The organism is Variovorax sp. GW458-11-26-14-LB1 (assembly GCF_059423965.1).
Genome location: NZ_JBWKYW010000006.1, coordinates 1 through 57,671, shown reverse-complemented (window position 1 = coordinate 57,671; position 57,671 = coordinate 1). Strand labels below are relative to the sequence as shown.

The window sequence follows — 57,671 nt, the reverse complement described above, 5'->3', positions numbered from 1 at the left end:
GTCGCTGGACAGCGCCGTCAGCGTGCGGGAGCTGCCGTTGGGCGAGGAGATGCGCAGGTGGTCGACGGACATTTCCACCTTTCCGGACAGGGTGATGGAACTCTGGGCGCCCGCGCTCGTGGCAGCCCATGCCGCGCACGCGGCCACCAGATGGATGTGCCTGGCAGGCGAACGGCGCAAGCCGGATCTTGGCGCAGCTGCATGCCGCGCGAGCGATGAGGTCATTCTTTTTTGTCTCCGGGTGAGTGAGGTGACGGACCGAGGCGTCCCTCGATGGGCTCGATTGTTCGCAGCCCACATCCATGCGACAAATGAATTGTTTAAAGTATTGTCATTTGCCGCGCAAATGGAAGAACCGACATGCGATTCGACAAACTCGACCTGAATCTCCTCGTCGTGCTCGACGCACTCCTGACCACCCGCAGCGTGACGCGCGCCTCGGAGCGCGTCTTCCTCAGCCAGCCTGCGACCAGCTTGTCTTTGCGGCGCCTGCGCGAGTACTTCAAGGACGAGTTGCTGCAGCCGATCGGCAAGTCATTCGTCCTCACGCCGCTGGCTGCCGAACTGGTCAAACCGGTCCACGACGTGCTCCTGCGTGTGCAGGCCATCGCCCGGGCGCAGCCGACGTTCGACCCGACCACCTCGCAGCGGCGCTTCGTCATCGATTCCTCGGACTACGTCATCTCGGTGTTGCTGTCGGAGGTGGTCAGGCGTGCGGCCAGCGCAGCGCCTCGGATGGAGTTCGACCTGCGCGCCAGAAGCCCGCAGTCTCGCGACCTGTTGCAGGCCGGAGAGATCGAGCTGCTCATCACGCCGCAGTTCGCCATCGTGCCCGGGCATCCTTCCGAGTTGTTGTTCGAGGACACGTTTTCATGTCTCGTGAGTCCCGAGCATTTCGGCATGACGAAGAAGCTCACGGCGGAGCAGTATTTCGAGGCCTCGCACATCGGTGTCGAGTGGGGCGGTGGTCGGCGCCTGACCTATGACCAGCAGTTGATCGCCGTGGGCAAGCGCGCCCGCAGGCAGGACGTCATCGCGCCCAGCTTCACCCTGGTGCCGCCGCTGTTGGTCGGAACGCCGCGCATCGCCACGCTGCCGACACGGCTGGCGCAGCAGATCGCCGAGCGCTTTCCGCTGCGCGTCGTCGAGTGTCCGGTGGAGATCCCTGCGTTTGCAGAGCACATGCAATGGCACAAGTACCAGGAGCGCGATCCTGCGATCGCTTGGCTGCGCAGCTTGCTGCTTGAAGTTGCGCAGGGCCTGCCGTCGAGCCGGGCGACAACGAAGCGTGTCAGAGGGGTGAGCGAGAAATGACGTAGCCCTTCGAATGCCCCAGGCTGCGCATTGCAGCGGGGCGAGGGTGCCGGGATCACTGTGCTCTACCACTCGTCGAACGACCCGCACTGCTCGTCTGACGAGCATTCCGACTTTCTTCGTCTGTGCCGCAAGGGCGAAGCGGCCGTGACCTGCATGATCGAGCACCTCGAATGCATCGAGGCCAGCCTCGAACTGGGCACCGAGAAGCCCGATCGCCAACTCGACCTGGTGAAGGCGCTGCTTGCCTGAAAAGGCTGCCCGAGTCCCTGTCCCGGCTCAGCGCGTGGTTTTCGCAGCGCGCTTCTTCGGCTCGCGCGCAGCGGGGCCATCCGATGCGACGGCGACCGCTTCCAGGCCATGCGCGCCTGCGATCAGCCCGCGCAGGAAAACCATGATCAGGCGTCCCGAGGGATCGGGGCGAGTGCTCATTCGCTGCAATGCCAGCCCGTGCGACAGGGCCATGAAGGCTGCGGCCAGCTCGTCCGGTGCGGCGGGAGGCGTGCGCCCGAGCTTGTCGAACAACTGCCCGATCACGCCGCCGATTTCGGATCGGTGCTTGTCCCACACCTTCTGGTACTCCTGCGCGAAGCTTCGACTGCGGTTGGCATGCAGCTGAAGCTCGATGGAAAGCATGCACCAGTCGGCATCGTGATTGAGTGTGGAAGCCCAGGCTTCCAGCTCGGCAAGCATCTGCTCGGGCTCTTGCCGCTCGTCGCCCATGACCTTGAAAAGCTGCAGCGCTTCGGCTTCCATGTGCCGCCGCAGCAACTCCAGCAGGACGTCCTCCTTGCTCGAAAAGTTTGAATAGAAGGCGCCTTGGGAGTAGCCCGCCTTGTCCGCGATGTCGCGGATCGACGCGCCCCCATAGCCGTTCGACACAAACAAGTGCTGCGCGGTTTCGATCAAGCGCTCGCGCGTCTGCGCCCGGCTTTCCTCGCGGGTCAGGCGCGTTTTTGCTGTCGTCGGGATCATGGTCGAAAAGATATCACATGAACTTTGAATAGCGCCTGCCAGCGCCTCCTTCCGGGTCGCCGTCCTGAATCCCACGTTTGAATATCACTTGATATTTAGAAATGGTGAAGGTACATTCAAAACTCGTTTGATTTTTGAAGTTCGATTGATATGGAAAAACCGAAGCCCTTGAAGACCGCGTTCGTCACTGGTGCGACCGGCCTTCTCGGCAACAACCTCGTGCGCGAGCTGGTCGCGCGCGGCGTCTTCGTCAAGGCCCTGGTTCGCTCGAAGGCCAAGGGCCAGCAGCAGTTTGCGGGGGTGAAAGGCGTCGAGCTGGTGCTGGGCGACATGGCCGACGTGCCTGCATTCTCCAGCGAGCTGCAAGCGTGCGACGTGGTGTTCCACACCGCCGCGTTCTTCAGGGACAACTTCAAGGGCGGCAGCCACTGGGCAGAGCTCAAGCGCATCAACGTGGACGGCACCCGGCAGCTCATCGAGCGGGCCTACGGTGCCGGCATCCGGCGCTTCGTCCAGACCTCGTCCATCGCGGTGCTGAACGGCGAGCCGGGCGTTCCCATGGACGAGACCTGCCTGCGCGACCTGGCGGATGCCAGCGACGACTACTACCGTAGCAAGATCATGGCCGACCAAGTCGTGCTGGCCTTTCTGGGCGCGCACCCGGACATGCACGCGAGTTTTGTCCTGCCCGGATGGATGTGGGGGCCAGCCGACATCGGTCCCACCTCGTCAGGACAGTTCGTCAACGATGTGGTGCTCGGCAAACTGCCCGGGCTGGTGCCCGGCAGCTTTTCCGTTGTCGATGCCCGCGACGTGGCCAAGGCGCAGATCTCTGCCGCGGAACGCGGCCAGCGCGGTGAGCGCTATCTGGCAGCCGGGCGCCACATGACGATGCAGGAACTGGTGCCCCTGGTTGGAAAGATCGCGGGCATCCGCACGCCGACACGCCACTTGCCCTTTCCGCTCCTGTACCTGCTGGCGGCGGTGCAGGAACTCTATGCGCGGGCCACAGGCAAGCCCATCTTGCTCAGCCTGGCCACCGTGCGGCTGATGCGCAAGGAGGCGGGGCGCATCCGGCTGACGCGCGAGGAGACAGTGCAATTGCAAGGCAGCAGGAATCAGGACGACCTGCTTGCCGCGCTCGCGCGCCACCGCGCCCACGCCACGACCGTGTCAGGCACGCAGCCCGCGCGGCAGATCGTGATCGAGCGCGCTGAGGCCGCACCTTTGGCCATCACCGTGCAACTGCTGCCGAGCGCCCGGCGCCACGCCAGCGGCGCCGTCGCGGCGTTGTTCATCAACACCCAGAAGCTCGTTGCTACGCAGGACCTGCAGATGCTGCGCGACGCCTATGGGCTCACTCCGGCCGAGCTCCTGCTCGTGACGGGGCTGATGAACGGCGGCTCGCTCAAGGCCGTGGCGGGTCGGCAGGGAACCTCCTACGAAACGGTGCGCACGCACCTGCGCAGGGTTTTCGAGAAGACGGGAACGAACCGCCAAGCTGCGCTGGTCAGCTTCGTACACAGCCTCCGATAGGCGAATTTTCTTGAGAAGCCGGCAGCGAACGCGGGACATGGCTCATTGCTTCGCGGTGCTGTCCATCACCCAATTGGGTGACGCCAAGACTCATGCCAGATCAATACCATTGTGCGTAGAAAAAATCGATGGAGGGTTTCAATGAGAGCCTTGGCTCGTTCGGAGCGCGTGCGCTCCCCGATGACGGTTGCGCTGCTGATCTCCTGTCTCTTGGCGTTGGGCTTAACCGGCTGCGCCGCCCCTCCGTTCTCGCGACCACCATCGGAGCCGCCTCTCACTGGGCTAGTGGAGAAACAGCCGCAGCTAACTCGCACGTCGCTCGCGGGAGTACGAACCAAAACGTTGGCCGTGGTGCTGACCAGAAACGTTGGCCACTCCCGCACGTTGAACGACACAATGCGCCGCCAGTTCACGGCATGGACGGTGCAGTTCAACCTGGCGCACCTCGTGACCGACGCAGAGGGCGTTCTGTCCGACGAGCGCCTGATGTCGGTTCTGTTCGCGCCGATGCGTAGCGCCTTCAAGGACGTGAGGCTGGTGCGCGATATTCCCGAGGGCTTCGAGTCCGGCGCGGACTATGTGGGTGTGTTGGACCTTGATCTGAACTTCCAGGAGTTGGCCACTTTCCCGACGCAGAAACTCAAGCACACGGCGAACACCTCCCTGCTTGTAATCGATCCCCAGTTGGTTGCCGGTCCTCTGGTCACTGCGCAGGTGGAGCATGAGCAGGCCACCATGGCGAAGGGCGCGGACGGCAACATCCGCGACTCGCTGTACGCGGTCAAGACTTCCCGCACGAGGATGCTGGAGAAGTTCAAGGCGGACTTCGAGTCCAAGGTCAAACGCTAGGACAACAAGACAAGGGGATGGTAGATGCAGATCATCGTACGGTGGCTCGCACTTTGGCTGCTGATGTCTCAGATGGCTGCCATGGCCGCCGACGTTGGCCGTTGCGCTGGCACACTGTCGGACGAGCAGAGGCGCTACCTGCAGGTCTGCCTGGATCGAGAGGCGCAGTGCACAGACTACTGGCCTGGCTATCCCGATGACTTGGCCGACTGTGTGCGTCTACAGAAATGGCTGACCAAGGCCATGACCATGCCACCGGGCATGCGCCATGAAATCTTCGGACCGGTGCCTGAGCATGTCGCCGGATCACCGGAGGAGCCTGCGCCTTCAGGCAAGGAAGCGCCCCCAGCATGGAAAAGCTTGCCGCGCAGCGAGGACAGCGCCGCTCCTCGCTCGGTAGCAGGTCCGATGACAGGGGTGACAGCCTCCGACTATGCAGGGGCTTCGTCACAGCTCGATCCCGAGCAGGCGCGGGCAGCGGGGGTGGCTTTCTGGACAGGTCAGATCGTACAGATCGCAGGTATCGTCGCAGAGGCGAACCGTGCGCCCGCCGGTAGTCCTCGTTCGTTTGCTGTGCCAATCACCAACGCTCCGCGACCGGTCGCAGCACAGACCGCTTTCGCTGAGCCCCCTGACAGCCAGACCATGAACCCCGGCCAGCTTTTCGCCAAGGCCGACGAACTGAACGTCCAGGGTGACGTCGCTCGAGCCCGTGATGTGCAACGCGCCCTGATGAGCCGCTTCCCCGATCATCCGTTAGCTGCTACTACGGCACGACAGACGGCGGGCCCCAGTCCCTCAAGCGCCCCACAAGGCAATCGAGGGAGCATCGGCACGCCTCAGACTCCCGCCAGCATCCCAGTAGCTACGCCTGGACAAAGCACCAGACAGCAAATAGATGGTGGCTCCGGCCTCGTGGTTCGTGCGTCGCAAGGTGCATTGACGCCGCAAAGATCAGGCGGGCGTGCAATTGAGCCAGCAACGCTGTACGCGCATAGAGACCTCAATTTCACCTCCGGAGACGTTGGTTGGATCATCGCAACGAGCGCCCAGGAAGCGGCCAAAGCAGGCGAAGAAGAGTATGGATATTCAAACTTGGCGCGGGCAATTAGATATGGGAAAACGGAGGACTATCTAGCCCTTGATTTTGGATGGCTTGCATTCATAGATTCATATGCCGAAAGCGAGCAGTACCCCGGACATCTCTCGGACAACGCCAAGAGAGTCTGGGCCTATGCGGCAAGATCCCGCGAGGAAGCCATTAGTACCGCGATTCGGGAGTACGAAAACGTTCGAGGCAACACCGTTGCTCAGTTCGTTTATTCCGGTTTGATCGCGAAAATTGACAGACGTGACCGAGGACAGGTGAACTGCACAGTGTGCAAACCGGACATGCTCTACCGCAGCTTCTGCAGCGTGGGCGGCAAACAAGGCCAGTTCGTGAAGTTCCTCAATCGAAATCCGCGCCTCGTCTCCTCTCAGTTTGAAGGAGCACTCTGTGAAACGAACGCGTCAATTCCGTTCATGCGCGCCCAAGAAAACAGCCCGCCTCCCGTTCTGAAATAGCGCGCGTTCGTGATTGACACCCGAAAATTCAGGGCGCGTGGGTCAGTTCTCGAAGAAAACCCGATCAGTTGCCTGATCGGGTTGTAAATTCCCAACGGCTCAAAAGTGTCCAGGAGTTTTTTCATGAACCATTATTCAATTGATGCTGGAAAAACAATCGCAAAGGTGTATTCAGCCGCGTCCTGCAAAATCTTGCTTGCTCTTGTCCTGTCAAGCTTGGCGATGCCTTGTTTGTCACAGGCCCCCAAGATGGAGCGTCTGTTTCAGGTTTCTGGAAGCAAGTTTCCCGAGGTGATGGTGCGCTGGACATTGAAAAATGGTTGCTTCTATTACGGCACGGGTCGTGCGGATTTTCTTGATGAGATGGAAAGATACAAGAAAACCTACGAATGGTCTGGGGAGTGCATTGCGGGTCAACCACTCAACGGATATGGAGATCTGTTGGGACTATCCATAAATTTTCAAGGTGAACTTATTCCTCATGAGATTCCCGAAGTGGGCCGTATGGTGAACGGCCGCTGGGAAGGTGTGGTTCGCAGAGGAAAAGACTCCTACACGTACCGCAACGGTTGCATAGGTGAATTTCTTTGCCGAAATTTGTTCAACCAGTTGGATGCTTCGCTAGCCATTCAGCCAAAAGCGCGCGAACAAGTGCTGGTACCCGTGAGGCAGGCTGATGCGCCCGCCTCACCAGTGAAGCCTTCGCCGGCTCTAGCGCCAACGCCGCAGGGGCGAAGGCTGACGCCGGAGAATGCAGTGTTGAAGCCGCCGAAAGGCTATGAGCACATCAAGTCCGCACAGTTGTACACATTCGACATTGGAACACTTGCCAATCCACAGTGGATCGTGGCGAAATCCAAAGCCGAAGCAATACAGATAGGGGAACGACTGTACAGTGGGTATGGAGGTTTCAACGATTGCATGGCTGGTCGGAGAAATGACTGTCTAAACCACGTCGAACTCAAATTTGGTTGGTTTGCGTTCATTACTTCCGCTCGACCAGGAGTAAACGACATTGGGGTGTATGTCGGCTATGCTGCTCCGTCGCGCCAAGCGGCCATTGATGGGGCGCTTTCGGTATACCGAGAAAATCGCGCGAACAATGGCCATGTCATGCAAAGCTTGGAGGTTGGCCTGACCTCTGAGATCAATTGGTCAAGGATCGAGCAAGAGCAAAAAGAGAGTTATTCCAAGAAGGATAAATCAGGACTTGTCGCGGTAATGTGGAAAATGAATCAACTGAACTACAAGACCCTCTGCGAATGGTATGGGGAGCGTAGCCGCAATACGGATCCCGAACCCCTCAAAGGCACTGTAGACGCCGACCCGAAATGCAAAAAGCTGTACCGGCCCGACGAAAAAATGCCAGAGCCGGTGTTGACAGTGGGGCGGTAAAACTGGGCATGTCACTCAGTTTGGTCGGGAGTTCATGAATTCTTGCAGAAATCGTCAGAGATCGGGGTCAGACTCCAATTCATCGAACAAGCAGCGGCATGAAATTCCGGGTTCCAGTTCTCGTGCTTGCCTTCGGGGTGTCCTGTCTTGCAGCGGCACAGCCGATGGATTGGTTCGTCGGCACGGATTCACGCATCAGGTGCGACGGCGACGGGGAGGCCGACGGAATCATTCTCGCCATGGCCAACGAGGGCGGAGGGCGGGATGATTTTCAAGGCTCGATGGGAAGGTCGGGTCGACAACTGAGCACGAGGCTGATGGACTTGCTGACAAAGAAATCAATCAGCGGAACGACCTTCCCCGAAGAAACGGATGAGTACGCCAAGAAGGCGGTCTGCATCACGAAGGTGGTCTCCGAGGGCAAGGTGGCCGATGGGTTTGACGAAAGGTTCAAGCGCACCCTGAGCGAGGTCGAGACCCGGCTCGGCGAGAACAGAAAAACAATGCCTTCGACGCAAGAGGCCGTGACCAATTCGGAGAAGGCCAGTGCCCATGTCAACGACGTTTTCTTCGCCAACCGTGGCGCGATTTCCTTTGTCATGACGATGTTCAAGGTCGAGGAAGAACCCGCAAAAACCGGCAAGACCCGATAACGTCCTTGACAGACCCAAGGAGAACAGCCATGCCTCCACGCCAGAAAGCACGCGGTACACCAAACTTCAACTTCACAGTCGATGGCCTGCCGCGCACCGCTTGTGCGGGCGCGCTACTGTTCTGCCTGGGCCTAGCGGCGGGTACGCCCGCCGGTGCGCAGCCGCTGGTGGGCAGCGCCGACTGTGCAGCCGAACAGGCCGTGATGCGGCGGATGGGGGCGCCGGAATCGGTGATCAGGGGGGCTTTGCACCCGCCCGGTGTCGATACCGGGGCCACCGCCGCTGCCCTGAGCGCGATGCGCGACACCCTCCGCGAAGCCCTGTCCATTGCACAGGCCGGGGGCATGAAGCAGGATGCGGCCACCTTCGGGCTGAACCTCTGCGCATACAGCGCGGCCATCGCCCGGCAGCCGGGCGGCGCCGTGGCCTCGGCCTCCGCCAACCAGCCCGGCAATGCGTCACCGCCCGCACGGCACACGAAGGCGGTCGAACCGGATCAGCCCGCGTCTGGCAGCGGTCCAACGTCGCCTGGAACGGCCGGCATGCGGAATTCAGGTGCCCCTCAGCAAGCTCAGACGAACCAGCAGTTCCGATCCGACCGACAGTCAACCATGTCCGCTGGGTCCACCGCATCGCTACCCGCGGCTGCACGTGGCGAAGGAGTAGATGTCGCAGCCGATAGTTCAAAGACCTGGACTCAATGTCTACGTGTTCGGCAGGCAGATGATCGGTCTTGCGGACGTGAAGACGACTTCACTGTGGCGGTCACCAATACCTGCGACGCGCCTGTCTCCGCTCAAGTGTGCTTCGAACGAAAGAACGGAACCGGCAACTGCGGCACTAACGAGTTGAACCCGGGCGCTACACGAAAATTCTATACATGCAGTGGCACCGGTCATTTCAAGTACATTGGTTGCGAGACTTGGAAAAGCCGTAAGGGCAACTGTTCCATCATGACCCACAATGACAAGTGGCCTAGGAGCTAGTGAGCTGTAACTTGCCGGCCACTCGGCGGGGCAGAGTCATCGAGATCCGCTGGCTCTAGGGGGCCATCAACACCCTGTCAACGTCAACCTGAGCCTTCAGCGCCTTCACTTCGCTGTCTCGGCGCCTGACGATGCTGCGAGCATGAATATCCGCAGACTCGTGCAGCAAGCCGGGGCAATCATCTATGGGGTTGTCTCCGCGTGCGAGGACGCTGGAATTGATGGGGATGATGCCGATCTGTGCGCCGTGCACAACGCTGCGAAAGCGCTAGTGGGGCTGTCGGCTGAGACCGCAATCGAGGGGGCGGCAAGGGGACTGATTGTGGACGGTCTTGCTGCATGCGAGCGGCTGCAGTCGAGATTGAGCCCTGCTTCGATTCAACGCGCTGCAGGGGAAGTCGTGAAGGTCCAAGAAGAGCAGGAAGGCCGCTCGTAGCCGGAACCGAACCATCCGGACAAGTGCTGACGCGAGCATGTTGCCAGCGGTTAGACCCGGCAACGAAACGCGCGACGCGGTTGAATGCAACAACTTCCGGACCAAATCTGGCAACGGCTCGATCATGGAAGTCTGCTATCTTTTGGATAGCGAACTTCTCGGCATTAGTGCGGCTTCGGTGGCATGCCGTGATGGGCGTGAGTCATCGACCAGCGGATCATGAGTCAGTGGCTGGATGCATCTGGTGCGCGACGTAGGCCGCCCAGTCTTCCATCAGCTGCCTGCGCTTCTCCACCATGTCGCTGCGGGCATAGGCGCGCACCGTCTGGTCACCCACCAAGTGCGCCAGTGCGAATTCCAGCATCTCGGCGGGGTACTGCGTGTTGTCCATGCCCCAGGTTCGGAACGTCGCGCGAAAGCCGTGCATGGTGTACGGTTGCTCCAGACGGCGCAGCAATTGCGTGAACACCATGTCGCTGTAGGTCTTGCCGCGAGGCGAGGGGAACACCAGATCGTTAGTACCGGCGTCGCTTGCCGACGTGTGGCCTTCTGCTTCCCGTTCGGCCTGCAAGGCGAGCGCCGCGCGCAGCACTTCGGTGGCTCGGCCCGACAAGGGCACGCGGTGCTCGCGCCCGGCCTTCATGCGCTCCGGGGGGATCGTCCAGTTGCTGAGCGTGGCATCGAGCTCCGACCAGCGGGCCCCGCGAATCTCGCCCGAACGGGCAGCCGTCAACACGCCGAACTCGAATGCCAGCTGCACCGTGGCGGTTGCCGTACTGGCCTGCACCTGTGCCAGCAGTGCCCCGATTTGCGGATGCGGGCACGATGGGTGGTGCTCGACCCTGCGAGCCTTCTCGTTGGCGCCCAGTGCGATCCTGACCTGCTCCCAGAACTCGCTATCGACGCCACGACAATAGTCTTTGGCCGCGCCGTAATTGATCACTTTGCGGATTCTTTGCAAAAGACGGTCAGCCGTCTCAGCCTTGTCCTGCCAAATCGGCTTCAAGGCCTTGAGAATTTCACGTTTACCAACCTCGTGGACAGGTAGCTTCCCGAAATGCGGGAAAGCGTAGGTGGTCAGCGTAGTGATCCATTGCTTCTCGTGCTTGGCGTTTTTCCAATCACCGGCATGCGTCTTGTGGTATTCCTCGGCGCAGGATTTAAACGTCACGCTGGCCTGTTCCAATTGAATTGCGGCGGCTTTGAGTTCTGTTTTCTTTTGTTCTCTGTGCTGAATTGGGTCAATGCCCTCCGCGATCTGAATACGATGTTCCTGTGCACGTTCACGGGCGCGGGCTAGGCTGACGTCAGCCAGGGAGCCGAGCCCCATGTCGCGGGTGCTGCCGAGGAAGGAGTAGCGCAAGATCCATGCTTGGCTACCTCCGGGGGCCACCCTGAGATACAGGCCCCGGCCGTCGAGGTGGTAGCCGGGCTTTTTTGCTTTGGTTCGGATGCTGGTAATGGTTAAAAGGTTGTGGCGGGTCATGTTTTTGGGCGTAGCTGCACCTTATTGGGTGGGAGCTCTTTGCGGTACTGTTCGGTAGACCAATTTTACCAAATGCAGCCCTAAAAACCTGCCTATGTTTTTGCCCATTATTTAAGCTGGATGCCAAAAGCCTGCTTGGGTGTTATTGGATGCCGGATTTTTTGTAAGTGCTTGCAGCCAAAGGTTTTTTGTACTTTGGTGGTTGCTATTGGGTGGTGCTGGATTTATAATTTGGCGGCCGTCCACTCCGCCAAACACAAGCCCCAGTAGCAGTTCTGCTACTGGGGCTTTTTGTTTTGCTCCGGGGCTTGGGCGCGGATTGGCATTTGTTCCAGGGATTCCGGCTAACCCCACCACTACCAGCTGGCAGCGTGACATTTGGGAACGTTCTTCACCGTGGCGATGTACGCGGCGCCGCAAGGCCAGGCGTTGGTTGTGCATCAGGGCTATTTCTCGCCCTCCAGGAGATGAAATGACTTTTCCCCGAGCCACTCTCAAGCTGGGTTTCGCAGGTCTCGTTGCTGCCGCAGCCTTGTTCACCGCTGCATCGGCCAGTGCGGCCACCAGCTGGTCCATTGGCGTCAACCTGCCTGGCGTGGTCGTGAGCGAGCCGGCACCGGTCTATTACGAGCCGGCGCCTGTCTATTCGAGGCCCGCCCCGACCTACTACCAGCCCGCGCAGCCGGTCTACTCCGCCCCGGCACCTGTCTACTACGAGCCTGAATCCCGTTGGGAAGAGCGTCGCGCGCAACGCTGGGAGGAGCGCCGCGCAGAGCGCCGTGAATGGCGTCGCCGGCAGTGGGAGCGCGAGCAGCACCGTCGCTACTACGAGGATCGCGACTGACATCGGGAACGTCGATCCCTGCGAATCTGCCGGGCCTGGCATCAGTGATCTGCTGCCAGGCCCGGCTCGCATGCACGCGCGGTTGACCTGAGCGCAGCGCGTTTCCGGAGCGCAGCCACGCGCTCCCGGCGGTTGCCTGCGAGCCCTGCGCCTCCGCAGGGCCGACAGGACTTTCCCCGGGCCATCAACGCATGAAGTCCGGGCATACTCGCGCGCCCTCAAGATTTCCAACAACTACGCCAAGAAGAACTTCATGTCAGGACACGGCTTTCACGTGCATGGTCCGCACGATCACGAACTCGAACATGCCGCCTCCGGCGGTCACGACCGCGGCCATGACGGTGCCGCCTCCTCAGGCAAGGGCATGAGCACGACCGGAAAGATCGCCGTGAGCACCGCTGCCATTGCGACGGCGGGCGCGATCTTCGCGTACATGGGCGGGGCCACGCAGGCGAACGCCGGCCTCTACAAGAACAACGCGGCCATCAAGAAGACCGAGGCTTCGAATCAGTGGAATTACTTCCAGTCGAAGAGCACCAAGCAGGCGCTGGCGGAGTTCGCACGCGACACCGCCACCGACGACGGCCGTCGCCAGGGCTGGCAGGTGAAGGTCACCCGCTACGAGCAGGAGAAGACCGAGATCCAGGCCGCCGCCAAGAAGCTGGAGGAGGAGGCCAGCCGCTGGGACGCGCAGTCCGAGACGCAGATGCACCAGCACCACCGCTGGGCGCAGGCCACTACCGTGCTGCAGGTCTCCATTGCGCTGGCGGCCATTGCGCTGCTCACCCGGAAGAAATGGCTGGAGCGCGCGATGTATGGCGTGGCCGTCGCGGGCGTGGCGATCGGCGCGCTGGCGGCACTGCACATCTAGGACGGGGCGCGGCGGTTCACTAAGGCGTGAATCCCGCGCAGGTCCAACCGCTCCAGCAGGTCGACAAGCAGAGCCAGGAACGGCGCGTAGGCGGCTTCGTCGGCGTGGCGTTCGATCCAGTGCTCGATGTCCGTGACGCGGCCCTGAAGCGCCAGGCTGGCGAGCTCGTCCAGGGCGTGATTCCCCGGCATGGCATGTCGGGGCATCGCGGGCGTCGGTGATGGCTCGCCAGGCTCTGTTTCCCGCTGCGCGACGACGGGCCAGTCCGCGTCGGAGGCATCGACCGGCACCGACAGCGTGAAGGAGAACGTCGCACCCTGACCGGCCACGCTGGCCACACTCAGCGTTCCGCCCATGGCCGAGACGATGCGCTGTGCGATGAACAGGCCCAATCCCGTGCTGCCGCTCGCGGGGTGCATCTGCTGGAAGGCCCCGAAGATGTCGATGTTGCGGCTCATGTCGATGCCGATCCCGGTGTCACTGACCGCGAAGCTCAAGACACAGGCGCGCCCTTCGGGCCTGGCCGTGACCGACAAGGTCACCACGCCGTCGCGCGTGAACTTGGCGGCGTTGGACAGCAGGTTCAGCAGCACCTGCTGCATGCGCTTTCCGTCCAGGCCGATCTCTCGGGGCATTCGCTCGGAAGGGCGGTAGCGAAAGCGGTTGTTGCGCTGCGCGCACAGGGCGACGGCGTAGTCGGAAATGTCGTCCAGCAGGCGCGGCAGGTCGGTGGTGACGGGGTGGACCGTCAGCGGTTGCAGCTCTGCCTTGGCGTACTCCAGCAGTTCGTCGATCAGGTGGAGCTGGTACTTGACGCTGCGCTGGATGGTCAGCAGGTGCTTGCGCTGCGTGTCGTGCGCATCGGCGAGCAGGAGAGACGCGTACCCGCCGATCGTCGCAAGCGGTGCGCGCAAGTCGTGGCCGATGTAGCCCAGGATCTCGACCTTCTGATGGGCCTTGGCCTCGATGTGGGCGAGGGCCGCGCGCAGATCGGCATGCAAGGCGGCGGCGTGCATGTTGCCGAACGCGAGCGCGTAGCCGATGTGGGTCAACTTCAAGCCGAAGGCCAGCAGGGTCTGGAAATTGCCCGACGCCAGAAAATCCTGTGGCACGGGAAAGAAGGGCGTGCCGACCAAGCGTGCACCATGAACCAGCAGCGCCAGCAAGGCGACGACGACCACTTCAGGGTTGCTGTTTCCCCCGTGCCCACGACCCATCGTGCACAGTGCCTGAAGGGTCATCAGGGCGATCACGGACTGGGCCGCGCCGTACACGTAGACACGCGCCGAGGTGTCGTACGTGACATAGGAGAAGCAGGCCAGCAAGGCCACTTCCACCGCCAGTACCCCTGCCATCCAGGGCAGCCACGCGCGGCGCCGATCGAAGAACAGGCAGATGCCCACGTAGAACAGGACCGAACTCAGTGTCGTGAGGAAATTCCCGAGGAGGATGGAGAAGAAGTCGGGGATCCTGTCCCGCAGGATGAGCAGCAAAGCGCCGATCCCGAAGACAAGGAAGCCGACGCCCCAGACCAGCAGATAGCGCGCGCGTCCCTTCGCCCACAGCGCCAGCATGCCGGCGGCAAGGACAAACTCCGCCAGCGCCGTGAAGAACGCAGCAGTTCCCAGATTCAGGTTCATTTGGACTTCGATCGACGCTTGGCGATGCGCGTCGCTCCGAGGGGAGTCCGATTCTGCGGAGGATCTCGTCAGCCGCCTTTGCCCGGCGGTGCGCCGGTTTTGATCGGGCGCCCTGTCCGGTCATTGACCGGTTCGCGCCCTTGCTGGCTGCGGAAATTCAAGCGCAGCGCAGGGCTACCCCAGCAGCAGGATCTGCGTGCCGTCGGAGGCCACCATCACGCCCGGCGAGGCCGCATCGATCTCGATGCGGATGCCCATGTGCAAGGCCGGGTCCAGGGGGCGCTGGCGGCCCGCGTTGAAGAGCGCCACGTCGCGCAGGTAGGTGTCGTGCTGCGCAAGGTTCAGCACGAACTTCTCTGGATAGGCGCCGGTCGCGGTCAGGTGGTCCGAGAATTTCTCGGTCATCGTGAAGAAGAGGAACAGCGGGTTGTCGGCCATGCCGCAAATCTAGCCGCGCCGGCCGAAATCCGGCTACCGGGTTTGTGGGAGGGGAGAAGGCGCCCGGCCGCAGCCCTCAGGCCATCCCGTAGCGCAGCAGCCAGTTCCAGATCACCGCCGAGCCGTTCGACATCGCCAGCGCCGCCTTCGCGTAGCCCATGAGGTCGGCCAGCCGCACCTCGGCGCGGATCACGACGTCGTGGCGCTGCAGGTCTTCTTCCTTCACGTCCGCGCGGCGCCGGTCGAGCTCGTCGCGCAGCACGGTGGCGTAGGCGCGCGGGCTCTTCAGGCGCAGGAACATGATCGGCTCGACCACCGCGTCGAGCGCGGGATCGACGAAGGTGTGGATCTCGGGTTCGCGCGAGACGACCTGGTCGCCGTGCGCGTCCCGGATCAGCTGCTGGGCTTCTTCGAGCGCGGCCTCGTTCGCCGCGTAGATCCGGCCGCCGCGTCCTTCGCAGATGAACACGTACTGGTCGGGCCGCGAAAGCCAGTCGACCGGCCCGCGCTGGGCGAAGACGGCCAGGCCTTCGGCGCCGGGCAGCAGCGACTGGCGCAGCGGGTACTTGGTGAGGGGGTCTTCAGCGAACATCTTGCAGCTTCCTCGAAATGACGAGCGACGGGGTGTCGGCACGGCGGTCGGCGGGCACGACCAGCACGTCGCCCGTGGCCCAGCGCAGCACGCGCTGCGCCACGCTGCCGAACAGGAAGTCGGCCAGCGGATGGGCGCGGCGCTTGCCGACCACCAGCAGCTCGGCGCGCGCGTGCTGCTGCTGCACCGTGGCCTGCCGCGCCGGGTCGCCGCGGCCGATGGCCGAGAGCACGCGGTTGCGTCGCGCGCTGGACGAGTCGGTGAGCGAGAACAGCCGCTCGCGCGCCTGCCGCATGCTGTCGTGGCGGTAGGTCTTGATGGCGTGCTCGGACACTTCGGCGTAGCGCAGCTTGCTCTCGTGCATCGTGTTGAGCGCGTGGAACAGCTCCAGCGCGGCGTCGGGGTCCAGCCCGTGGGCCAGGCTCACGAGCTCGCGCGAGGCGGGCGTGAAGTCGACGGCCACGAGGATGCGGCTGTAGCGCAGGCGCGTGTCGAGCCGCGTCACGAGCACCGGGCAGCGCAGCTGCCGCAACAGGCGCTCCACGGGTTGGCCGGTGAAGAAGGCGGCGGGCGAGCGGTCGCGTTCGTGGCTCAGCACCACGAGATCGACGTAGCGCGCCTCGTCCACGATCTGCGCGAGGCCGCCGCCCGGCCCCGCGACCTGCTTGACCAGCACATCGAAGCGTGAGGCCATGGCGCGGGCCAGCCCCGCGAGCGCGGTCGCCGCCTCGGCGTGCGCGAGCGGCGCCAGGTCCGCGGGCGCGTAGACGAGCTTCAGCAACGCGCCGTGCTCGGCCGCGAGCAGGGCGGCGCGTTCGACCGCGCGGTTACCGCGCGCCGTCAGGTCGGTGACGGCGAGGATGGATTGAAAAGACGGCGTGCTGGATGCGACGCCGCCTCCGGGAAGGGCGTGCTCCCGCTGAACCTGATGATGATGCATGACGCACTCCAGTCGAACGCGACCCCGGATGACGGGGGCGCAGCCGCGCGGGGCAGGTGCCCGGCGGTCGATGGTTTGCGCTGAAAAGAGAGAGGGGGAAAGAGGCGGACCGCCGGGCTCAGGAATGTGCGGGCGTCTGCTGGGCCGCCGCTGTCATCCGCGCCCACGCAGGCGTGCAACCGCCGGGGCGGGACGTCGAGGTGTGGAGGAAGGGCTGGGCGTTCATGCGGGGGAGTCTAGGCCGGATGCGGCCGAATCCGCTCAGTACCCGCACAACCTTTGCCAGATTGGAGCCGCGCGGTGCAGGGCGTGCGCGGTTGGGCTTCCCATTTTTCCTTTTCATTTGTCATGCGCAGGAGGGGACGTGTTTCCGTGTCTGTCCCTGTCTTCCTGGAGGTTCACGCATGAGATCCCACTGTTTAGCGCCCGGCCGGGCCGCAGAGATAGCCCATGAGCGCATCGACGATCGAGGCCTCGAGCGCGGCCGGCTCGAACTGCGCGGGCGGCTCGATGACGGCCGCATGCACCAGCGTCTCCATGATCTGCAGCACCACCCAGGTGGCGAGGTCGAGGTTGCGCGGCGCGAGCTCGGGGCGGTGCTCGTCCAGCAGCTGGCGCACGCGCCGGAAGATGTCGTGATCGGCCGCACTCTCTTCGCGCGGCGCATCGAAGAAGGGAAATTCCTTTTCGAGCACGCGATGCAGCGCCGGGTAGAGCGCATGCGCCGCGAGCAGCGCGCGCACCATGGCCTGCACGCGCCCGCGCAGGCTGCGCGCACGCGAGGCGGCCAGCACCTCGTCGATCACCGCGTACATCTGCGCGGCGTGTCGCTCGTGCAGCGCCGTGATCAGCGAGTCCTTGTTCGGGAAGTACTGGTAGAGCGAGCCCACGCTCACGCCGGCGCGTTCGGCCACCACGTTGGTGTTGGTGCCGGCATAGCCGCGTTCTCCCAGAACGCGAGCCGTGGCTTCCAAAATGACCTCGACCATCTGCTGGGAGCGCGCCTGGCGCGGCGCCTTTCTTGGCTGGGGAAGGGATTTCATCGGGCGTCTCGAATGCGAGTTTTCAATGCGAGTGAAGGCTCGTATTCTAAGAAGAACCGAGCAAATGCTCGCATTCAAGAGTTCGCAACATCCGAATCGATACACACACCATGACAGCCAATGCCTCCGAGGCCCACGCGCCGCGTGCGTTGCCTTCCGCCTTCCAGCTCCTGCAGCCAATCGCCGCGGTCCCACCCGAGCGTGGCACGCGGCTGGAAGCCCATGTCCTCCAGTGCCGCCTCGTGACGCCGCACATGCGCCGCATCACCCTCGGCGGCCCGGACGTCGCCGCCTTCTTGCGCCACGCGGCGGCCGACCAACCCGGCGCCTGGGTGAAGGTGTTCGTGCCCGGCGGCGAAGGGCGCGCCTACACCCTTCGGCGCATCGACCGCGTCGCCGCCACGCTCGAGCTGGACTTCGTGCTGCACGGCGACAGCGGCCACGAAGGCCCCGCTTCGGCCTGGGCGGCACGGGCGCAACCGGGCGAACGCATCGGCTTCGCCGGGCCGCGCGACGGCGGTTTCGCGCTCCCGGACGACGCGCGCTGGGTGATGCTGGCGGGCGACGCGACCGCGCTGCCTGCGATCCAGTCGATTGCCGCGAGCCTCGGGCCGGAGATCCGCCTCAAGACCTATGTCGAAGTGCCCACGGCGGCCGATGTGCAGGAGATCCGCAGCCAGGCTGTGTTGCGCACCTGCTGGCTCACCGGCGATCCGGCCGAGCCGGGGCTGGCGCTTCAACAACAGCTGATGCACCGGCCGCAGCCGGCGGGGCCCGGTTACATCTGGCTGGCGGGCGAGTCGGGCGTGGTGCGCACGTTGCGCGCCCATTTCCTGAACGACCAGGGCCTGGCGCGCACGCGCCTGACCGCCAAGGGTTACTGGAAGCATGGCGAGGCCGACCACCGCGACCGGGCCTGAGCCCGACGCGCCGGGTCAGTGTTCCGCCGGTGCGTGGCGCGTGCGGGTGTCCGAAGGCCGCTCGCCGAAGCGCGCGCGGTACTGGGCCGCGAAATGGCCCAGGTGAAGGAAGCCGTATTTTTCCGCCACGTCGCGCACGCCAATCTGCGTCGACGCGGCCTGCAGCTCGGCGCGCACCCGGTCCAGCCGCAGCTCGCGCAGGAACTCCATCGGTCCCTGGCCCGCGTGCTGGCGGAACGCGAGCTGCAGGGCGCGCGCGCTGCAGCCGGCCTCGCGGCACACGTCGGCCAGCGACAGGGGCTGTTCGGCGTGCGCGGCCATGAACTCCTGCGCCTTGCGCACCGCGCGCGGCAGCAGGTGGCGCTGCGCGTCGCCGGCCAGGGCGCGCGAGTGGTTGTGGCCGGCCGACATGAGCAGGCTCGACATCAGGTACTCCTCGGCATGCTCGGCCAGTCGCCCGCCGCCTTGGAGCGCATTGCCGGCATCGAGCGTGAGCCGCAGGTAGTCGATGAAGTGCACCAGCGGCGCGAGCGCGGGGTTGTCCAGCGGCACACCGAGGTCGAACACCAGGTGCTGGCGCACGGGCGCCTGCAGCAGCGCCTCGAGCCGCGACAGCAGCGCCGCGCGCGCGATGCGCACGATCAGGTGCGGGCTGTCGTCGGCCCAGCGCATCGACAGCAGCTCGGTGGGCGAGGGCAGCGAGGCGACGCGCGGCGTGGCCTCGACCTGCTGGCCGCCGCAGCGGATGTCGGCGCCGCCGCGCAACGGAATCTGCAACAAGAAGAAGTCTTGCAGGTAGCCCGGGTCGATCTGCACGCCGGGGCCGTACTGCACGTAATTGAGGCTCACGTCGCGGTGCAGCCGCGCGCTGTGGTGGCAGGCGTCCAGTTCGGTGCGTGGGCGCAGCATCGTGAGGCCGTGGGGGCAGAACACGCGGGCCACGCTCTCGCGCGCCTCGTCCATGTCGTGGCTCTCGAACAAACGGTAACGCTGCAGCGGCAGCCGTGGGGCGGTGGCGGTTTCCATAGGGAAGCGGGCAGACCGTAGCAAAAAGCCTTCCAGCCCACAATTCGGGCCGTCCCTTGGAACCCCCGAAAAAACCTGCGCGGCAGGGACAGCGCCTGCGTTTTCCGGATCGGCCGGCGAGGCCTTGCGTTCTACCTTTGGCCCATTCGCCGAACCGGCGATTCAACCGAGGAGAGCAAGCGTCATGTTCAAGGGACTCGAAGGCAAAAGCGCCATCGTCACGGGTGGTTCGACATTGATAGGCGCCGGCGTGGTGCGCGCCTTTCACGCCGCGGGCGTGAAGGTGGTCATCGCCGACATCGACGCCGACAAGGGCCAGCCGCTGGCCGACGCGCTGGGCGCCGGGGTGCGCTTCGTGCGCACCGACATCACCGACGACGCGCAGGTGAAGGCCTGCGTCGACGAGGCCGCGGCCCGCCACGGCGGCGTGCACTTTCTCGTCAACCTGGCGTGCTCGTACGTGGACGACGGCTTCAAGTCGCCGCGCGCCGACTGGCTCACCTCGTTCAACGTGAACGTGGCCAGCGCCGTCGCGATGCTGCAGGCGGTGCACCCGCACATGGTCGCGGCTGGCGGCGGGGCGGTGGTCAACTTCACCAGCATCTCCTCGCGCGTGGCCCAGACCGGGCGCTGGCTCTACCCCGTGAGCAAGGCCGCGATGGCGCAGCTCACGCGCAACATGGCGATGGACCTCGCACCCGACCGCATCCGCGTGAACAGCGTCTCGCCAGGCTGGACCTGGTCGGCGGTGATGGACCAGCTGACCGGCGGCGACCGCGCGCGCACCGACCGCGTGGCCGCGCCCTACCACCTGCTGGGGCGCGTCGGCGACCCCGACGAGGTGGCGCAGGTGGTGCTGTTCCTGTGCTCCGAGCACGCGAGCTTCGTCACCGGCGCCGACTACGCGGTGGACGGCGGCTACTCCGCCATGGGCCCGGAGCAGGCCGTGCCCGCGATTCCCCGCCTGATGGAACCCTGATCGGCATCCACAACAACACCCCCACGAGACAACGAAAGAAGGAGCAAGCCATGAAGCGAATCGCCATCGTCGGCGCGGGCCAGTCGGGCCTGCAACTGGGACTGGGCCTGCTGGACGCAGGCTACGAGGTCACGATGTACAGCAACCGCACGGCGGACGACATCCGCCACGGCAAGGTCATGTCGAGCCAGTGCATGTTCCACACCGCGCTGCAGGTCGAGCGCGATCTGGGGCTCGACCATTGGGCCAGCGACTGCCCCACGGTGGACGGCATCGGTTTCGCCGTGCCGCACCCCGAACAGAAGGGCGCCAAGGCCATCGAATGGGCGGCGCGGCTGAACTCCAGCGCGCAGTCGGTCGACCAGCGCGTGAAGGTGCCGGCCTGGATGACGCTGTTCCAGCAGAAGGGCGGCGAGCTGGTCTTCAAGGACGCCGGCATCGACGACCTCGAGGCCTGCACCCGCAGCCACGACCTCACGCTGGTGGCCAGCGGCAAGGGCGAGATCTCCAAGCTCTTCGAGCGCGACGCCGCCAAGTCGACCTACGACCAGCCGCAGCGCGCGCTGGCGCTCACCTACGTGAAGGGCATGCGCCCGCGCACGCCGTACTCGGCCGTGTGCTTCAACCTGATTCCGGGCGTGGGCGAGTACTTCGTGTTTCCGGCGCTCACCACCACAGGCCCGTGCGAGATCATGGTGTTCGAGGGCGTGCCCGGCGGCCCGATGGACTGCTGGGCCGATGTGAAGACGCCGCAGGAGCACCTGGCGCGCAGCAAGTGGATCCTCGACACCTTCACGCCCTGGGAGGCCGAGCGCTGCGCCGACATCGAACTCACCGACGACAACGGCATCCTCGCCGGCCGCTTCGCGCCCACCGTGCGCAAGCCGATCGCCACGCTGCCTTCGGGCCGCAAGGTGCTCGGCCTGGCCGACGTGGTGGTGCTCAACGACCCGATCACGGGGCAGGGCTCGAACAACGCGGCCAAGTGCGCCGACACGTACCTGAAAAGCATCCTGGCGCGCGGCGACGGTGCGGCCGATGCGCCGTGGATGCAGCAGACCTTCGACCGTTACTGGTTCGGCTACGCGCAGTGGGTCACGCGCTGGACCAACATGCTGCTCGCACCGCCGCCGCCCCACGTGCTCAAGCTGCTCAGCAGCGCCGGCGCCGTGCCGCCGATGGCCAGCGCCATCGCCAACGGCTTCGACGATCCGCGTACCTTCTTCCCGTGGTTCGCCGACCCGCAGGAGGCCGACCGCTACCTCGACACCTGCGCGGCTGCTGCCGCAGCAGCGGTTGCGTAGGCGGAGCCAGCCCATGACACGACGCGTGGCCATCGTCGGCGCCGGCCAGTCCGGCATGCAGCTCGCACTGGGCCTGCGGGCCAAAGGGTACGCCGTGACGGTGTATGCGAACCGCACGGCGCAGGAGATCTTCGACGGGCCGGTGATGTCCAGCCAGTGCATGTTCGAGACCGCGCTGCAGACCGAGCGCGAACTGGGGCTCGACAGCTGGACCGACATCTGCCCGGTGGTCGAGGGCATCGGCATGTCGGTGCGCAGCCCGGAAGGCCAGCGCGCCATCGCGTGGGAGGCGAAGCTCGACGGCCCCGCGCAGTCGGTCGACCAGCGCCTGAAGATCTCTGCATGGATGCAGCTCTTCGAAGCGCGTGGCGGGCGCCTCGTGCACCAGGACGCCGACCTCGACACGCTGGAAGACTGCGCGCGCACGCACGACCTCGTGGTCGTCGCGAGCGGCAAGGGCGAGATCTCGGCGCTGTTCCCGCGCGACGCGGCGCGCTCGCCATTCGACGCGCCGCAGCGCGCGCTGGCGCTCACCTACGTGAAGGGCATGCGCCCGCGCGAACCGTTCGCAGCCGTGAGCTTCAACCTCATCCCGGGTGTCGGTGAGTACTTCGTGTTCCCCGCGCTCACCACCAGCGGCCCGTGCGAGATCATGGTGTTCGAAGGCGTGCCCGGCGGTCCCATGGACTGCTGGGACGACGTGAAGACGCCGCAGGAGCACCTGGCGCGCAGCAAGCAGATCCTTGCCACCTTCCTGCCGTGGGAGGCCGAGCGCTGCGAACACATCGAGCTCACCGACGACCACGGCGTGCTGCGTGGCCGCGTCACGCCCGTGGTGCGTCACCCGGTCGCCACGCTGCCCTCGGGGCGGCAGGTGCTGGGGCTCGCCGACGCGGTGGTGCTCAACGACCCGATCACGGGGCAGGGCTCGAACAACGCGGCCAAGGCGGCCGACATCTACCTCAAGCGCATCCTCGAACATGGCGACGCGCCCTTCGACGCCGCGTGGATGCAGCAGACCTTCGACCGCTATTGGGAGGGCTACGCCCGCTGGGCCACCGACTGGACGCACAGCCTGCTCACGCCGCCCGCGCCGCACCTGCAGAAGCTGCTGCAGAGCGCCACGCACAGGCCGGCCGTGGCGAGCGCGGTGGTCAACGGTTTCGACGACCCGCGCAACTTCGCGCCCTGGTGGTTCGACGCGGCCGAGGCCGATCGCTTTCTCGAAGCGAAGGCGCGCGAAGCCGCGGTCGACCGCTTCGACCGGCGCGACTTCCGCAAGGCGCTCGGCCAGTTCAGCACCGGCGTCACCGTGATCACCACGCGCGCGCTCGACGGACGCCGCGTGGGCATGACGGCCAACTCGTTCTCGTCGGTGTCGCTCGATCCGCCGCTGGTGCTGTGGAGCCTGGCGCGGCAGGCGCCCAGCGTGGCCGACTTCACCGGCGCCAGCCACTTCGCGATCAACGTGCTGGCCGCGCCGCAGCACCACCTGTCGCGCCAGTTCTCGACGCCGCAGGCCGACAAGTTCGGCGGCGTCGATTGCTGCGAAGGCACGGCCGGCGTGCCGCTGCTCAACGGCGTGCTCGCGCGCTTCGTGTGCCGCAACGTGCGGCAGTACGACGGCGGCGACCACCTGATCTTCATCGGCGAAGTTGAAGGCTACGAACGCTTCGACGGCGAGCCGCTGGTTTTTCACTCGGGCTACTACCAGGTCACGACGCGCCATCCGGAATGCGTACAGTGAGCCCCTGGTTCCCCACGTCCACCTTTCAGCATTGAACGGAGTCACACACCCATGCAGAACAAGGCATCCACCTCCTCGTCGCAAGACATCCGCATCCAGGCCGCCGACGGCAGCGGCAGCTTCGGCGCCTACCTGGCCCTGCCGCGCGGCGGCACCGGCCCGGGCCTGGTGCTCGCGCAGGAAATCTTCGGTGTCAACAAGACCATGCGCGACGTGGCCGACTACTACGCCGAGGAAGGCTACGTGGTGCTCGTGCCCGACCTGTTCTGGCGCCAGGAGCCCGACGTACAGCTGGGCTACACGCCCGACGACTGGCAGCGCGCCTTCGCGCTGTACCAGGGCTTCGACGAAGCGCTCGGCATGCAGGACATGCAGTCCGCGATCACCGCGCTGCGCCAGCGCCCCGAAGTGCCCGGCGGCAAGGTCGGCGTGCTCGGCTTCTGCCTGGGCGGCAAGCTCGCCTACCTCGCGGCCTGCCGCACCGATGCGGATGTGGCCGTGGGCTACTACGGCGTGGGCATCGACGCCGCGCTCGACGAGGCCGACCGCATCCGCTGCAAGCTCGCGCTGCACGTGGCCGAGCTCGACGGCTTCTGCCCGCCCGAGGCGCGCGACCGCATCGTGCAGACGCTGCGCGGCCGGCCGAACGTCGAGGTGCACGTGTACCCCGGCGTCGACCACGCCTTTGCGCGCGTGGGCGGCGAGCACTTCCACCGTGCCTCGGCGCTCATGGCGCACGAGCGCAGCGTGGCCGCGCTGAAGTCGGCCATCGGCCCGAACTACGACCTGGCCGCGCTGTGGGACAAGCACTGCGAGTACGAGTTCGGCACCCGCAACGTGGACGACACCATGGGCACCATGGTGGCCGAGCCCTACGTCAACCACATCCCGACCATGACCGGCGGCGTGGGCTACAAGAACCTGCATGCGTTCTATACGAACCACTTCGTCAACAGCAACCCGCCCGACACCTCGCTGGTGCCGATCTCGCGCACCGTGGGCGCGACGCAGGTGGTCGACGAGATGCTGTTCTGCTTCACCCACACCACCGAGATCCCGTGGATGCTGCCGGGCGTGGCGCCCACCGGAAAGCGCGTGGAGATCCCGCTGCTCGCGGTGATCAAGTTCCGCGGCGACAAGCTCTACCACGAGCACATCTACTGGGACCAGGCGAGCGTGCTGGTGCAGGTGGGCCTGCTCGACGCGGCGCTGCTGCCGGTGGCGGGCGTGGAAACGGCGCGCAAGCTGCTCGACGAGACGCTGCCGTCGAACACGCTGCTGACGCGCGCTTGATGCGCCCGCACGGCTGATCCCTCAGGCGCCGCTGTTGGCCGGCGGCGCCTGTTGCAAGCGGTAGTCGCGCGGCGCCATGCCGTGCTGCTTGCGAAATGCCGCGGTGAAGCGGCCGTGGCACTCCCACCCCGCCTCGGCCGCGATGGCCTGCACGCTCAGCTGCGTGTCGCGCAACAGCCGCGCGGCCAGCGCCAGCCGCTCGGCCACGAGCAGGCCGTAGACCGTCGTGCCCTCGGCCTCCTTCACATGGGCCTGCAGCCGCGTGGCGCGCAGGTCGAGCCGCTGCGCGAGCGCGTCGACCGTCCACGCCTGCGCCGGCGTTTCGCCGAGCAGCGCACGCAGCCTGCGCACCGTCTGTGCCGCCGCACTGCCGTGGGTGTCTTCTGAACGCGCGGGGCGCAGCAGCTGCGCCAGGTCGAGCAGCACGCAGGTCAGCAGCTCGGTCGCACGCGCGTGGAACAGCGGCACGAAGGCCGGGCGATCGGAGGGCTCGTCGCCGATGCGCGCCAGGCAGTCGCGCACGCGCGGCGTGAGCGCCGCGTTGCACAGTACCCGGCCGTCGTCGCGCTCGACCAGCTCGCTCATCTGCCGTGCGGGCAACCGCACGCCCAGCGCATGCAGCCAGCGCGGCAGCAGGTCGCGTCGCAGGCGGAACTGCACGAAGTTGTTGCGGCAGGCGCCGGGAATGTGGATCAGGTAGCCGCCGTCGCGGTTCGGCGTGCGCAGCAGCGCGCGGTCGACGCGGAAGTCGAGCGGCCGCCCTTGCGCGCTGCCGATCTCGCCCGTGACGTGGCCCGAAAGAAAGAAGGTCAGCAGCAGCTCGTTGCCGGGCGCCAGCTGCACGTGCAGGTCGTCGTTCAACCTGAAATCGAAGTACAGCGCGCTCGCGCCTTCCCAGGGCGTGGTGCGCAGCCGCAGGATGCGGCCGCCGTCGTCGGGCCAGCGCACCTCGCGGCTGGCGCCGTCGTGCAGGGCCGGCAGCGCGAGGGGGCGGTCGGCGGGCAGGCGGATCAGCGCGGCGTTGAAGTCGTCCTCGCGCAGCGCGGCGGCCGTGAACGGCGAAGGCTGGATCGGCACAGTCTGCGATGGGATCGGCATAGAAAACCCTGACAGGCGGCGTTAGCGTTGCAACACTTTGGTTTGAACGGAGTTTATGGATGAATGCTCGACGTGTCTGCCGGTTTCTGGGGCTCCTGGCGGCCCTCGCCGCGGGGTGCCTGCCGGCGCTTGCCGGTGCGCAGAGTGCCTGGCCTTCGCGGCCGATTCGCCTCGTCGTGCCCTTCGTGGCGGGCGGCGGCGCCGACGTGGCCGCGCGGCTCATCGCGGCCAAGCTGCAGGTGCAGCTGGGCCAGCAGGTGGTGGTCGACAACAAGCCGGGCGGCAACACGCTGATCGGCGCGCAAGAGATCATGAAGGCCCAGCCCGACGGCTACACGCTGCTGTGGTCCATCGACCAGACCTTCGTGCTCAACCCCTCGCTGTACAACCGGCTGCCCTACGACCCGAGGAAAGACTTCACGCCGGTGGCGCTGGCCATCACCTCCCCGACGGCCGTCATCGCGCGCACCCAGCCAGGCAGCGTGGGCGACGTGCATGAGCTGGTGAAGCGCGCCAAGGCCGCCCCCGGCAAGATCAACATCGGCGCCGCCGCGATCCTGTCGCAGATGGCGCTGGAAGAGTTCAACCGCAGCGCCGGCATCGAGACCACGCGCGTGCCCTACAAGGGCAGCGCCGAAGTGGCGCAGGCCACCATCGCGGGCGACATCGACGCCGCCTTCGACGGCATGGCGCCCTATGTGCAGTTCGTGAAGGCGGGGCGCGCGAAGATCCTGGCCGTCACCTCGGCCAGGCGCTTCTCGGGCCTGCCCGACGTGCCCACGCTCGACGAGCTGGGCTACAAGGGCGTCGACTTCTCCGTGTGGTTCGGCGTGGTCGGGCCGGCCGGCCTGCCGCCCGAAATCGCCAAGCGCGTGAGCGACGGCGTCGACTGGGCGATCCGCCAGCCCGACGTGGTCGAGAAGCTGCTGGTGTTCGGCTTCGAGCCGGCCACGCAGACCAGCGCGAGCGCACTCAAGGGCCGCATCGACAGCGACCTAGTGCGCTACAGCCCGGTGATCCGCAAGCTCGGCTTCAAGCTCGACTGACAGGGGGCGCGCCATGATGAAAACCGCGGGCCTGATCGGAGGCGTCGCGTGGCCTTCCACGCTCAGCTACTACCGCTTGTTGAACGAGCACATCCAGCGCGAACTCGGCGGCCTGCACTCGGCCCGCTGCGTGATCGTGAGCCTGGACTTCGCCGGCGTCATCGCTGCTATGACCGAAGGGCGCCGCGACGATGCACGCGTCCAGATGGAAACCGCCGCACGCCAGGCCCGGGCGGCCGGCGCGGAACTCATCGCGATCCTCGCGAACACCGGGCACTTCGCGGCCGACGCGGTGCAGGCCGCGGCGGGCGTGCCGCTGGTGCACGTGGCGCGCGAGACCGGCGACGAGATCGCGTCGCGCTTCCCGTCGATGCGCCGCCTCGGCCTGCTGGCCACCAGCTTCGCACTCGACGCGCCGTTCTTCGGCCAGATGCTGGGGGAGGGCGCGGGCTTCGAGCTGGTGCTGCCCGACGCGGCGCAACGCCGCACGCTCGACGCGGCCATCTTCGGGCCGCTGGCGCGCGGCGAGGCCAGCCCCGCCGACGCGGCCGTCATCTCGACGCTGTGCAACGCGCTCGTGGCGCGCGGCGCGCAAGGCATCGTGCTGGGCTGCACCGAGCTGAGCGCCGTGAAGCCCTGGATCGCGTGCGCCGCGCCGCTGTTCGATTCCACCGACATCCACGCCCGCGCCATCGTGCGCGAGATGACGCGGGCCTGATTCCATTTCCACACACCGAGAACGAAAGAGAGACCACCGCATGCAGACCGCCGACTTCCCCTTGCCCTTTGTCAATGCGCCCTACAGCCGCGCGATGTTCGACGACGAGTGGATCTTCGTCTCCGGCACCATCGGCATGGACTACGACACGCAGACGCTCGCCGTCAGTGCCGAAGACCAGACCCGGCTGATGGTGCGCAACATCGAGAAGTACCTCGCAGCTTGCGGCGGACGGTTGGAGCAGGTGATCAACTACACGCTGATCGTGGCCGACGCCGAGCACCTGGGTGCGGTGGTGCAGACGCTGTCGGAAGTGCTGCCCTGCAAGCCGACCGGCACCGCCATGCTGGCCGGCATCGCCGTGCCGAAGGCCTGGGTGGAGATGCAGGTGATTGCGCGGAAGAGCCAGCCGGTGGGCGGGGCCAAGCCATGACACCGCGCGCCAGCGGGTTGCTGCGCGCCGGCTTCTGCGTGCTCGCCTGCGTCGTGGCCGGCTGCGGCGGCGACAGCGGAGGCGGCGGCGGCTTCTTCGGTGGGCCGGTCGTGACGCCACCACCCACACCGCCCGCGTCGAACGACACCTACAGCGCCGAGGTGCGCTGGACGCAATACGGCCTGCCGCACATCAAGGCCAGCAACTACGCGGGCCTGGGCTATGGCCATGGCTACGCCGTCGCGCGCGATCACCTCTGCCTGCTGGCCGACCGCGTGCTCACGCTGCGCGGCGAGCGCTCGGAACGCTTCGGCCCGGACGGGCTGGCCACCGTGGCCTTCCTGCAGATTCCCAACCTGGACAGCGATCTGTTCTACCGCGTGCAGCTGTCGGACGACGAGGTCGAGACCGCCTGGAAGGGCTTGTCCACCGATGCGCGCCAGCTCGCGCAAGGCTATGCCGCCGGCTTCAACCGCTGGGTGCGCGACCTGCCGCCCGAGGCGCGCCCCGCCGCCTGCAAGGGCCTGGCGCTGCCGCAGATGGAAGCCAGCGATGTGGTGCGCGCCACGATGCAGGTGGGCTCGCTGTGGAAGGCCTTGAGCGTCGCAGCGTACGCCTCGGCATCGACCTGGGACCAGCTGGGCGCGCCGCCCGTCGCGAAGGCCGAGGGCGACCGCCCACCGACGCAGCGCATGGCCAGCAACGCCTGGGCCTACGGCGCCGAGGCCACGGGAACGAACACCTCGATCATGGTGGCCAACCCCCACACGCTGTGGCAGGACCACTGGCTGCTGATGCACCAGATGCACCTCACCATTCCCGGCGAGATCGACGTGATGGGCGCCGACTTCTTGGGCCTGCCGCTGCCGTTGTCGGGCTTCACGCGGCACCTGGCCTGGAGCATCGAGGCGCCCTCGACCGTGACCTATCCCCTGCTGGTGGCGCTGGACGTGAAGCCCGGCGCGAAGCCTTCGTACACGGTCGATGGCGCACCGCGCGAACTGACGATGAAGACCGTCGCGCTGCGCGTGAAGCAGCCCGACGGCAGCGTGCGCACGCAAAGCCACAGCCTCCCGTACTCGCACCTCGGACCGCTGTACCGCTTGCCTGCGGAAGCCGGCCGCCCGGCCGGCTGGCATGCCGTGACCGACCCCAATGCGGCGAATGCGCGCGCGCTAGACCAGATCCTCGCCGTGGCGAAAGCGCGCGACATCGGCGCCTTCGAGCAGGCGGTGGCGCGCAACCGCGGCATCACCGCGCACCTGATCGCGGGCGACAGCCAGGGGCAGGCGATGTACATCGAGTCGGGACCGCTGCTCGACATCGGCGATGCCGCGCTGCGCGACTGCGCCGTCGTGCCGCCGCCCGACGACGCCACCGTGCCGGGCGCACTCGACGGCCGTCGCAGCGCCTGTGCGGTGCGCGATGCCGACGGCCGGCCGCGCCTGGCACCGGCCAGCCGCCTGCCGGCGCTCGCCACGCGTGGCATCGTGCAGAACGCCAACGACAGCTACAGCCTCTCGCTGGTGGGGCGCCAGCTCGATGGCTATTCATTGCTGCTCGGCAGTCCGAAGGCGGCGCCCGGTGCGCGCACGCTGATGTCGCAGCGGCAGATCGAAGACAGCCTGGCCGACGGTCGCATCGACGTGGCCGAAGCCACCGACATGGTGTTCGGCAATCGCAACCACCTGGCCGAGACCACGCTCGATGCCGTGCTGGCCGCCTGCTCCAGCGCCAAGGACGATGCCACGGTGCAGCGCGCCTGCGGCATCCTGGCCGCGTGGGACCGGCGCCACAACGTCGACAGCCGCGGCGCCTTGCTGTTCACCGAGCTGGGTCCCCGGCTCGACAACGTGCCCGGCCTGTATGCGCAGCCCTACGACCCGGCACACCCGTTCCGCGTGCGGCCGGTGTCGTCGGCGGCAGGCGTGACGGCGGGCATCGTCGCGGCGGTGCGCGACACGGCCGATGCGCTGGCGGCGCTGGGGCTGCGTGGCGATGAGAAATGGGGTGACATGCTGGCGCGGCCCACGCCGCGCGGCCGCGTGCCGCTGCATGGCGGCCCGGGCGGGCAGGGCGTACTCAATGCGCTGGAGGGCGCGCCGCTCACGAAGGACGGCTACGGCGACATCATCGCCGGCACCTCGTACGTGCATGTGGTCACGTGGGCACAGGGCAAGCCGGTGGCGCGCGTGATGATGGCGGGCGGGCAGTCGAGCGACCCGGCCTCGCCGCACCACGACGATCAACTCGAGCTCTTTTCGCGCAAGCAGCTGGTGACGCCGCCCTTCACTGAAGAAGAGATCGCGGCCGATCCGAAGCTGGAGCGGCGCACGTTGCGCGAGTGACGGTGTCGCCAGGCCCTGAACGGAGCCTGGCAACGACGCCGCTCAGACCGTCATGCCTTGTTCGACGTCGAGCGTCTTGCGGCGCGCCATGGCCAGGTTCGACTTGGTCTTGTCCAGCACCAGGTAGACGAACAGGCCTTCCTTCTTCTGCATCGGGCGGATGATGTGGTACTGCTTGCCGAGCGTGATCAGCATGTCTTCGATGTTGTCGTTCAGGCCCAGGTCGCGCATGGTGCGCAGCTTGGCGCGGACCACTTCGGTGTTGCCGGCGGCGGCCACCTCGAGATCGACGCCCGAGCCGATCTGGCCCAGGATCATGCCGCTGCTCGAGTCGACCAGCGCCGCGCACAGGGCGCCGTCGCAGGTCATCAGGTCGTCCATGGATTGCTTGATATTTGCCATCGAAATCTTTCCTAGTCCTCGCCCCTGAAAGTCGGCGGCCACCCGGGCGAAGGGGATGGGCGGCTGCCGGTGTCGAATGGGTGTGGTGCGCCGATGCCCGGCGTCAGGCGTGCTGCAGCAGCTGCGTTGCCTGTTTCGCGAAGTACAGGACCTGGCCGATGATGGCTTCGCGGCTGGTGACCACGCTCACGATCAGCGTCATCTCGGGGTGCCGCGCCTGCAGCATCAGGATGTGGCCATGCGTGGCCTCGATCGCCACGTTGTCGCAGTGGCCCAGCTGGCTTTCCTCGCCGGCCACGGCGCCCAGCGCGGCCAGCGAACTGGCGATGGCCGACAGGCGCGCGACCTGCGCGGTGTTCTCGACGCGCGCGGCCAGCTCGAGGCCGTCTTCGGTCGAGATCACCACGGCCTTCACGCCCTTGATTTCCCGCATCAGGGTGTCGATGGCCGATTCCGCTGCAAGCCTGATTCTTGGAGTGATGTTCATTGCTGCCTGAATGGAAGGAAAAGGAGAAAAAGAGGGGCGTCCTGCGTTCAGACCTCGAGCTGGAGCAGGAGCAGTTCCAGCAGCTGCACGACCTGCTGCGCATCGGTGACGTTGGCCGGCAGCACCGGGCACACGACGCCCTTGGCCTCCATGCGCCGGGCGTAGGCATCGATGCCGGGGCTCGGGTGCGTTTCCATGCGGCCCACCGCCACCACGCAGGCGGTCTGCGCGATGAGTTCGGCAAAGCCGTCCAGGTAGATGTCCAGGTCGGCCAGCGGATCGGGGCGGCTGTTGTCCACCAGGATCACCACGCCGAGTGCGCCGCGCCCCAGGATGCGCCACATGAAGTCGAAGCGCATCTGGCCGGGCGTGCCGTACAGGCGCAGCTTCTCGCCGTTGTCGAGCGTGAGTTCGCCGTAGTCCAGGCCGACCGTGGTGGTGGCCTTGGCGACCGAGGTGTCGCTGTTGCGCACGTCGGTGCTCACGGGCGGGATCTCGCTCACGCCGGCGATGGCCGTGGTTTTGCCGGCGCCCATGGTGCCGGTGAAGAGGATCTTGTGTTCTACGGTCATTGAGGGCCTGACGGCAGCAAGCCGAGTCGGTTCCTGATGCGTGCGAGCAGGCCGGGCTGCACGGTTTCGCGGGCGGGTGCCGGGAAGCGGCTGTCGGGAAAGACGCTGTCGGGGGCCGAGGCCGCCACCAGCGCGCCGGGGGGGGCGGCGCGTTCGAGCAGGCCGGCGCGCTGCAGGTCGGCCAGGAAATCCGCGCACTCCTGGCGCGTGGCGGGCGAGCGCTGCTGCAGCGACAGCACCGACGCCGGCCGGTTGGACATCAGCGTGGCCAGCCGCAGGCGGATCGGCGCCTCGAGCACCGCCGCGGGCGGCCAGCGCAGCATGCGGAATTCTTCGTGCTCGCCGATCGGCACCTCGGTCGTAGCCAGCCCCAGGCCGCGGGCGTGGACGACCATCGCGCCGAGGCGGTTGAGCGCCACTTCCAGCGCATCGGTGTGCAGCGGCAGGGCCAGGAAAGGGCCGCGTTGCGGGTCGGCATGGGCCACGGTCAGCGTGGGCACCGCCGGTTGGGGCGAGGCGGCGGCAAGGGCGACCTGGTCGCCGACGACCCGCAGGTCGGCTTGTTCGGCCTTCCACGACCAGTTCTGGTGCGTGCGGTGGTCGAGCAGCCGGATCAGCGACTTGAGCAGCACTTCTTCGCGGTGCGGCAGCCCCTCGACGCTGTAGCTCAGCAGGGCGCGTTGACTTTTGGGAACGGTGTTAACGGCCGTCATGCAGCCTCCGCACCACCGTGCCCATCGGCCGGCCGCTGTGGGGTGTTGCGTTCAACCGCATCGAAAACACCGATTGGAGGCGGCATCGCCGTTCTTTTTGCAACTTAAGCACTCACTGTAAGAAGTTGGACGGAGACGCCGATCGCAACGCTGGCTGGGAGAACTAAAGTGTTTGTTTGGAGGTGGCGTCAAAAATATAACACTTGTTGCAAATAAAAACACAAGATTACGAACAACTGTTTTCAGTGGGTCGCGGACGCGACAAAGCCTCGCGGGCCGCAGTGCGGCGCGCGAGGTTTCAGGGAGGGGCGGTGAAAGCGGCGGGCGAGGGGAAGGTCGCCCGCCGGGGCGTCAGTGCGCCAGTTGCGCCTGCAGCTCGGCCACTTGCCGGCGCAGGTCCGCGTTCTCGGCCGTGAGTTCGGCCACGCGCTGTTGCAGTTGCTGCACGGCGTCGAGCGCCGCCGGTTCGGCGCCTTCTTCGGTTTCGGGCGCCGCTTCGCGCGGCTTGCGCTTGGCCTCGCGCACGCGCTTGGCGGCCTGCTTGAGCTCGTCCTTGCCGGCGTTGGCGGCTGTCACCTGCTCCTCGGCGGGCAGCGAGGCGACGGCCGCGGCCGTGTTGATCGAGATCACGCCCGATTTCACGGCCGCCACCAGCTCGGGCGCGGCCTGCTTCTGGATCTTCTCGATCATCACGACCTGGCTGCTGCTCAGACGCGCGGCGCGGGCGATGGCCTCGCGGCTGTTCAGCGGCACGGGCGGCGGCAGGGCTTCGTCGGAAGCGGGAGTGGAGGTCGAAGCGGGGGCGTCCTCGACGTCGAAGGGCGGATCGTCCGCCGTGGTCGGGGTGGTCGGGGTGGTCGGTGTGGCGGCGGTGCTGCGGGCGCGGCGCTCGTCCACGATGTCCTTCTTGCGCAGCGCCAGCACGCCGCGCAGGTAGTCCGAGATGCTGCGGCGGCCCAGGTGCTGGTCGATCATCCACAGGTGCACGTCCTGCAGCGTCTTGAAGCGCGTGTTCTGCACGGTCTGGAAGGGCAGGCCGTGCTTCTGGCAGATGCCGTAGCGGTTGTGGCCATCGACCAGCACGTCGCCCCACAGCACCAGCGCGTCGCGGCAGCCTTCGGTGAGGATGCTGCGTTCGAGGGCTTCGTACTCCTCCGGCGTCAAGGGATCGATATAGGCTTTGAGTTCTTCGTTGACGACGATGTTCATGGGTGCGGGTGCGATGTAAGGGGCGGAATTTTAGGTGTCTCGGTTTCGGCCGCTCGAACGTCTAGACAGGGAGAGAGACGAGAAGGCGTCACCGGGAAAAACAGGGCCTTCTTGCGTCATCAAATGGTAATAGTTCTTATTTGCATCTTTGCCCTTGAACACTTCAGGAGTACCCATGGATCTGTCGCTTTCCCCGTCCGCGCCCACGCTGGGGGAGGTCTTCATCGCGAACCGTGCCCAGCTCCAGCGCGTCGCGCAAAAGATCGTCCGCACCGCTGACCTCGCAGACGAAGTGCTGCAGGACGCCTACCTGAAGCTCGCCGACGGCGCTTCGGTGCGCGATGTCCGCAAGCCGCTGGGCTACTGCTGCCAGGTGGTGCGCAACGTGGCGGTCGACTACCACCGCCACCATTCCGTGGAGGCCAGCTACCGCACCTACTGCGACGACGTCGAACTCGTGAGCCCGCCCAGCAGCAACGACGCGCCCGACCGCGTGCTCGGCGGCCGGCAGGCGCTGGTGGCCATCGACCGCGTGCTCGAGGCTCTACCGCCGCGCACCCGCCTCGCGTTCGAACTCAACCGTCTCAGTGGCCTGACCCAGCGCGAGATCGCCACGCGCCTGGGCTGCTCCGCCACGCTCGTGAACTTCATGATCAAGGACGCCGACGCCGCCCTCGAAAGCTGCCGCTACCTCGTGCAAGCCGGCTGATTTTTCCGACGCACCGCATCGGCGCTACGATGGCCGCCGATGAGCAGCCCCAACGACACGCAAAGCGACCCCACCTGGCAGACCGCCTGGGCGTGGGTCCGCCGCCAGCACGCCGGCGAGGGCGCGCTCGACGCCGCCGCGAGCGCCGAGCTCGCGCAATGGCTCGCCGCCGATCCCGCCCATCGCAAGACCTACGCCGAGGCGGCCCGCCTCTGGCTGCTCGTGGGCCTGGTGCCGCCTGCGCACGACGTCCCTTCGCCGGACGCCGAAGACGCGGCTCGCTAACCAACTCCCTCTTCTTTTCGCAGTTCCCACAGCGGCCCTCGCCGAGGCGCAGCCGTGTGCGGCTTTCATGCACAGAGGACTAAACACCCGGCCTCGCGGCGCGTCTTGTATCGCAAGGGCAAACCCTGCCCGCCATTGCACTTACCAAGAGGACCGCCCATGTCTACCAGCTGTTTCGACCGCGAGGACGAGACCTTCATCGTGCTCGTCAACCACGAAGCGCAGTACTCCATCTGGCCGCACTGGAAGGCCGTGCCTGGCGGCTGGACCGCCGTCGACGGCGTCAAGGGCGACAAGAAGACCGTGCTCGACTACGTCGAAGCGCAGTGGACCGACATGCGTCCGAAGTCGCTGCGCGACTGGATGGCCGCGCAGCAGCAACCTGACAACGCCTCCGCCTGACGCGCATGGAGGCCTCGCTGCCCCTGCTGTGCCTGCCCTGCGCGGGCGCCAGCGCCACCATGTACCTGCGCTGGCGGCGTGCGCTGCCGCGCTGGATCGAGGTCGTGCCGGTCGAGCTGCCGGGCCGCGGCGGGCGCCTGGGCGAGCGCTTCGTCGACAGCTTCGACCGCATGGTCGCGCAGCTGTGCGCCGAGCATGAAGGCGTGCTGCGCGGCCGCTACGCGCTGTTCGGCCACAGCATGGGCGCCTTGCTGGCCTGGGGCATGGCGCAGCACCAGCGACAGCAGCACCGGCCGTTGCCGAGTGCGCTGATCGTCTCCGGCAGCGCGGCACCTTCGCAGCGCGACCCCGATCGCTTTCTCGACATCACCGACGACGCGGCCCTCATCGCCGACCTGCGCAAGCAGGGCGGCACGCCCGACGAGCTGTTCGACAGCCCCGAGCTGCTGCGCATGACGCTGGACACCCTCGGTGCCGACTACCGCCTGTGCCGCAGCTTCGTGCACGCCGACCCTGCGCCGCTGCCCGTGCCGCTGCATGTGCTGGCCGGCCGCCAGGACGACATCGCGCCGTGGCGCATGCAGGCCTGGGCCGCCGAGACCGCGCATGCTCGCTTCACGCTCGACTGGTTCGAGGGCGGCCACTTCTTCATCCGCCAGCACGAGACCTCCGTGCTGGCCGCGCTGGCGCGGCACCTTGCGCCGGCGGTGATAACGGCGGGAGGCGTCGATGCGGCTCGTGCCCTGGCATGACCCGTTGCCGCCGGGCATCGCGTTGCACCGCCTGGACCTCGACCTTGCGACGGAGGACGGCGATGCCTGGGCCGACCTCACGCCCGACGAATGCGCACGCGCCAGCCGCTTCGCCCGCCGCGCCGACCGCGTGCGCTTCGCCCACACCCGCGCCGCCGTGCGCCGCCTGATCGCGCAGTGCCTTGCCTGTCGTCCAGCGGACGTGCCGCTGCGCGCCGACGCACACGGCAAGCCCTTCGTCGAGGCTGGCGACGACAAAGCAGTGCCCCTCTTCAACATCTCGCACGCCGGCGACCACGCGCTCATCGCGCTGGCCGACCCGGCGCGCATGCGCTGCATCGGCGTCGACATCGAAGCCTGCACGCGCGACCTCATGGCCGACGCCGATGCGTTGCTCGCCATGGCCTTCACCGCGCGCGAGCAGCGCGAGATCCGCAGCGACGCCGACCTGCCACACGCCTTCTACCGACGCTGGGTCGGCAAGGAAGCTGTGTTGAAAGCCGCCGGCGTCGGCATGGCCGAGCACCTGCAAAGCGTCGGCATCCACCCCGACGCCCACGGCGCGCTTGCCGTCGACTGCGCCGTGCCCGCGTGGGCCGGCATCGAAGCGATGGCGCTGTCCGCGCCGCCGGGCTATGCCGCCGCGCTGGCCTGGCACACCAAGGAACAACCCCTGTGAACCCGATGCATCCCGTGGATTTCGTGACCCACCTGCGCAGCCTCGCCGCGCAGCGCCCCGACGACATCGCCTTGATCGCCATCGCCGACCGCGACGGCACCGCACTCGACACGCCCATCAGCTACCGCGCCCTCGACGCGCGCGTGCGCGGCCTCGCGGCGCACCTGCAGCAGGCCTTCGCGCCCGGCGGCCGCGCGCTCATCATGCTGGACAACTGCGACGACTACGTTGTCAGCTTCTTCGCCTGCCTCTACGCGGGCCTCGTCGCCGTGCCGGTGTTCCCGCCCGAGTCCACGCGCAAGCGCCACCTGGGCAAGCTCGAAGGCATCGCCGCCGACGCGGGCGCCTGTTGCGTGCTGACCCACGCCGCCATCCGCGATGCGATGGCAGGCGTGGCCGATGCCTTCGCGCAGGCCACGCTCATCGCCGTGGACGAGATCGATGCCGCCGGCGCCGACGCATGGCGCCCGCACACGCCGGCCGCCACCGACATCGCCTTCTTGCAGTACACCTCCGGCTCTACCTCGGCGCCCAAGGGCGTCATGGTCACGCACGCCAACCTGATGGCGAACATGCGCGCGATCGAAGAGGGCCTTTCCGTCTGCACGAGCGACACCTTCGTCACCTGGCTGCCGCTGAACCACGACATGGGCCTCATCGGCGGCCTGCTGCAGCCGATGCATCGCGGTGCGGTCGTGGCGCTGATGTCTCCGCGCTACTTTCTCGAGCGCCCCGTGCGCTGGCTCGAAGCCGTCTCGCGGCTGCGCGCCACGGTCAGCGGCGGGCCCGACTTCGCCTACCACCTGTGCCTGGACCGTGTGTCCGACGCGCAGTTGCAAAGGCTCGACCTGTCGTCGTGGCGCCTCGCGTTCTCCGGCGCCGAGCCGGTGCGCGCCGACACCCTGCGGTCGTTCCAGCAACGCTTCGCGCCCGCAGGCTTTCCGGCCGAGGCGGTCTACCCCTGCTACGGCCTCGCCGAATCGACGCTCTTCGTCACGGGCGGGCACCGCGGCGCCGGCATGGTCGCGCACGCCTTCGACAAGGCGCGCCTGGCGCAAGGCGCCGTGGTGCGCGACGAGGGCGGCGCCATGCTCGTGGGCTGCGGCCGCAGCGTCACGCACCACGCGGTGCGCATCGTCGACACCGCCACGCTGAGCGTGTGCGCCGATGGCGCCGTCGGCGAAATCTGGGCCTCGGGCCCGAGCCTGGGCAGCGGCTACTGGAACAAGCCCGAGGTGTCGCAGAAGACCTTCGTCGAGCACGACGGCACGCGCTGGCTGCGCACCGGCGACCTGGGCTTCGTGCACGACGGACAGCTCTATGTGGCCGGCCGCATCAAGGACATGATCATCGTGCGCGGCCACAACCTGTACCCGCAGGACATCGAGCGCGAAGTGGAGCGCGAGGTCGAGGCCGTGCGCAAGGGCCGCGTCGCGGCCTTCGCAGTCGAGGGACCGGAAGGCGAGGGCATCGGCCTCGCGGCCGAGGTGTCGCGCAGCATCCAGAAGCTGGTGCGGCCCGAGGTGCTGGTCGAGGCGCTGAGCGCGGCCGTGAGCGAACAGTGCGGCGAGCCGCTGTCGGTCGTGATGCTGCTCAACCCGGGCGGCATGCCCAAGACCACGAGCGGCAAGCTGCAGCGCGGCGCCTGCCGCCAGGGCTGGATCGATCGCACGGCGGACGCCTATGCGATCTACGCACACGGCGCGTTCGTGCTGGGCGGCAGCGCCCCGGCAGTCGACACATCCGAAGCCGCACTCGACGACGTCGAACAGGCCCTCGCCACGATCTGGCACGAGGTGCTGCGCCGCCCCGTCGAACGGCCGCTGGCGCGCGACGCGCACTTCTTCACCCACGGCGGCAACTCACTCGCCGCCACGCAGGTGGCCGCGCGCATCGGCGAGCGCTGGGACATCGACTTTCCATTGCGTGCGCTGTTCGAACAGCCGCGCCTGGGCGACCTCGCGCGCGAACTGCGGCGCGTGCTCGCGCTCGGCCAACGCCGCGTGCACCAGCCGATCCCGGCCCTGCCGGCCGAACGCCGCACCGGGCTGCTCGCGCTGTCGCATGCGCAGGCGCGCCAGTGGTTCCTCTGGCAACTCGATCCGCAGAACAGCGCTTACCACGTGGGCGTGGCGCTGCGCCTGTCGGGCGTGCTGGATGCCGACGCACTGAAGGCGGCGCTCGAAGGCCTGCTCGCGCGCCACGAGAGCCTGCGCACCGTGTTCCGCACCGCGGCCGACGGCACGGTCGGCCAGCAGGTGCTGCCGACGGCGCCGCTGGCACTCGCCCACATCGACCTGCGCGCGCTGCCGGACGGCGACCGCGAAGGCGCCGCCGCCGCACAGGCCCGCGCGCTGCAGGCCGAGCCTTTCGATCTCGCAGCCGGCCCCGTGCTGCGCGCAGCCTGGCTCCAGCTCGGCGACGCGCACCACATCCTCGCGATCGTCACGCACCACATCGTGTCCGACGGCGCTTCGCTGCAGGTGCTGCTCGACGAGTTCAGCGTGACCTATGCGGCGCACGCGAAGGGCGAGACGCCGTCGCTCGCCGCACCGGCGATCCAGTACGCCGACTACGCGACCTGGCAGCGCGACTGGCTCGCCGCCGGCGAGGCCGAACGCCAGCTGGCCTACTGGCGCACCCAGCTCGGCAACGACCATCCCGTGCTGGCCCTGCCCACGGACCGCCCCCGCCACGCGGTTGCCAACTACCGCGCGTCCTCGCATGCCTTCGACCTCGACGCGGCCCTCGTCGCCCGCCTGCATGCCACCGCGCAGGCGCATGGCGCCACGCTGTTCATGGTCTTGCTCGCGGGCTTCCAGGCGCTGCTGCATCGCTACACGGGTCAGCCCGATGTGCGTGTGGGCGTGCCGGTCGCCAACCGCCACCGCCCCGAGACCACGGGCCTCATCGGCTTCTTCGTCAACACGCAGGTGCTGCGCGCCACGCTGAAGGGCCGCACCCCGTTCGCGCAACTGATGGCCCAGACCCGCGAGGCCGCGCTCGGCGCGCAGGCCCATCAGGACCTGCCGTTCGAGCAGCTCGTGGACGCCCTGCAGCCGCAGCGCAGCCTCAGCCACAACCCGCTGTTCCAGGTGATGTTCAACCTGCTGCGCGAAGACACGGCCGTGCTGCGCGGCCTGCCGGGCCTGGCGGTCGACGAGTACCGCATGGACGACAGCGCCGCGCAATGCGAACTCGCGCTCGACATCCGCGAGCGCGCCGACGGCCAGGTGCGCGCGGTCTTCACCACGGCCGCCGAGCTGTTCGATGGGGCGACGGTTGCGCGCATGGCTACGCACTACCGCGCGCTGCTCGAAGCGTTGACGGCCGACCCGGCCCGCGCCATCGGCGATGCGCCGTGGCTCGCTGCCGAAGAGCAGGCGCAACTGCATGCCTGGGGCACGGGCACATCGCCCGCATCCGCCGCGACTCCCGCACACCGGCTTTTCGAGGCGCATGTCCGCCGCGCACCCGATGCCATCGCGCTGATAGCCGGCGACACCGAACTTTCCTACGCCGCCCTCGACCGCCGCGCCAACCGCATTGCGCACCGCCTGCTGCGCCACGGTGTGCGGCCCGACACGCCAGTCGCCGTGGCTGTCGATGCCCCGATCGATCGCGTCGCCAGCCTGCTGGCCGTGTTGAAAGCCGGCGGGACCTACCTGCCGATGGACCCCTCGCACCCGCCGCAACGGCTGTCGCAGCTGTTGGCCGACAGCGGCGCCGCGCTGCTGCTGACCGGCAGCCACAGCTCAGTGAATGGAACCGTCGCGCGCATCACGGTCGATGACGCATCGCTCGACGACGAACCGAACGAGGCGCCGCAAGTCGCTCTGCACGACCACCACCTGGCTTACGTGATCCACACCTCCGGCACCACCGGCCGCCCCAAGGGCGTGGCGGTCGCGCACGGCGCGCTGTCGATGCATCTGCAGGCCATGGCCGACACCTGCGGCTTCACGGCGAGCGACCGTTCGCTGCAGTTCGCGCTGCCGCATGTCGACGCCGCCATCGAACAGTGCCTGCTGCCGCTGACCACCGGCGCCGCGCTGGTGCTGCAGCCGCAATGGTGCTCGCTCGCCAGCGAACTCGATGCCCTGCTGCAGCGCCACCGCGTCAGCGTGGTCGACCTGCCGCCGGCCTACGCGCGCCAGCTGCTGCAGGACCAGCCGCCGTTCCACCACGCCGTGCGCCTCGCGCTCTTCGGCGGCGAGGCCTGGACCGGCGAAGACCTCGCGCTGATCCGCCGCGTGCTGCACCCGGCACGCATCGTGAACGCCTACGGCCCGACCGAAGCCGTGATCACGCCGACCCTGTGGTCTGCCGACGCCGAGGCCATCGTGCAGGGCTACGCCCCCATCGGCCGCCCGGTCGGCCACCGCACCGCCCATGTGCTCGACGCCGACCTGCAGCCCGTGCCGCAGGGCGTGCCCGGCGAGCTGTACCTCGGCGGCGACGGCCTGGCGCGTGGCTACCTCGGGCGTTCGGCCCTGACGGCTGAGCGCTTCGTCGCCGATCCGTTCGATGCGGCGGGCGGTCGCCTGTACCGCACCGGCGACCTCGTGCGCTGGCGCGCCGACGGGCAGCTCGAATACCTGGAGCGGCTCGATCACCAGGTGAAGGTGCGGGGCTTCCGCATCGAGCTCGGCGAGGTCGAGGCGCGCTTGCGCGAACAGCCCGGCGTGCGTGAGGCGCTGGTGTGCCTGCACGAGGGCGCAGCGGGCCCGTCGCTCGTGGCCTACGTCGCACCCGCTGCAGGCGCATCGCTCGACGCGACCACGCTCAAGACGCAGCTGGCGCAGGCGTTGCCCGACTACATGGTGCCGTCCGCGTTGATGGTGCTCGACAGCTTCCCGCTCGGCGCCAACGGCAAGGTCGACCGCCGCGCGCTGCCCGCACCGGCGGCCGCCGGCACCCCAGGCTACGAAGCCCCCCGCGGCGACGTCGCGCAAACATTGGCCGCGATCTGGGCCGAGTTGCTCAAGGTCGCGCAGGTCGGCCTGCACGACAACTTCTTCGACCTCGGCGGCAACTCGCTGCTCGTGATTCGCATGCACCGGCTGGTGGAAGACCGCCTGCAGCCGGGGCTCGCGGTGGTCGACCTCTTCAAGTACCCGACCGTCGGCGCGCTCGCCCGCCACATCGAGCAGAAGGGGCGCGGCCCCGCCGCTGCCGCCACCGACGACGCGGTGCAGGCGAAGCAGCGCGCGCAGCAACAGCGCGCAGCCTTGCTGCAACGCCGCCGACCCACGGAAAGAACCCTCTGATGCACGCGCAAGACGACACCCCGCTTTCTGCCCCCGACACCACGGGCCTCGAGATCGCCATCGTCGGCATGGCCGGCCGCTTCCCCGGCGCGCCCGACGTGGACGCCTTCTGGCGCAACATCCGCGACGGCGTTGAGTCGGTCACCGTCTTCAGCGACGACGAATTGCGCGCGCGCGGCGTGCCCGAGCGCGCGCTGGCCGATCCCGACTACGTGAAGGCCGGCGTGCTGTTCGACGGCTTCGACCGCTTCGACGCCGGCTTCTTCGGCTACTCGCCGCGCGAGGCCGAGCACCTCGATCCGCAGCAGCGCATCTTTCTCGAATGCGCCTGGGAGGCGATGGACCATGCGGGCTGGCCGACCGGCCAGAAGGGCGGGGCGCCCGTCGGCGTCTACGCGGGCGACGGCCCCAACCTCTACCTCATGAAGCACCTGCTGCCTGCCGTCGGCATCGACGCGGGCACCGGCGTCGCCGACATGCTGGGCCTCATGAGCGGCAACTCCGCCGGCTCGCTGTGCACGCGCGTGGCCTACAAGCTCGACCTGCGCGGCCCGGCCCTGAGCGTGCAGACCGAATGCTCGACCTCGCTGGTGGCCGTGCACCTGGCCTGTCAGGGCCTGCTGAGCCACGACTGCGACATGGCGCTGGCCGGCGGCGTGTGGCTCAACCTGCTGCAGGAGGGCGGCTACCGCTACCAGAACGGCGCCATCCTCTCGCCCGACGGCCACTGCCGCGCCTTCGACGCCAAGGCCGCGGGCACGGTGATCGGCAGCGGCGCGGGCATCGTCGTGCTGCGCCGACTGGCCGATGCGCTGCGCGACGGCGACACCATCCACGCCGTCATCAAGGGCACGGCCGCCAACAACGACGGCGCCGACAAGATCGGCTTCACCGCACCGAGCGTGCAGGGCCAGGCCGGCGCGATCCGCGCGGCGCAGCTGATGGCCGACGTGCCCGCGCACACCATCGGCTATGTCGAGGCGCACGGCACGGGCACCACGCTGGGCGACCCGATCGAGCTGGCCGCGCTCACGCAGGCCTTCCGTGCCGACGGTGGTGATGGCGGGCGCTGCGGCTACTGCGCCATCGGCTCGGTCAAGACCAACATCGGCCACCTCGACGCGGCGGCCGGCGTGGCGGGGCTCATCAAGGCGACGCTGGCGCTGCGCCACCGCACGCTGCCGCCGAGCCTGCACTTCGAGCAGCCGAACCCGCAGATCGATTTCGCGAGCAGCCCGTTCCGCGTGAACGCCGCGGCGCGCCCGTGGCCCGAGGGCGACACGCCGCGCCGTGCGGGCGTCAGTTCCTTCGGCATCGGCGGCACCAACGTGCACGTCGTGCTGGAAGAAGCGCCGCCCGTGGCCACCGCCACCGAAGCGGCCGGCTGGCAGGTGCTGCCGTTGTCGACCCGCAGCGCATCCGCAACGCGACAAGCCGCGCAGCAACTCGCCGAGCACCTGCGCGCGCACCCCGCACTGCCGCTCACCGACATCGCCCACACCTTGCAGTCCGGCCGCCGCGCCTTCGAGCACCGGAGCGCCGTCGTGGCCGACTGCGTCGAAGGGGCGGTGCAGCTGCTCTCGGCGGGCGAAGGACTGGCCGTGCGCGCCGCGCCCGCGCAGGCGCCCGAGGTGGTCTTCCTCTTTCCCGGCGGTGGCACACAGCACGCCCAGATGGGCCGTGCGCTCTACGAGGACGACGCGGCCTTCCGCGACGACATCGACCGCTGCTGCGCGCTGCTGGAACCCGAGCTGGGCTTCGACCTGCGCACCGTGCTGTTCCCCGCGCCCGGCGGCGAGGCCGAGGCCGACGCGCGGCTGTTCGACATCGCGCTCGCGCAACCCGCGCTCTTCGTCGTCGCGTACGCGATGGCGCAGTGGTGGATGCGCCGCGGCGTGCGCCCCGCGGTGATGATGGGCCACAGCCTGGGCGAGTATGTCGCCGCCTGCCTGGCGGGCGTGTTCCGCCTCGAAGACGCGCTGCGCGTCGCGGCCCTGCGCGGACGCCTGCTGCAGTCGATGCCGCCCGGCGCGATGACCGCCGTGCCGTTGTCGCAATCCGCGCTCGCGCCCTTCCTGGCGCCGGGCTGCGACCTCGCCGCCGCCAACGCCGAGCAGCTGAGCGTGATCTCGGGCCCGCGCGAGGCGGTCGAGGCCGCCGAGGCGCGGCTGCGCGCGGCGGGCCACCTGCCGCGCCGGCTGCATGTGTCGATCGCTTCGCACTCGGCGATGACCGAGCCGCTGCTGGCGCCGCTCGAAGCGCTCATCGCCTCGGTGCCGCGCCGGCCGCCGACGATCCCCTTCGTCTCGAACGTCACGGGCCAGCTGATCACGCCCGAAGAGGCCATGAGCCCCGCCTACTGGGCGCGCCACCTGCGCGGCACCGTGCAGTACGCCGACGGCGTGGGTACCTTGTTGCAGGCGCCGGGCCGCGTGCTGCTCGAAGTCGGCCCCGGCGAAACGCTGGCGGGCCTGGCGCGCCAGCATCCGCTGGCCGACACCGCCGCCGGCGTGTTCGCCAGCCAGGTGCACCCGCAGCAGCAGGCGCGCAATGCGCAGCAGATCGCGCAGACGCTGGCCCAGCTGTGGGTCGCGGGCGTGGACATCGACTGGGCCGCCTGCCGCGCGGGTGCTGCGCGTCGGCGCGTGCCGCTGCCGGCGTATCCGTTCCAGCGCCGCCGTTACTGGGTCGAAGCGCCCAACGCTGCGAAGGTGGCGCAACGTCCGGCTGGCGACGCGTTCTACGTGCCCTCGTGGCAGCGCACGGAGCCGCTGGCCGTCGCGCCTTCGACCGATGCCGGCGGCTGCCTGCTCGTGCTCGGCGACAGCCGCAGCCTCACGGGCCACCTCGTGCGGCAGCTGCGTGCGCAGGGCCGCACCGTCGTGCTGGCCGAGCGCGGCACCGCCTTCGCACGCACGGCCCACGGCCACTGGACGCTGCGCCCCGGCGCGCGCGACGACCACGCCCGCTTGCAGACGGAGATCGCGGCCGACTTCGGCGCCATCGCCGGCATCTACCACCTCTGGAGCCTCGACGAAGCGCTGCCCGCTCAACAGCCGCAGGCCGAGCTGCTCGAGCGCAGCTTCTTCAGCCTGCTCGCGCTCGTGCAGTCGCTCGACGCGGGCGAGCGCACGCTGCCGCTGGCCGTGGTCGCCAACCAGCTCGAAGACGTCACCGGCACCGAGCCGCTGTGCCCCGAGAAGGCCACGCTGCGCGGCATCGGCAAGGTGATCGGCCAGGAGTACCCGCGCGTGCATTGCCGCGTGATCGACGTGGTGCTGCCCGCGCCCGAAAGCGATGCCGAAGGCCGGCTGGTCGCGCAGATCGTGGCCGAGGCCGCGGCGCTGCAGGCCGAGCCCGGCGAGCCGCTGGTGGCCTGCCGTGGTGCGCACCGCTGGATCAAGACCTACGAACCCGCGACGCTGATCGCCGCTGTGCCAGCGCGTCTGCGCCGCGAAGGCGTCTACCTCGTCACCGGCGGCCTCGGCGGTGTCGGCCTCGCGCTGGCGAAGCACCTGGCCGTGCAGTGGCAGGCGCGGCTGGTGCTGCTGGGCCGCACGGCGCTGCCGGCGCGCGCGGATTGGCCGGCGCTGGTGGCGGCCGACAGCACGCCCGCCGCTCTGAAGGCGCGGCTGCAGCAACTGCTCGAACTCGAAACGCTCGGCGCACAGGTGCTCACCGTGTCGGCCGATGTGTCCGACGCCGACGCGATGCGCGCGGCCTTCGCGCAGGCCAATGCCCGCTTCGGCCCGCTGCACGGCGTCGTGCATGCCGCCGGCGATGCGGGCGGCGGCATGATGGCCGGGCGCACGCGCGCGCAGGTCGACACCGTGTTCGCAACCAAGGTGCGCGGCACGCGCGTGCTGCTCGACGCGCTGCGCGGCCAGCCGCTGGACTTCGTGCTGCTGTGCTCGTCCATCTCCAGCGTGGCCGGCGGCCTGGGCATGAGCGACTACGCTGCCGCCAACGCCTACCTCGACGCCGTGGCCGTCGCGCATGAACGGCTCGGCGCGTTCCCGGTGTTCTCGGTCAACTGGGACGCCTGGCGCGGCCTGGGCATGGCCGCGCACATGGACGTGCCCGACGACATCGGCATGGACGGCCCCGAAGGCGCGCGCGTCTTCGAGCGCATCGTCAATGGCCCGGTGCGGGCGCAGACCGTGATCTCGACCACCGACCTGGCCACGCGCCTGGGCCCGCTCGACAACGGCATGCTCGACCTGCTCGGCGACGAGGCACCGGCCGCTGCCGCAGGCGCGGCCCATCCCCGGCCCGCGCTGCAGACCCCGTTCGTCGCGCCGCAGGGCGAGGTCGAGACGGCACTCGCCGCGCTGTGGACCGAGCGCCTGGGCATCGCGCCCATCGGCGTGAACGACAACCTGTTCGAACTCGGCGGCGACTCGCTCGTCGCCATCCAGCTGCTGTCGCGTGTGCGCAAGCGCTACGCGACCGAGCTGCACCCGAGCGAGTTCTTCAAGGCGCCGACCATCGCCGGCCTGGCCGCGCGGCTCGGTGTCGCCTCGACCGCCGCCGCGCCGCAGCGCAGCGCGATGGAGATCACGCCCGTGGCGCGCGGCGGCGCGCTGCCGCTGTCGCCGATGCAGCGCCGCCTCTGGCTGGTCGATCGCCTCACCGACACCGCGAATCGCAGCGGCCGCGCGGCCTACAACATGTCGGCCGGCCTGGCGCTGCACGGCGAGCTCGACATTGGCGCGCTGCGTGCCGCCATCGACGCCATCGTGGCGCGCCACGAGGTGCTGCGCACCGTGTTCACCGAGGACGACGAGGGCGAACCTATGGCCGTCGTGCGCCCCGGCGCGCCGCTCGATATTCCCGTCATCGCACTTGACGACGGCGCGCGCTACGGCCCCCTGTTCGACGAACTGGTGCGCGCACCGCTCGCGCTGGCCGAAGGTCCACTGATCAAGGCCACCGTCGTACGCATGGCCGCGCTCGAGCATGTGCTGGTGCTCGTGGTGCACCACATCGTGTTCGACGGCTGGTCGATTGCCGTGTTCGCACGCGAGCTGGCCGCGTTCTATGAGCGCGCGCGGCGCGGCCAGCCGCTGGCACTGGCACCGCTGCCCGTGCAGTACGCCGACTACGCCGCCTGGTATGCGCGCGCGCTGGCCTCCGACGGCTTCGCGCCGAAGGCCGCGTTCTGGCGCGAGCGGCTGGCGGGCGCACCGCAGGCCTCGGGCATCAAGCCCGATCACCAACGCCCCTCTGTGCCCACGCACGCCGGCGATTCGGTGCGGCTCACGCTCTCGCCCGCGCTGTCGCAGTCGCTGGCCGCGCTCGCGCGGGCGTCGGACACGTCGCTGTTCACGCTGCTGCTGTCGTCGTTCTTCCTGTTCTTCCACCAGGCCTCGGGCGCGGACGACATCGTCATCGGCACCGACGTCGCGGGCCGTGGCCATCCGGACCTCGAAGGGTTGCTGGGCTTCTTCGTCAACGTGGTGCCGCTGCGCTCGCGCCGTGCGAAGGCAGGCACCGACTTCGCGCAATGGCTGGCTGCCACCAAGGCCGACACCCTGGCCGCGATGGATCACCAGGACATGCCTTTCGACCGCATCGTCGAGCTGTCGGGCGTGCCGCGTGCGCGCGACCGCAACCCGCTGGTGCAGGTGCTCTTCGTGCTCCAGAACACGCCCGAGATCCGGTTTTCCATCGAAGGCGCCGAGGTCCAGGTGCTGCCCCAGCAGATGAACGAATCCAAGTTCGACCTGGCGGTGTTCGCCAGCGAACACGACGGCGCGCTCACCGCCGAGTGGGTGTTCGCCACCGACCTCTACCGGCGGGAGACCGTCGAAACCTTCACCGCTTCGTGGCATGCGCTGCTGGAGCGGATCGTCGCCACACCCGGCCAGCCGATCGACGCGCTGGCCCCTATGCCTTCGGAGGAATCCATCGCCATGACAAACGCTCCCAACGTCCGCCCGGCCTCGAAACTGGACAAGCTCGGCAAACTTGGAAAGCTCGACGCCCTGGGCGCCGGCCGCGCGCCCGTGCGCGCCGCCGCGCGGCCCGCCGTGCAGACCTCGTTCCTCAAGCCCGGGGCCGAATTTCCCATCGTGCTGCAGGCCACCAGCCCCGAGCTCGACACCGTCGCTTGGGCCAAGGGCCAGGCCGACTACATCGAGATGCTGGTCGCCAGGCACGGCGGCATCCTGTTCCGCGACTTCGGCCTGAAGACACCGCAGGACTTCGAGGCCTTTGCCGAAGCCATCGAGCCCGAGCTGTACGGCAGCTATGGCGATCTGCCGAAGAAGGAGGGCGGCAAGAAGACCTACCGCTCCACGCCGTACCCCGAGCGCCAGATGATCCTGTTCCACAACGAGAGCGCGCACCTGGACCGCTGGCCGCGCAAGCAGTGGTTCTTCTGCGAGCTGCCGTCGCCCGTGGGCGGCGCCACGCCCATCGTCGACTGCCGCGAGATGCTGCGCCGCCTGCCGGTCGAGGTGGTGGCCGGTTTCGAGCGCAAGGGGCTGCAGTACGTGCGCACCTTCACGCCCGGCCTGGACGTGAGCTGGCAGGATTTCTACAAGACCGATCGCCGCGAAGACGTCGAGGCCCGCCTGGCCGCCGCCGGCATCGAATGGCGCTGGTTCGACGGCGACACGCTGCAGACGCGCACCCGCTGCCCGGCCGTGATCCGCCACCCGCTGACCGGCGAGCGCGTGTTCTTCAACCAGGTGCAGCTGCACCACGTCGCCTGCCTCGAGCCGCAGGTGCGCGAAGACCTGCTGGCCATGGGCGGTGTCGAGCGCCTGCCGCGCCATGTGACCTACGGCGACGGCTCGCCCATCGCGGACGAGACCATGGCCATCGTCGGCGAGGCCTACGAGGCCTGCGCCGTGCGCTTCGACTGGCGCCAAGGCGACGTCGTGATGCTCGACAACATGCTCGCCGCCCATGCGCGCGACCCCTTCGAGGGCCCGCGAAAGATCGTGGTGGCGATGGGCGCGATGTTCGACCGCGCCGCGCTCGACGACGGTGCGCGCGGCGCCGAGTCCCGCCTGGCCGACGAACAAGGCGCCTGAACGAAATGACGACCATGACCGACCACTTCGACGACACGACCTTCCCGCTGAGCCCTGAACAACGCGCCGTGCCGGCCGATGCGCCGCGCCTGCTGCTGCGCGCCGACATCGAGGGCGGGCTCGACGCTGCGCGCCTGCGCGACGTGGTGGCGCGCGTACTGGGCGCGCACGGCGCCCTGTGCAGTGCCATCCGCGCGGTGCCGGGCTACCGGGGGCTGCGCCAGCAGTACACCGAGGGCATGGCGCCGCTGGCCTGGAGGAACGCCGATCTGCGCGATGCGCCCGAATCTGCGGTCATCGAATGGCTGGCGAACCTGCAAGCCGCGCCGTTGGACATCGCGCGCGGTGAGATGGTCCATGCCGGGCTCGCACGCACCGGTGAAGGGCGCCACACGCTGGCGCTTTCCGTTCATGCCTGGGTCGGCGACCGGGGCAGCCTGCAGCACCTGTTCGACCAGATCGCCATGGCCTTCGCGGACGCGAACAGCTTCGATGCCGCCGAGGTGTTCCCGTATGCGCGCTTCGTGACCTGGCGCCAGGACCTGCTCGACGGCGAAGACGCCGCCGAGGGCCGCGCCTACTGGCAGCGCTACCTCGCGCAGGCGTCCTCGCTCACGCCGCCGCGCCTCGTCGGCCGGCAAGCGGCTGCCTCCCAACAGGCTGCGCGCGTGCGTGCCGACGAATCCGTCAATGCCACTTTGGCGGGCCGCATCGCCGCCTGCGCCGACACACTGGGCGCCCAGCCCGACACGCTGCTGCAGGCCGTCTGGTGGCTGCTGCTCGCGCGGCTGGACGGCACCGGCCGTTTCGTCGCCGGCTGGCAGCACGACTGCCGCCGCGACTACCCGCCGATGCAGGGTGCGGTCGGCGTGTTCGACAAGGTGCTGCCGCTCATCGTCGAGACCGCGCCCGAGATGCGCTTTGCCGACTGGTTCGACAACGTCGACGGCACGCTGGCCGCGCATGTCGAGGCGCAGGAGTACTGGGCCGTCGAGGCGCCGCCCATTGCCACGCACCTCGCGGTCGGCTTCGCGTGCCACGAACGACCGCGCCGCCACGGCGTCGATCCGCAATGGCAACTGGTTGCGCTGCCGGGGCCGCTGCCGGCTTTCGAACTCGCTCTGCAGATCGCATGGGACGCCGACGGCGCTGCGCTCTCGGTGCATGCCGATGCCGCGCGCCACAGCGAGATGGCGGCGCAGCGCCTGCTGATGCAATACCTTTGCCTGCTGGATGCCATCGTCGAACGCCCCGACACCGCGCTCGGCGCGCTGCCGCTGGTCGGTGCGCGCGAGCGCGAGCTGCTGCTGCAGTCGCAAGAGACCGTGGCCGATGTCGGCACGCAGACCGTCACGCAGCGCATCGCCCATTGGGCCGTCGAGACGCCCGACGCGCCCGCGCTCGAAGCGGGCGAGCAGCGCCTGAGCTACCGCGAACTTGACCAGCGCGCGGGCCGCGTCGCCCGCTGGCTGCAAGGGCAGGGCGTGGTGCCGGGCACCATCGTCGCGCTGAACCTGCCGCGCGCGCTCGACCTGCCGGTGGCGATCCTCGCCGTCTGGCGCTCGGGCGCCGCCTACCTGCCGCTCGACCCCGACTGGCCCGAGGCGCGCCGCGCGGCGGTGCTGGCCGATGCGAAGCCGATGTTCACCATCGACGCCGCATTGCCCGATGCGAGCACGCTGCCCGAAGCGCAAGCCGCATCGCACATCGCCGCACCGGGCGACCTCGCCTACGTGCTCTACACCTCCGGCTCCACCGGCACACCCAAGGGCGTGGCCGTCGAGCAGGGCCAGTTGCAGAACTACGTGGCAGCCGCATCGGCCGCGATGCAGCTCGACACCTGCCGTCGCTGGGCGCTCACCAGTTCGGTGGCGGCCGACCTGGGCAACACCGCGCTGTTCGGCGCGTTCTACAACGGGGCCTGCCTCGTCGTGGCCGCGCCGCACGAGGCGAAGGACGCCGAGGCCTTCGCGCACTTCATGCGCGCACACGCCATCGACGCGCTGAAGATCGTGCCCTCGCACCTCGAGGCGCTGCTCGAAAGCGCCGCGCCCTGCCTGCCGCGCACGCTGGTGCTGGGCGGCGAGGCCGCGCCGCGCGCGCTGGTCGAGCGCATCGCGCGGCTGGCGCCGCAGTGCGCGGTCTACAACCACTACGGGCCGACCGAGGCCACGGTCGGCGTCATGGTGCATGCCGTCGAACCCGGCGCGCCGGTGCCCGAGCAGCTGCCGCTGACGCGCGTGCTCGCGAACAACCGCGTGCGCGTGCTCGATGCGTCGCGCGGCCTCGTGCCGGCCGGCGGGCTGGGCGAGGTTTACATCGGTGGTGCGCAGCTGTGCCGCGGCTACCTGAACCGCGCGAACGCTGACGTGTTCGTCGCGGACCCGTTCCGCGCCGGTGAGCGCCTCTATCGCACGGGCGACCTCGCGTGGGTGCTGCCCGAAGGCGGCCTGCGGCTTGCGGGGCGCGCCGACCACCAGGTGAAGGTCCACGGCTACCGCGTCGAGCCGGCCGAGGTCGAGGCGGCGCTGCTGGCGCGGCCCGGCGTGCGCCAGGCCGTGGTGCTGGCCGTGCCCGATGCGGCCGGCGCCGCCACGCTCGCCGCCTTCTTCGTCGGCGACAGCGAGGCGACCGACGGCCGCGCGCTGCGCGAACAACTGGCCGCGTTGCTGCCGGCGCACATGGTGCCCGCGAGCTGCACGGCCGTGAGCGCCTTCGCGCGCCTGCCGAACGGCAAGATCGACCGGCTCGCGCTGGCGGCCTCGGCCCCGGCCGAAGCGCCACGGCGTGCAGTGACGGCGCCGCGCGACGCGCTCGAAGCGCTGCTTGCCGACGGCATGGCCACGCTGCTGGGCAGCGGCCCGGTCGGCGTGGAAGACGACTTCTTCGAACTCGGCGGCCACTCGCTGCAGGTCATCAAGCTGGTGGCGCGCATCCGCAAGCTGCTGCAGGTCGAGGTGGCGGCCGGCGTGGTGTTCGACCACCCGACACCCGCGGCGCTCGCCGCCGTGCTGCGCGAGGCGAGCGCCGATGCGGCTGCGCTCGAACAGCTGGCGCAGACGCACCGGCAGCGCGACCTCGCCGACGAATCCGTGGGCGAGGCCGCATGAGCATCGCCATGGACGAGATCACCCGCACCGTGCACGACGGCCAGGCGGTGCCGCTGTCGTATGCGCAGGAGCAGCTGTGCTTCCTGCAGAAGCTGGAGCCCGGGCTCACGGCCTACAACCTGCCGCGCGTGTTCCGGCTGACCGGCGCGCTCGACGCCGATGCGCTGGAACGCGCGTTCCAGGCGGTCGTCGCGCGCCACGCGATCCTGCGCACGCACTTCGTCGAGCACGACGGCATGCCGATGCAGGTGGTGCAGGCCGAGGTGCCGTTCGCGCTGGAGCGCATCGATCTCTCGGACCAGGGCGCCGACGCGCAGCAGGCATCGGTCGATGCGCTCGTGCGCCGCACCGCGACGCATGTGTTCGACCTGGGCCGCGCGCCCGCATTGGTCGCACGGCTCGCGACGCTGGCCGACGACCGGCATGTGCTGACCGTCTGCCTGCACCACATCGTCTCCGATGCCTGGTCGAACCCGATCCTGGCGCGCGACCTCGGCGCGGCCTACGCGCTGGCGCTGCGCAGCCAGGGCCCGGTGCAGCTGCCGCCGCTGCCCGTGCAGTACGCCGACTTCGCCGTGTGGCAGCGTGCCCGCGTGCAGGGCGGGGCGCTCGCGCCGCAGCTCGCGCACTGGAACCGCCACCTCGGCGACGAGGTGCCGTCGCTCGACTTGCCAACCGACCGTGCGCGCCCCGCGCAACAGACCTTCGCCGGCACCGCGCTCGGCTTCGAGCTGCCGCCGGCCCTCGCGGCGGCGCTGCAGGCCTTTTGCCGCGCCGAACGCTGCACGCCGTTCGTCGTGCTGCTCGCGGCCTGGCAGGTGCTGCTGTCGCGCTGCAGCGGGCAGGATGACTTCGCCATCGGCGTGCCCAACGCAGGCCGTCACCGCGAGGAGGTGCAGGACCTGCTGGGCTTCTTCATCACCACGCAGGTGTTCCGCGCGCGGCTCGCGCCCCGGCGCACGCTGCGCGAGGTGTGCCGCCAGGTGCGTGCCGACGCGCTGGCCGCGCTCGACCATGCCGACCTGCCGTTCGAGGTGCTGCTGGCCAGCCGCAAGGACCGCCGCGATCCCGCGCGCAGCCCGCTGTTCCAGGCCATGTTCGGCGTGCAGATGGCTGGCGAGGCCGTCGCGCTCGACTTCGCGGGCGTGCGCGCCGAGCTGGAAGAGTTCGACGATGCGGGCGCCAAGTTCGACCTGTCGCTGGACTTCTACATCGACCCGCAAAGCGTGCGCGGCCGGCTCGAATACAACACCGACCTGTTCGACGCCACGACCGCGCAGCGCCTGGTGCGTGCCTACCAGCGCGTGCTGCAGGCGATGTCGGACGACCCCGACCGCGTGCTCGCGAACCTCGTGCTCACCGATGCGGACGACGAGGCACGGCTGCGCGCGTGGAGCGAGAACCTGCCGCACCGCCCGTACACGCAGCCCGTGCACCAGCGGATCGAAGCGCAGGCGCGCGAGCGGCCCGAGGCGGTCGCGCTGGTGTTCGGCGACACGGTGCTGCGCTACGGCGAACTCGACGCGCGCGCCAACGCGCTCGCGCATCGTTTGATCGGCCTGGGCGTACGGCCCGACATGCCCGTGGGCATCGCCGCCGAGCGCAGCTTCGAGATGGTGGTGGGGCTGCTGGCGATCCTGAAGGCCGGCGGCGCCTATGTGCCCATCGACCCTGAGCTGCCGCGCGAACGCATCGCCTACATGCTCGAAGACAGCGGCGTGACGCTGCTGCTCACGCAGTCGCACCTGCGCGAGGCGCTGCCGGTCGCGGCGCACGTGCAGGTGCTCGCGCTCGATGCGCTCGACCTGTCGGCCGAATCCACCGCGTGCCCGCAGGTCGCGCTGCATGGCGAGAACCTCGCCTACGTGATCTTCACCTCGGGCTCCACGGGCCGCCCCAAGGGCGCGGCCAACCGCCACAACGCCCTCTACAACCGTCTGGCCTGGATGCAGGACGCGTACGCGTTGAACGATGGCGACACCGTGCTGCAGAAGACACCGTTCGGCTTCGACGTGTCGGTGTGGGAGTTCTTCTGGCCGCTGATGCAGGGCGCGCGCCTTGTCGTGGCCGCGCCTGGCGATCACCGCGAGCCGGCACGCCTGGTCGAGCTGATCCGCACGCACGGCGTGACCACGCTGCATTTCGTGCCCTCGATGCTGCAGGCCTTCCTGGCGCACGACGGCATCGAGGCCTGCAGCAGCCTGCGGCGCATCGTCTGCAGCGGCGAGGCGCTGCCCGCCGAGGCGCAGGCGAAGGTGTTCGAGCGCCTGCCGGGCGCGGGGCTGTACAACCTCTACGGCCCGACCGAGGCGGCCATCGACGTGACGCACTGGACCTGCCGCGCCGACGGGCTGAACCACGTCGCCATCGGCCGCCCCATCGCGGGCTGCAAGACCTACGTGCTCGATGCGGGCCTGAACCCGGTGCCGCCGGGCGTGGGCGGCGAGCTGTACCTGGGCGGCATCGGCCTGGCGCGCGGCTACCTGCACCGGCTGGGCCTCACGGCCGAGCGCTTCGTCGCCGATCCGTTCAGCGACAGCGGCGAGCGGCTGTACCGCACGGGCGACCTCGTGCGCTGGCGCGACGACGGCCAGCTGGCCTATCTGGGCCGCATCGACCACCAGGTGAAGGTGCGGGGCTTTCGCATCGAACTCGGCGAGATCGAGGCGCAGCTGCTGGCGCAGCCGCAGGTGCGCGAAGCCGTGGTGGTGGCCGACGAAGGACCGGGCGGCACGCGGCTGGTCGGCTACGTGTCGCCGCAGCCCGGTGCGGCGGTGGACGCGGCCGTGCTCAAGGCGCGCCTGGCCGAGGTGCTGCCCGAGTACATGGTGCCGGCGCTGCTGTGCGTGCTGCCGGCCCTGCCGCTCAACGCCAACGGCAAGATCGACCGCAAGTCGCTGCCCAGGCCCGAGCGCAGCGGGGCGCAGGCCTACGAGGCGCCCGAGGGCGTGGTCGAACAGGCGCTCGCCACGGTCTGGGCCGAGGTGCTCGGCCTTCCGCGCGTGGGCCGGCAGGACAACTTCTTCGAACTCGGCGGCGATTCGATCCTGAGCCTGCAGATCGTGTCGCGGCTGCGCACGGCGGGCTGGAAGCTCACGCCGCGCCAGATGTTCGAGCGCCAGACCGTCGCCGGGCAGGCGGCCGTGGCCGAGCCCGTGGGCGCGGCGGTGCAGGCCCAGCAGACCGCAGCCGAAGGCGAGGTGCCGCTGCTGCCGTTCCAGGCCGCGTTCTTCGAGGCTGACATGCCAGAGCGCCATCACTGGAACCAGTCGCTGCTGCTGCAAGGCCGCGAGCCGTTGGCGGTGCCCGCGCTCGAAGCCGCGCTGGCGGCTGTGGTGCAGCACCACGACGCCTTCCGCTTGCGCTTCCATCGCGCGGCCGATGGCCGCTGGCGGCAGGCCTACGAGGCCCTGCCGGCGCGCTGGCGCGAGGAATGGCTCTGGGTGCGCGATGCAGCGAACCCCGCGCAGATCGCCGCACTGTGCGACGAAGCGCAGCGCAGCCTCGACCTCGCGCACGGGCCGCTGCTGCGTCCGCTGGTCATCCGCCTGCCCGGCGGCGACTGGCGCCTGCTGCTGGCGGCGCACCACCTCGTGGTCGATGGCGTGTCGTGGCGCATCGTGCTCGACGACCTGGCCACCGCGTACGCGCAGCGCCGCGACGGCCGGCCGGTCGCGCTGCCACCGAAGAGCGCCAGCCTGCAGGCCTGGGCGCGCGCGTTGCGGAGCGAAGCCGCCGAGATGGGCGGCGAACTCGCGCACTGGCAGGCCTTCGCCGACGTGCCGGTGGCGCTGCCCTGCGCGCGCCCCGACGGCGTGAACACCGTGGCGCGCCGCGCCAGCATCGCGTGGCAGCTCGACCGCGCGCGCACGCAGGTGCTGCTCAAGACGGCGCCGGCCGCCTACCGCACGCAGGTCAACGACCTGCTGCTCACGGCACTGGGGCGCGCGCTGTGCGGCTGGAGCGGGCATGCGCAACTCGCGATCCTGCTCGAAGGGCACGGCCGTGAAGACATCCTCCCCGCGCAGAAGGCGCTCGACCTGTCGCGCACCACGGGATGGTTCACCAGCCTGTTCCCCGTGCGGCTCGATCCGCTGGGCGCGTGGGGCGACGCGATCAAGCGCGTGAAGGAAGACCTGCGCCGCGTGCCGCAACGCGGGCTCGGCCATGGCGTGCTGAGGCACCTGGGCACGGACGCACAGCAGCAGGCGCTGCGCGCGTTGCCGCGTCCGCAGCTGGTCTTCAATTACCTGGGGCAGGTGGATGGTGCGGCCGAGGCCGCATGGTCGCTCGCACCCGAAGACGCGGGCGAGCCGGTCGCGGCGAGCGCGTCGCTGCTGCACGAGTTCAGCGTCAACGCGCAGGTGCGCGACGGGGCGCTGCAACTGACCGTGGACTTTAGCGCGGCGCGCCATGCGGCCGACGACGTGCAAGGCTGGGTGAATCGCTTCGGTGACGAACTCGAGGCGCTGATCGCGCACTGCACGTCGGGCGCTTCCGGTGTCACGCCGTCGGACTTTCCGCTGGCCGGGCTCGACGCCGCGCAGCTCGACGCACTGCCGCTGCCCGTGGCGCAACTCGAAGACCTCTATCCGCTGTCGCCGATGCAGTCGGGCATGCTGTTCCACAGCCTGGTCGATGCGCAGGGCGAGGTCTACGTCAACCAGCTGTGCATGGACATCGACGGCCTCGATGCCGAGCGCTTCCGCGCCGCATGGCAGCGCGTGCTGGCACGCCACGAGATCCTGCGCAGCGGCTTCCTGGCCGCCGGCGCCACGCCGTTGCAATGGGTGGCGCGCGGCGCGGAGATGCCTTGGCTGGTGCAAGACCTGCGCGAGAGCGCCGACGTGCCTGGCGCGCTGGCGCGGCTGGCCGCATCGCAGCGCGCGAGCGGCTTCGACCTGGCGCGCCCGCCGTTGATGCGCATCGCGCTGGCGCGCACGCAGGCGCAGCGCCATCACCTCGTGTGGACCTACCACCATCTGCTGCTCGACGGTTGGAGCGTGGCGCAGCTGCTGGCCGAGGTGCTGCGCAGCTACGCGGAGCAGGCGGGTGAGCCCGCACCGGGGCGTTTCCGCGACCACATCGCGTGGTTCGCCGCGCGCGACGCGCAGGCCGGCGAAGCGCACTGGCGCCGCGTGCTGGCCGGCGTGGAAGAACCGACGCGCCTGGCGACCGCGCTGGTGCCTCCGGTCGCGCCGCGCTCCGGCAAGGCCCGCCAGCGGCTGGCCTTCGACCCCGAAGCCACGCGCGGCCTGCGCGAGGCCGCGCGCGCCGCGCACGTCACCCTCAACACGTTTGTGCAGGCCGCCTGGGCGCTGCTGCTGGGCCAGCGCACGCGCACCGGCGCCGTCGTGTTCGGCGCCACCGTCGCCGGCCGCAACGCCGAGATGCCGGGTGCTGAGCGCATGCTGGGCCTGTTCATCAACACGCTGCCCGTGGTCGCGCGCGTGCGGCCCGGCCAGCCCGTGGGCGACTGGCTGCGCGAACTGCAGGCGGCGCAGGTTGCGTCGCGCGAACACGAGCACACGCCGCTGCACGAGATCCAGGCCTGGGCTGGGC

Annotated in this window: 42 protein-coding genes and 3 pseudogenes (1 of these 45 running past the window's edge); 30 read left to right on the top strand and 15 right to left on the bottom strand. The window is 68.5% G+C overall.

Annotation, left to right across the window (positions count from 1 at the left end):
- Positions 1-225 carry the 5' end (the start) of a porin gene (locus AC07YS_RS06300; RefSeq protein WP_159277269.1) on the bottom strand. The gene continues 819 nt to the left of window position 1, outside the view, so only the first 225 of its 1,044 coding nucleotides appear in the window; it begins with the start codon at positions 223-225; its stop codon lies beyond the left edge, outside the window.
- Positions 226-360: 135 nt separating this feature from the next.
- Between AC07YS_RS06300 and AC07YS_RS06295 the strand changes: the two genes are divergently transcribed.
- Together AC07YS_RS06295 and AC07YS_RS06290 are read left to right on the top strand one after the other, a co-directional pair.
- The gene (locus tag AC07YS_RS06295; protein WP_369632480.1) at positions 361-1,314 is read left to right on the top strand and encodes a LysR family transcriptional regulator; all 954 of its coding nucleotides are present in this window, start codon (positions 361-363) and stop codon (positions 1,312-1,314) included.
- 54 nt (positions 1,315-1,368) lie between these two features.
- Positions 1,369-1,566, top strand: a pseudogene (locus AC07YS_RS06290) (GntR family transcriptional regulator); the annotation flags it as partial.
- Positions 1,567-1,593: 27 nt separating this feature from the next.
- On the opposite strand, the gene AC07YS_RS06285 reads toward AC07YS_RS06290, so the two are convergent.
- Positions 1,594-2,289, bottom strand: coding sequence for a TetR/AcrR family transcriptional regulator (locus AC07YS_RS06285; protein ID WP_495267540.1), 696 nt, complete (start codon positions 2,287-2,289; stop codon positions 1,594-1,596).
- A 168-nt stretch (positions 2,290-2,457) separates the two neighbouring features.
- On the opposite strand from AC07YS_RS06285, the gene AC07YS_RS06280 reads away from it, so the two are divergent.
- The 7 genes from AC07YS_RS06280 (at position 2,458) to AC07YS_RS06250 (ending at position 9,710) form a co-directional block, all read left to right on the top strand.
- Entirely contained in the window at positions 2,458-3,825 is a 1,368-nt protein-coding gene (locus tag AC07YS_RS06280; protein ID WP_495273670.1) for an NAD-dependent epimerase/dehydratase family protein, read from the top strand.
- 384 nt (positions 3,826-4,209) lie between these two features.
- Entirely contained in the window at positions 4,210-4,674 is a 465-nt protein-coding gene (locus AC07YS_RS06275) for a hypothetical protein (protein ID WP_495275708.1), read from the top strand.
- A gap of 24 nt (positions 4,675-4,698) precedes the next feature.
- The gene (locus AC07YS_RS06270) at positions 4,699-6,240 is read left to right on the top strand and encodes a hypothetical protein (protein ID WP_495267543.1); all 1,542 of its coding nucleotides are present in this window, start codon (positions 4,699-4,701) and stop codon (positions 6,238-6,240) included.
- 123 nt (positions 6,241-6,363) lie between these two features.
- Positions 6,364-7,635 carry a hypothetical protein gene (locus tag AC07YS_RS06265; protein WP_495267544.1) on the top strand — a complete coding sequence of 424 codons (1,272 nt, stop codon included), beginning with the start codon at positions 6,364-6,366 and terminating at the stop codon, positions 7,633-7,635.
- A gap of 98 nt (positions 7,636-7,733) precedes the next feature.
- Positions 7,734-8,288 carry a hypothetical protein gene (locus AC07YS_RS06260; protein ID WP_495267545.1) on the top strand — a complete coding sequence of 185 codons (555 nt, stop codon included), beginning with the start codon at positions 7,734-7,736 and terminating at the stop codon, positions 8,286-8,288.
- A gap of 29 nt (positions 8,289-8,317) precedes the next feature.
- Positions 8,318-9,274, top strand: coding sequence for a hypothetical protein (locus AC07YS_RS06255; RefSeq protein WP_495267546.1), 957 nt, complete (start codon positions 8,318-8,320; stop codon positions 9,272-9,274).
- A 142-nt stretch (positions 9,275-9,416) separates the two neighbouring features.
- Complete coding sequence (locus AC07YS_RS06250) at positions 9,417-9,710, top strand: hypothetical protein (protein WP_495267547.1); 294 nt, start codon at positions 9,417-9,419, stop codon at positions 9,708-9,710.
- 217 nt (positions 9,711-9,927) lie between these two features.
- On the opposite strand, the gene AC07YS_RS06245 is transcribed toward AC07YS_RS06250, so the two are convergent.
- A complete protein-coding gene (locus tag AC07YS_RS06245) occupies positions 9,928-11,196 on the bottom strand; it encodes a tyrosine-type recombinase/integrase (RefSeq protein ID WP_495267548.1) in 1,269 nt (422 codons plus the stop codon).
- Between the two features lie 472 nt (positions 11,197-11,668).
- Between AC07YS_RS06245 and AC07YS_RS06240 the strand changes: the two genes are divergently transcribed.
- Entirely contained in the window at positions 11,669-12,040 is a 372-nt protein-coding gene (locus AC07YS_RS06240; RefSeq protein ID WP_070062418.1) for a hypothetical protein, read from the top strand.
- A 253-nt stretch (positions 12,041-12,293) separates the two neighbouring features.
- Positions 12,294-12,911 carry a DUF4337 domain-containing protein gene (locus AC07YS_RS06235; protein WP_495267549.1) on the top strand — a complete coding sequence of 206 codons (618 nt, stop codon included), beginning with the start codon at positions 12,294-12,296 and terminating at the stop codon, positions 12,909-12,911.
- Here AC07YS_RS06235 and AC07YS_RS06230 read toward each other — a convergent pair.
- From AC07YS_RS06230 to AC07YS_RS06210, 5 genes are all read right to left on the bottom strand, one after another.
- Complete coding sequence (locus AC07YS_RS06230) at positions 12,908-14,551, bottom strand: ATP-binding protein (RefSeq protein ID WP_495267550.1); 1,644 nt, start codon at positions 14,549-14,551, stop codon at positions 12,908-12,910. The genes AC07YS_RS06235 and AC07YS_RS06230 overlap by 4 nt on opposite strands.
- 174 nt (positions 14,552-14,725) lie before the next feature.
- Positions 14,726-14,989, bottom strand: a complete 264-nt coding sequence (locus AC07YS_RS06225; RefSeq protein WP_495267551.1) for a hypothetical protein — start codon at positions 14,987-14,989, stop codon at positions 14,726-14,728.
- A gap of 76 nt (positions 14,990-15,065) precedes the next feature.
- Complete coding sequence (locus AC07YS_RS06220) at positions 15,066-15,581, bottom strand: hypothetical protein (RefSeq protein ID WP_354343854.1); 516 nt, start codon at positions 15,579-15,581, stop codon at positions 15,066-15,068.
- The gene (locus tag AC07YS_RS06215; protein WP_495267552.1) at positions 15,571-16,521 is read right to left on the bottom strand and encodes a universal stress protein; all 951 of its coding nucleotides are present in this window, start codon (positions 16,519-16,521) and stop codon (positions 15,571-15,573) included. Before AC07YS_RS06215 ends, AC07YS_RS06220 begins: the two co-directional genes overlap by 11 nt.
- 419 nt (positions 16,522-16,940) lie before the next feature.
- On the bottom strand, positions 16,941-17,564 hold the full coding sequence (locus AC07YS_RS06210) for a TetR/AcrR family transcriptional regulator (RefSeq protein WP_495267553.1): 624 nt from the start codon (positions 17,562-17,564) through the stop codon (positions 16,941-16,943).
- A gap of 110 nt (positions 17,565-17,674) precedes the next feature.
- On the opposite strand from AC07YS_RS06210, the gene AC07YS_RS06205 reads away from it, so the two are divergent.
- Positions 17,675-18,484 (top strand): siderophore-interacting protein, encoded by an 810-nt coding sequence (locus AC07YS_RS06205; protein ID WP_495267554.1) that lies wholly within the window; start codon positions 17,675-17,677, stop codon positions 18,482-18,484.
- Positions 18,485-18,499: 15 nt separating this feature from the next.
- Here the strand turns inward: AC07YS_RS06205 and AC07YS_RS06200 are convergent, their stop codons facing one another.
- Positions 18,500-19,510, bottom strand: a complete 1,011-nt coding sequence (locus AC07YS_RS06200) for an AraC family transcriptional regulator (protein WP_495267555.1) — start codon at positions 19,508-19,510, stop codon at positions 18,500-18,502.
- Positions 19,511-19,694: 184 nt separating this feature from the next.
- Between AC07YS_RS06200 and AC07YS_RS06195 the strand changes: the two genes are divergently transcribed.
- The 5 genes and pseudogenes from AC07YS_RS06195 (at position 19,695) to AC07YS_RS06175 (ending at position 24,833) form a co-directional block, all read left to right on the top strand.
- Positions 19,695-20,489, top strand: a complete 795-nt coding sequence (locus tag AC07YS_RS06195) for an SDR family oxidoreductase (protein ID WP_062469920.1) — start codon at positions 19,695-19,697, stop codon at positions 20,487-20,489.
- Positions 20,490-20,539: 50 nt separating this feature from the next.
- The gene (locus AC07YS_RS06190; RefSeq protein WP_495267556.1) at positions 20,540-21,793 is read left to right on the top strand and encodes a styrene monooxygenase/indole monooxygenase family protein; all 1,254 of its coding nucleotides are present in this window, start codon (positions 20,540-20,542) and stop codon (positions 21,791-21,793) included.
- 13 nt (positions 21,794-21,806) lie between these two features.
- Positions 21,807-23,042: pseudogene (locus AC07YS_RS06185) on the top strand (styrene monooxygenase/indole monooxygenase family protein); the annotation flags it as partial.
- A gap of 9 nt (positions 23,043-23,051) precedes the next feature.
- Positions 23,052-23,540, top strand: a pseudogene (locus AC07YS_RS06180) (flavin reductase family protein); the annotation flags it as partial.
- A gap of 51 nt (positions 23,541-23,591) precedes the next feature.
- Positions 23,592-24,833, top strand: a complete 1,242-nt coding sequence (locus AC07YS_RS06175) for a dienelactone hydrolase family protein (RefSeq protein WP_495267557.1) — start codon at positions 23,592-23,594, stop codon at positions 24,831-24,833.
- A gap of 21 nt (positions 24,834-24,854) precedes the next feature.
- Here the strand turns inward: AC07YS_RS06175 and AC07YS_RS06170 are convergent, their stop codons facing one another.
- Complete coding sequence (locus tag AC07YS_RS06170; protein ID WP_495267558.1) at positions 24,855-25,931, bottom strand: helix-turn-helix transcriptional regulator; 1,077 nt, start codon at positions 25,929-25,931, stop codon at positions 24,855-24,857.
- Positions 25,932-25,990: 59 nt separating this feature from the next.
- Between AC07YS_RS06170 and AC07YS_RS06165 the strand changes: the two genes are divergently transcribed.
- From AC07YS_RS06165 to AC07YS_RS06150, 4 genes are read left to right on the top strand one after another with little or no spacing between them, the layout of a single operon-like run.
- Complete coding sequence (locus AC07YS_RS06165) at positions 25,991-26,977, top strand: Bug family tripartite tricarboxylate transporter substrate binding protein (RefSeq protein ID WP_495267559.1); 987 nt, start codon at positions 25,991-25,993, stop codon at positions 26,975-26,977.
- A 13-nt stretch (positions 26,978-26,990) separates the two neighbouring features.
- Entirely contained in the window at positions 26,991-27,695 is a 705-nt protein-coding gene (locus tag AC07YS_RS06160) for an aspartate/glutamate racemase family protein (protein ID WP_495267560.1), read from the top strand.
- A 40-nt stretch (positions 27,696-27,735) separates the two neighbouring features.
- On the top strand, positions 27,736-28,128 hold the full coding sequence (locus tag AC07YS_RS06155) for a Rid family hydrolase (protein ID WP_495267561.1): 393 nt from the start codon (positions 27,736-27,738) through the stop codon (positions 28,126-28,128).
- Entirely contained in the window at positions 28,125-30,476 is a 2,352-nt protein-coding gene (locus AC07YS_RS06150; RefSeq protein WP_495267562.1) for a penicillin acylase family protein, read from the top strand. The genes AC07YS_RS06155 and AC07YS_RS06150 overlap by 4 nt, the downstream gene beginning before the upstream one ends.
- A gap of 42 nt (positions 30,477-30,518) precedes the next feature.
- Here AC07YS_RS06150 and AC07YS_RS06145 read toward each other — a convergent pair whose 3' ends face one another.
- The 5 genes from AC07YS_RS06145 to AC07YS_RS06125 form a co-directional block, all read right to left on the bottom strand.
- Positions 30,519-30,878 carry a hypothetical protein gene (locus AC07YS_RS06145; protein ID WP_062469909.1) on the bottom strand — a complete coding sequence of 120 codons (360 nt, stop codon included), beginning with the start codon at positions 30,876-30,878 and terminating at the stop codon, positions 30,519-30,521.
- Between the two features lie 103 nt (positions 30,879-30,981).
- Positions 30,982-31,365, bottom strand: a complete 384-nt coding sequence (locus AC07YS_RS06140) for a roadblock/LC7 domain-containing protein (protein ID WP_062469906.1) — start codon at positions 31,363-31,365, stop codon at positions 30,982-30,984.
- 47 nt (positions 31,366-31,412) lie between these two features.
- A complete protein-coding gene (locus AC07YS_RS06135) occupies positions 31,413-31,937 on the bottom strand; it encodes a GTP-binding protein (protein WP_062469903.1) in 525 nt (174 codons plus the stop codon).
- Positions 31,934-32,650: a hypothetical protein gene (locus AC07YS_RS06130; RefSeq protein ID WP_495267563.1), complete on the bottom strand. Its 717-nt coding sequence runs from the start codon at positions 32,648-32,650 to the stop codon at positions 31,934-31,936. Before AC07YS_RS06130 ends, AC07YS_RS06135 begins: the two co-directional genes overlap by 4 nt.
- A 351-nt stretch (positions 32,651-33,001) precedes the next feature.
- Complete coding sequence (locus AC07YS_RS06125; protein WP_495267564.1) at positions 33,002-33,859, bottom strand: plasmid replication/partition related protein; 858 nt, start codon at positions 33,857-33,859, stop codon at positions 33,002-33,004.
- A gap of 175 nt (positions 33,860-34,034) precedes the next feature.
- Between AC07YS_RS06125 and AC07YS_RS06120 the strand changes: the two genes are divergently transcribed.
- The 9 genes from AC07YS_RS06120 to AC07YS_RS06080 form a co-directional block, all read left to right on the top strand.
- Positions 34,035-34,568, top strand: a complete 534-nt coding sequence (locus AC07YS_RS06120; protein ID WP_369629696.1) for a sigma-70 family RNA polymerase sigma factor — start codon at positions 34,035-34,037, stop codon at positions 34,566-34,568.
- A 39-nt stretch (positions 34,569-34,607) separates the two neighbouring features.
- A complete protein-coding gene (locus tag AC07YS_RS06115) occupies positions 34,608-34,853 on the top strand; it encodes a FecR/PupR family sigma factor regulator (protein ID WP_495267565.1) in 246 nt (81 codons plus the stop codon).
- 159 nt (positions 34,854-35,012) lie between these two features.
- A complete protein-coding gene (locus tag AC07YS_RS06110; RefSeq protein WP_062469889.1) occupies positions 35,013-35,255 on the top strand; it encodes an MbtH family protein in 243 nt (80 codons plus the stop codon).
- Positions 35,256-35,260: 5 nt separating this feature from the next.
- A complete protein-coding gene (locus AC07YS_RS06105; protein ID WP_495267566.1) occupies positions 35,261-36,007 on the top strand; it encodes a thioesterase II family protein in 747 nt (248 codons plus the stop codon).
- Positions 35,985-36,686 carry a 4'-phosphopantetheinyl transferase family protein gene (locus AC07YS_RS06100; protein WP_495267567.1) on the top strand — a complete coding sequence of 234 codons (702 nt, stop codon included), beginning with the start codon at positions 35,985-35,987 and terminating at the stop codon, positions 36,684-36,686. The genes AC07YS_RS06105 and AC07YS_RS06100 overlap by 23 nt, the downstream gene beginning before the upstream one ends.
- A gap of 5 nt (positions 36,687-36,691) precedes the next feature.
- A complete protein-coding gene (locus AC07YS_RS06095) occupies positions 36,692-41,956 on the top strand; it encodes an amino acid adenylation domain-containing protein (RefSeq protein ID WP_495267571.1) in 5,265 nt (1,754 codons plus the stop codon).
- A complete protein-coding gene (locus AC07YS_RS06090; protein WP_495267568.1) occupies positions 41,956-48,999 on the top strand; it encodes an SDR family NAD(P)-dependent oxidoreductase in 7,044 nt (2,347 codons plus the stop codon). Before AC07YS_RS06095 ends, AC07YS_RS06090 begins: the two co-directional genes overlap by 1 nt.
- A gap of 5 nt (positions 49,000-49,004) precedes the next feature.
- Entirely contained in the window at positions 49,005-52,109 is a 3,105-nt protein-coding gene (locus AC07YS_RS06085; RefSeq protein WP_495267569.1) for a non-ribosomal peptide synthetase, read from the top strand.
- A partial coding sequence (locus AC07YS_RS06080) for an amino acid adenylation domain-containing protein (RefSeq protein WP_495275707.1) occupies positions 52,106-57,671 on the top strand: 5,566 nt, incomplete at its 3' end. The genes AC07YS_RS06085 and AC07YS_RS06080, both read left to right, overlap by 4 nt.

Excerpts from the sequence above, each read along its gene's own strand:
- AC07YS_RS06295 (WP_369632480.1), top strand. The coding sequence starts at position 361 with ATGCGATTCGACAAACTCGACCTGAATCTCCTCGTCGTGCTCGACGCA.
- AC07YS_RS06285 (WP_495267540.1), bottom strand. The coding sequence starts at position 2,289 with ATGATCCCGACGACAGCAAAAACGCGCCTGACCCGCGAGGAAAGCCGG.
- AC07YS_RS06270 (WP_495267543.1), top strand. The coding sequence starts at position 4,699 with ATGCAGATCATCGTACGGTGGCTCGCACTTTGGCTGCTGATGTCTCAG.
- AC07YS_RS06265 (WP_495267544.1), top strand. The coding sequence starts at position 6,364 with ATGAACCATTATTCAATTGATGCTGGAAAAACAATCGCAAAGGTGTAT.
- AC07YS_RS06260 (WP_495267545.1), top strand. The coding sequence starts at position 7,734 with ATGAAATTCCGGGTTCCAGTTCTCGTGCTTGCCTTCGGGGTGTCCTGT.
- AC07YS_RS06255 (WP_495267546.1), top strand. The coding sequence starts at position 8,318 with ATGCCTCCACGCCAGAAAGCACGCGGTACACCAAACTTCAACTTCACA.
- AC07YS_RS06250 (WP_495267547.1), top strand. The coding sequence starts at position 9,417 with ATGAATATCCGCAGACTCGTGCAGCAAGCCGGGGCAATCATCTATGGG.
- AC07YS_RS06245 (WP_495267548.1), bottom strand. The coding sequence starts at position 11,196 with ATGACCCGCCACAACCTTTTAACCATTACCAGCATCCGAACCAAAGCA.
- AC07YS_RS06240 (WP_070062418.1), top strand. The coding sequence starts at position 11,669 with ATGACTTTTCCCCGAGCCACTCTCAAGCTGGGTTTCGCAGGTCTCGTT.
- AC07YS_RS06235 (WP_495267549.1), top strand. The coding sequence starts at position 12,294 with ATGTCAGGACACGGCTTTCACGTGCATGGTCCGCACGATCACGAACTC.
- AC07YS_RS06230 (WP_495267550.1), bottom strand. The coding sequence starts at position 14,551 with ATGAACCTGAATCTGGGAACTGCTGCGTTCTTCACGGCGCTGGCGGAG.
- AC07YS_RS06225 (WP_495267551.1), bottom strand. The coding sequence starts at position 14,989 with ATGGCCGACAACCCGCTGTTCCTCTTCTTCACGATGACCGAGAAATTC.
- AC07YS_RS06220 (WP_354343854.1), bottom strand. The coding sequence starts at position 15,581 with ATGTTCGCTGAAGACCCCCTCACCAAGTACCCGCTGCGCCAGTCGCTG.
- AC07YS_RS06215 (WP_495267552.1), bottom strand. The coding sequence starts at position 16,521 with ATGCATCATCATCAGGTTCAGCGGGAGCACGCCCTTCCCGGAGGCGGC.
- AC07YS_RS06210 (WP_495267553.1), bottom strand. The coding sequence starts at position 17,564 with ATGAAATCCCTTCCCCAGCCAAGAAAGGCGCCGCGCCAGGCGCGCTCC.
- AC07YS_RS06205 (WP_495267554.1), top strand. The coding sequence starts at position 17,675 with ATGACAGCCAATGCCTCCGAGGCCCACGCGCCGCGTGCGTTGCCTTCC.
- AC07YS_RS06200 (WP_495267555.1), bottom strand. The coding sequence starts at position 19,510 with ATGGAAACCGCCACCGCCCCACGGCTGCCGCTGCAGCGTTACCGTTTG.
- AC07YS_RS06195 (WP_062469920.1), top strand. The coding sequence starts at position 19,695 with ATGTTCAAGGGACTCGAAGGCAAAAGCGCCATCGTCACGGGTGGTTCG.
- AC07YS_RS06190 (WP_495267556.1), top strand. The coding sequence starts at position 20,540 with ATGAAGCGAATCGCCATCGTCGGCGCGGGCCAGTCGGGCCTGCAACTG.
- AC07YS_RS06175 (WP_495267557.1), top strand. The coding sequence starts at position 23,592 with ATGCAGAACAAGGCATCCACCTCCTCGTCGCAAGACATCCGCATCCAG.
- AC07YS_RS06170 (WP_495267558.1), bottom strand. The coding sequence starts at position 25,931 with ATGCCGATCCCATCGCAGACTGTGCCGATCCAGCCTTCGCCGTTCACG.
- AC07YS_RS06165 (WP_495267559.1), top strand. The coding sequence starts at position 25,991 with ATGAATGCTCGACGTGTCTGCCGGTTTCTGGGGCTCCTGGCGGCCCTC.
- AC07YS_RS06160 (WP_495267560.1), top strand. The coding sequence starts at position 26,991 with ATGATGAAAACCGCGGGCCTGATCGGAGGCGTCGCGTGGCCTTCCACG.
- AC07YS_RS06155 (WP_495267561.1), top strand. The coding sequence starts at position 27,736 with ATGCAGACCGCCGACTTCCCCTTGCCCTTTGTCAATGCGCCCTACAGC.
- AC07YS_RS06150 (WP_495267562.1), top strand. The coding sequence starts at position 28,125 with ATGACACCGCGCGCCAGCGGGTTGCTGCGCGCCGGCTTCTGCGTGCTC.
- AC07YS_RS06145 (WP_062469909.1), bottom strand. The coding sequence starts at position 30,878 with ATGGCAAATATCAAGCAATCCATGGACGACCTGATGACCTGCGACGGC.
- AC07YS_RS06140 (WP_062469906.1), bottom strand. The coding sequence starts at position 31,365 with ATGAACATCACTCCAAGAATCAGGCTTGCAGCGGAATCGGCCATCGAC.
- AC07YS_RS06135 (WP_062469903.1), bottom strand. The coding sequence starts at position 31,937 with ATGACCGTAGAACACAAGATCCTCTTCACCGGCACCATGGGCGCCGGC.
- AC07YS_RS06130 (WP_495267563.1), bottom strand. The coding sequence starts at position 32,650 with ATGACGGCCGTTAACACCGTTCCCAAAAGTCAACGCGCCCTGCTGAGC.
- AC07YS_RS06125 (WP_495267564.1), bottom strand. The coding sequence starts at position 33,859 with ATGAACATCGTCGTCAACGAAGAACTCAAAGCCTATATCGATCCCTTG.
- AC07YS_RS06120 (WP_369629696.1), top strand. The coding sequence starts at position 34,035 with ATGGATCTGTCGCTTTCCCCGTCCGCGCCCACGCTGGGGGAGGTCTTC.
- AC07YS_RS06115 (WP_495267565.1), top strand. The coding sequence starts at position 34,608 with ATGAGCAGCCCCAACGACACGCAAAGCGACCCCACCTGGCAGACCGCC.
- AC07YS_RS06110 (WP_062469889.1), top strand. The coding sequence starts at position 35,013 with ATGTCTACCAGCTGTTTCGACCGCGAGGACGAGACCTTCATCGTGCTC.
- AC07YS_RS06105 (WP_495267566.1), top strand. The coding sequence starts at position 35,261 with ATGGAGGCCTCGCTGCCCCTGCTGTGCCTGCCCTGCGCGGGCGCCAGC.
- AC07YS_RS06100 (WP_495267567.1), top strand. The coding sequence starts at position 35,985 with ATGCGGCTCGTGCCCTGGCATGACCCGTTGCCGCCGGGCATCGCGTTG.
- AC07YS_RS06095 (WP_495267571.1), top strand. The coding sequence starts at position 36,692 with ATGCATCCCGTGGATTTCGTGACCCACCTGCGCAGCCTCGCCGCGCAG.
- AC07YS_RS06090 (WP_495267568.1), top strand. The coding sequence starts at position 41,956 with ATGCACGCGCAAGACGACACCCCGCTTTCTGCCCCCGACACCACGGGC.
- AC07YS_RS06085 (WP_495267569.1), top strand. The coding sequence starts at position 49,005 with ATGACGACCATGACCGACCACTTCGACGACACGACCTTCCCGCTGAGC.